At 65.0% G+C, this 57,410-nt stretch carries 51 protein-coding genes and 1 other RNA gene (1 of these 52 running past the window's edge); 32 read left to right on the forward strand and 20 right to left on the reverse strand.

The features are described 5' to 3' along the window. Together Q8Q80_RS05970 and Q8Q80_RS05975 are read left to right on the forward strand one after the other, a co-directional pair. Window positions 1–900: multicopper oxidase domain-containing protein (locus Q8Q80_RS05970; RefSeq protein ID WP_305632044.1), on the forward strand; the 900-nt coding region annotated here is incomplete at its 5' end. 11 nt (window positions 901–911) lie between these two features. Further along, complete coding sequence (locus Q8Q80_RS05975; RefSeq protein ID WP_305632045.1) at window positions 912–1,376, forward strand: DUF411 domain-containing protein; 465 nt, start codon at window positions 912–914, stop codon at window positions 1,374–1,376. 14 nt (window positions 1,377–1,390) lie between these two features. Here the strand turns inward: Q8Q80_RS05975 and Q8Q80_RS05980 are convergent, their stop codons facing one another. The 8 genes from Q8Q80_RS05980 to Q8Q80_RS06015 all read right to left on the reverse strand — a co-directional run bounded on the left by Q8Q80_RS05980 (window position 1,391) and on the right by Q8Q80_RS06015 (window position 8,423). Beyond that, a complete protein-coding gene (locus Q8Q80_RS05980) occupies window positions 1,391–1,582 on the reverse strand; it encodes a heavy-metal-associated domain-containing protein (RefSeq protein WP_305632046.1) in 192 nt (63 codons plus the stop codon). A 223-nt stretch (window positions 1,583–1,805) separates the two neighbouring features. Further along, window positions 1,806–2,201 (reverse strand): hypothetical protein, encoded by a 396-nt coding sequence (locus tag Q8Q80_RS05985; RefSeq protein WP_305632047.1) that lies wholly within the window; start codon window positions 2,199–2,201, stop codon window positions 1,806–1,808. Between the two features lie 108 nt (window positions 2,202–2,309). After that, entirely contained in the window at window positions 2,310–2,909 is a 600-nt protein-coding gene (locus tag Q8Q80_RS05990; protein ID WP_305632048.1) for a HupE/UreJ family protein, read from the reverse strand. Beyond that, entirely contained in the window at window positions 2,906–3,508 is a 603-nt protein-coding gene (locus tag Q8Q80_RS05995; protein WP_305632049.1) for a HupE/UreJ family protein, read from the reverse strand. Before Q8Q80_RS05995 ends, Q8Q80_RS05990 begins: the two co-directional genes overlap by 4 nt. Continuing rightward, window positions 3,505–4,449, reverse strand: coding sequence for a HupE/UreJ family protein (locus Q8Q80_RS06000; RefSeq protein WP_305632050.1), 945 nt, complete (start codon window positions 4,447–4,449; stop codon window positions 3,505–3,507). The genes Q8Q80_RS05995 and Q8Q80_RS06000 overlap by 4 nt, the downstream gene beginning before the upstream one ends. Window positions 4,450–4,481: 32 nt before the next feature. Then, window positions 4,482–5,348, reverse strand: coding sequence for a peptidylprolyl isomerase (locus tag Q8Q80_RS06005; protein ID WP_305632051.1), 867 nt, complete (start codon window positions 5,346–5,348; stop codon window positions 4,482–4,484). A gap of 182 nt (window positions 5,349–5,530) precedes the next feature. After that, entirely contained in the window at window positions 5,531–6,133 is a 603-nt protein-coding gene (locus Q8Q80_RS06010; protein ID WP_305632052.1) for a PEP-CTERM sorting domain-containing protein, read from the reverse strand. A gap of 67 nt (window positions 6,134–6,200) precedes the next feature. Further along, window positions 6,201–8,423 (reverse strand): hypothetical protein, encoded by a 2,223-nt coding sequence (locus Q8Q80_RS06015; protein ID WP_305632053.1) that lies wholly within the window; start codon window positions 8,421–8,423, stop codon window positions 6,201–6,203. Between the two features lie 688 nt (window positions 8,424–9,111). Here Q8Q80_RS06015 and Q8Q80_RS06020 point away from each other — a divergent pair. From Q8Q80_RS06020 to Q8Q80_RS06045, 6 genes are all read left to right on the forward strand, one after another. Then, on the forward strand, window positions 9,112–9,699 hold the full coding sequence (locus Q8Q80_RS06020) for a putative 2OG-Fe(II) oxygenase (RefSeq protein WP_305632054.1): 588 nt from the start codon (window positions 9,112–9,114) through the stop codon (window positions 9,697–9,699). A gap of 1 nt (window position 9,700) precedes the next feature. Further along, window positions 9,701–12,337, forward strand: a complete 2,637-nt coding sequence (locus Q8Q80_RS06025; protein WP_305632055.1) for a fused MFS/spermidine synthase — start codon at window positions 9,701–9,703, stop codon at window positions 12,335–12,337. A gap of 309 nt (window positions 12,338–12,646) precedes the next feature. Continuing rightward, entirely contained in the window at window positions 12,647–15,070 is a 2,424-nt protein-coding gene (locus Q8Q80_RS06030) for a heavy metal translocating P-type ATPase (protein ID WP_305632056.1), read from the forward strand. A 127-nt stretch (window positions 15,071–15,197) separates the two neighbouring features. After that, window positions 15,198–15,983 carry a DUF2189 domain-containing protein gene (locus tag Q8Q80_RS06035; RefSeq protein WP_305632057.1) on the forward strand — a complete coding sequence of 262 codons (786 nt, stop codon included), beginning with the start codon at window positions 15,198–15,200 and terminating at the stop codon, window positions 15,981–15,983. Between the two features lie 14 nt (window positions 15,984–15,997). Beyond that, window positions 15,998–16,207, forward strand: coding sequence for a DUF2788 domain-containing protein (locus tag Q8Q80_RS06040; protein ID WP_305632058.1), 210 nt, complete (start codon window positions 15,998–16,000; stop codon window positions 16,205–16,207). 19 nt (window positions 16,208–16,226) lie between these two features. Next, a complete protein-coding gene (locus Q8Q80_RS06045; protein WP_305632059.1) occupies window positions 16,227–18,761 on the forward strand; it encodes a cation-translocating P-type ATPase in 2,535 nt (844 codons plus the stop codon). A 25-nt stretch (window positions 18,762–18,786) separates the two neighbouring features. Here Q8Q80_RS06045 and Q8Q80_RS06050 read toward each other — a convergent pair whose 3' ends face one another. The 3 genes from Q8Q80_RS06050 to Q8Q80_RS06060 all read right to left on the reverse strand — a co-directional run bounded on the left by Q8Q80_RS06050 (window position 18,787) and on the right by Q8Q80_RS06060 (window position 23,342). Continuing rightward, the gene (locus Q8Q80_RS06050; RefSeq protein WP_305632060.1) at window positions 18,787–19,407 is read right to left on the reverse strand and encodes a PEP-CTERM sorting domain-containing protein; all 621 of its coding nucleotides are present in this window, start codon (window positions 19,405–19,407) and stop codon (window positions 18,787–18,789) included. 109 nt (window positions 19,408–19,516) lie between these two features. Beyond that, a complete protein-coding gene (locus Q8Q80_RS06055; protein WP_305632061.1) occupies window positions 19,517–21,511 on the reverse strand; it encodes a PhoX family phosphatase in 1,995 nt (664 codons plus the stop codon). Between the two features lie 274 nt (window positions 21,512–21,785). Beyond that, window positions 21,786–23,342, reverse strand: coding sequence for an esterase-like activity of phytase family protein (locus Q8Q80_RS06060; protein ID WP_305632062.1), 1,557 nt, complete (start codon window positions 23,340–23,342; stop codon window positions 21,786–21,788). Window positions 23,343–23,517: 175 nt separating this feature from the next. On the opposite strand from Q8Q80_RS06060, the gene Q8Q80_RS06065 reads away from it, so the two are divergent. Next, window positions 23,518–24,141 (forward strand): energy-coupling factor ABC transporter permease, encoded by a 624-nt coding sequence (locus Q8Q80_RS06065; RefSeq protein WP_305632063.1) that lies wholly within the window; start codon window positions 23,518–23,520, stop codon window positions 24,139–24,141. A gap of 25 nt (window positions 24,142–24,166) precedes the next feature. On the opposite strand, the gene Q8Q80_RS06070 is transcribed toward Q8Q80_RS06065, so the two are convergent. From Q8Q80_RS06070 to Q8Q80_RS06080, 3 genes are all read right to left on the reverse strand, one after another. Next, window positions 24,167–25,465, reverse strand: coding sequence for a tetratricopeptide repeat protein (locus tag Q8Q80_RS06070; RefSeq protein ID WP_305632064.1), 1,299 nt, complete (start codon window positions 25,463–25,465; stop codon window positions 24,167–24,169). A 196-nt stretch (window positions 25,466–25,661) separates the two neighbouring features. After that, a complete protein-coding gene (locus tag Q8Q80_RS06075) occupies window positions 25,662–27,323 on the reverse strand; it encodes a PhoX family phosphatase (protein ID WP_305632065.1) in 1,662 nt (553 codons plus the stop codon). Window positions 27,324–27,559: 236 nt separating this feature from the next. Then, the gene (locus Q8Q80_RS06080) at window positions 27,560–27,811 is read right to left on the reverse strand and encodes a hypothetical protein (protein ID WP_305614441.1); all 252 of its coding nucleotides are present in this window, start codon (window positions 27,809–27,811) and stop codon (window positions 27,560–27,562) included. 187 nt (window positions 27,812–27,998) lie between these two features. Here Q8Q80_RS06080 and Q8Q80_RS06085 point away from each other — a divergent pair, with 187 nt between their 5' ends. After that, window positions 27,999–28,658 (forward strand): alpha/beta hydrolase, encoded by a 660-nt coding sequence (locus tag Q8Q80_RS06085; RefSeq protein WP_305632066.1) that lies wholly within the window; start codon window positions 27,999–28,001, stop codon window positions 28,656–28,658. A gap of 15 nt (window positions 28,659–28,673) precedes the next feature. Here the strand turns inward: Q8Q80_RS06085 and Q8Q80_RS06090 are convergent, their stop codons facing one another. Next, window positions 28,674–29,288, reverse strand: coding sequence for a response regulator transcription factor (locus Q8Q80_RS06090; RefSeq protein WP_305632067.1), 615 nt, complete (start codon window positions 29,286–29,288; stop codon window positions 28,674–28,676). After that, window positions 29,285–31,228: a sensor histidine kinase gene (locus Q8Q80_RS06095; protein ID WP_305632068.1), complete on the reverse strand. Its 1,944-nt coding sequence runs from the start codon at window positions 31,226–31,228 to the stop codon at window positions 29,285–29,287. Before Q8Q80_RS06095 ends, Q8Q80_RS06090 begins: the two co-directional genes overlap by 4 nt. A gap of 225 nt (window positions 31,229–31,453) precedes the next feature. Here Q8Q80_RS06095 and Q8Q80_RS06100 point away from each other — a divergent pair, with 225 nt between their 5' ends. The 4 genes from Q8Q80_RS06100 (at window position 31,454) to Q8Q80_RS06115 (ending at window position 35,879) form a co-directional block, all read left to right on the forward strand. Then, on the forward strand, window positions 31,454–32,458 hold the full coding sequence (locus tag Q8Q80_RS06100; RefSeq protein ID WP_305632069.1) for a TRAP transporter substrate-binding protein: 1,005 nt from the start codon (window positions 31,454–31,456) through the stop codon (window positions 32,456–32,458). A gap of 98 nt (window positions 32,459–32,556) precedes the next feature. Further along, window positions 32,557–33,219: a TRAP transporter small permease gene (locus Q8Q80_RS06105; protein ID WP_305632070.1), complete on the forward strand. Its 663-nt coding sequence runs from the start codon at window positions 32,557–32,559 to the stop codon at window positions 33,217–33,219. Further along, on the forward strand, window positions 33,216–34,502 hold the full coding sequence (locus Q8Q80_RS06110; protein WP_305632071.1) for a TRAP transporter large permease: 1,287 nt from the start codon (window positions 33,216–33,218) through the stop codon (window positions 34,500–34,502). Before Q8Q80_RS06105 ends, Q8Q80_RS06110 begins: the two co-directional genes overlap by 4 nt. 210 nt (window positions 34,503–34,712) lie before the next feature. Continuing rightward, window positions 34,713–35,879 (forward strand): methyl-accepting chemotaxis protein, encoded by a 1,167-nt coding sequence (locus Q8Q80_RS06115; protein WP_305632072.1) that lies wholly within the window; start codon window positions 34,713–34,715, stop codon window positions 35,877–35,879. Window positions 35,880–35,944: 65 nt separating this feature from the next. Here Q8Q80_RS06115 and Q8Q80_RS06120 read toward each other — a convergent pair whose 3' ends face one another. The 3 genes from Q8Q80_RS06120 to Q8Q80_RS06130 all read right to left on the reverse strand — a co-directional run bounded on the left by Q8Q80_RS06120 (window position 35,945) and on the right by Q8Q80_RS06130 (window position 39,090). Continuing rightward, window positions 35,945–36,403, reverse strand: coding sequence for a c-type cytochrome (locus Q8Q80_RS06120; protein ID WP_305632073.1), 459 nt, complete (start codon window positions 36,401–36,403; stop codon window positions 35,945–35,947). A gap of 27 nt (window positions 36,404–36,430) precedes the next feature. After that, complete coding sequence (locus Q8Q80_RS06125) at window positions 36,431–37,030, reverse strand: pentapeptide repeat-containing protein (protein WP_305632074.1); 600 nt, start codon at window positions 37,028–37,030, stop codon at window positions 36,431–36,433. Window positions 37,031–37,227: 197 nt separating this feature from the next. After that, window positions 37,228–39,090 (reverse strand): methanol/ethanol family PQQ-dependent dehydrogenase, encoded by a 1,863-nt coding sequence (locus tag Q8Q80_RS06130; protein WP_305632075.1) that lies wholly within the window; start codon window positions 39,088–39,090, stop codon window positions 37,228–37,230. Between the two features lie 338 nt (window positions 39,091–39,428). Here Q8Q80_RS06130 and Q8Q80_RS06135 point away from each other — a divergent pair, with 338 nt between their 5' ends. The 3 genes from Q8Q80_RS06135 to Q8Q80_RS06145 all read left to right on the forward strand — a co-directional run bounded on the left by Q8Q80_RS06135 (window position 39,429) and on the right by Q8Q80_RS06145 (window position 43,049). Next, window positions 39,429–40,178 (forward strand): quinoprotein dehydrogenase-associated SoxYZ-like carrier, encoded by a 750-nt coding sequence (locus tag Q8Q80_RS06135; RefSeq protein WP_305632076.1) that lies wholly within the window; start codon window positions 39,429–39,431, stop codon window positions 40,176–40,178. Next, window positions 40,175–41,146, forward strand: a complete 972-nt coding sequence (locus Q8Q80_RS06140) for a quinoprotein relay system zinc metallohydrolase 1 (RefSeq protein ID WP_305632077.1) — start codon at window positions 40,175–40,177, stop codon at window positions 41,144–41,146. Before Q8Q80_RS06135 ends, Q8Q80_RS06140 begins: the two co-directional genes overlap by 4 nt. 148 nt (window positions 41,147–41,294) lie before the next feature. Continuing rightward, a complete protein-coding gene (locus tag Q8Q80_RS06145) occupies window positions 41,295–43,049 on the forward strand; it encodes a PQQ-dependent methanol/ethanol family dehydrogenase (RefSeq protein WP_305632078.1) in 1,755 nt (584 codons plus the stop codon). 161 nt (window positions 43,050–43,210) lie between these two features. Here the strand turns inward: Q8Q80_RS06145 and Q8Q80_RS06150 are convergent, their stop codons facing one another. Next, on the reverse strand, window positions 43,211–45,181 hold the full coding sequence (locus tag Q8Q80_RS06150) for a sigma-54-dependent Fis family transcriptional regulator (RefSeq protein ID WP_305632079.1): 1,971 nt from the start codon (window positions 45,179–45,181) through the stop codon (window positions 43,211–43,213). A 326-nt stretch (window positions 45,182–45,507) separates the two neighbouring features. Between Q8Q80_RS06150 and pedF the strand changes: the two genes are divergently transcribed. From pedF to Q8Q80_RS06225, 15 genes are all read left to right on the forward strand, one after another. Then, window positions 45,508–45,948, forward strand: a complete 441-nt coding sequence (gene pedF / locus Q8Q80_RS06155; protein ID WP_305632080.1) for a cytochrome c-550 PedF — start codon at window positions 45,508–45,510, stop codon at window positions 45,946–45,948. Between the two features lie 223 nt (window positions 45,949–46,171). Further along, window positions 46,172–46,642 carry a 4Fe-4S dicluster domain-containing protein gene (locus Q8Q80_RS06160; protein ID WP_305632081.1) on the forward strand — a complete coding sequence of 157 codons (471 nt, stop codon included), beginning with the start codon at window positions 46,172–46,174 and terminating at the stop codon, window positions 46,640–46,642. Window positions 46,643–46,662: 20 nt separating this feature from the next. Further along, a complete protein-coding gene (locus Q8Q80_RS06165) occupies window positions 46,663–48,510 on the forward strand; it encodes an aldehyde ferredoxin oxidoreductase family protein (protein WP_305632082.1) in 1,848 nt (615 codons plus the stop codon). A 63-nt stretch (window positions 48,511–48,573) separates the two neighbouring features. Continuing rightward, entirely contained in the window at window positions 48,574–49,845 is a 1,272-nt protein-coding gene (locus Q8Q80_RS06170) for an NAD(P)/FAD-dependent oxidoreductase (protein ID WP_305632083.1), read from the forward strand. 2 nt (window positions 49,846–49,847) lie between these two features. Beyond that, window positions 49,848–50,102, forward strand: a complete 255-nt coding sequence (locus tag Q8Q80_RS06175) for a MoaD/ThiS family protein (RefSeq protein ID WP_069037844.1) — start codon at window positions 49,848–49,850, stop codon at window positions 50,100–50,102. Window positions 50,103–50,104: 2 nt separating this feature from the next. Next, entirely contained in the window at window positions 50,105–50,407 is a 303-nt protein-coding gene (locus Q8Q80_RS06180; protein WP_305632084.1) for a hypothetical protein, read from the forward strand. Window positions 50,408–50,457: 50 nt separating this feature from the next. Further along, window positions 50,458–50,556: signal recognition particle sRNA small type (gene ffs / locus Q8Q80_RS06185), an RNA gene on the forward strand. A gap of 61 nt (window positions 50,557–50,617) precedes the next feature. Continuing rightward, window positions 50,618–52,327 carry a DNA polymerase III subunit gamma/tau gene (gene dnaX, locus Q8Q80_RS06190; protein WP_305632085.1) on the forward strand — a complete coding sequence of 570 codons (1,710 nt, stop codon included), beginning with the start codon at window positions 50,618–50,620 and terminating at the stop codon, window positions 52,325–52,327. 10 nt (window positions 52,328–52,337) lie between these two features. After that, on the forward strand, window positions 52,338–52,661 hold the full coding sequence (locus tag Q8Q80_RS06195; protein ID WP_371132706.1) for a YbaB/EbfC family nucleoid-associated protein: 324 nt from the start codon (window positions 52,338–52,340) through the stop codon (window positions 52,659–52,661). A 16-nt stretch (window positions 52,662–52,677) separates the two neighbouring features. Next, window positions 52,678–53,271, forward strand: a complete 594-nt coding sequence (gene recR / locus Q8Q80_RS06200; RefSeq protein ID WP_257097553.1) for a recombination mediator RecR — start codon at window positions 52,678–52,680, stop codon at window positions 53,269–53,271. Beyond that, window positions 53,268–54,482, forward strand: a complete 1,215-nt coding sequence (locus Q8Q80_RS06205) for a CaiB/BaiF CoA-transferase family protein (RefSeq protein ID WP_305632086.1) — start codon at window positions 53,268–53,270, stop codon at window positions 54,480–54,482. The genes recR and Q8Q80_RS06205 overlap by 4 nt, the downstream gene beginning before the upstream one ends. Window positions 54,483–54,615: 133 nt before the next feature. Continuing rightward, window positions 54,616–55,224, forward strand: coding sequence for a ubiquinol-cytochrome c reductase iron-sulfur subunit (gene petA, locus Q8Q80_RS06210; protein ID WP_305632087.1), 609 nt, complete (start codon window positions 54,616–54,618; stop codon window positions 55,222–55,224). Between the two features lie 3 nt (window positions 55,225–55,227). Further along, the gene (locus tag Q8Q80_RS06215; protein WP_305632088.1) at window positions 55,228–56,511 is read left to right on the forward strand and encodes a cytochrome bc complex cytochrome b subunit; all 1,284 of its coding nucleotides are present in this window, start codon (window positions 55,228–55,230) and stop codon (window positions 56,509–56,511) included. A 14-nt stretch (window positions 56,512–56,525) separates the two neighbouring features. Then, a complete protein-coding gene (locus tag Q8Q80_RS06220; RefSeq protein WP_305632089.1) occupies window positions 56,526–57,284 on the forward strand; it encodes a cytochrome c1 in 759 nt (252 codons plus the stop codon). A 106-nt stretch (window positions 57,285–57,390) separates the two neighbouring features. Next, window positions 57,391–57,410: the beginning of a glutathione S-transferase N-terminal domain-containing protein gene (locus Q8Q80_RS06225; RefSeq protein WP_305632113.1), read on the forward strand. 577 nt of this gene lie beyond the right edge of the window; 20 of the gene's 597 nt are visible here — the first part of the coding sequence; its start codon is at window positions 57,391–57,393; its stop codon lies beyond the right edge, outside the window.

Genomic DNA, 57,410 nt, shown 5'->3' on the forward strand with positions numbered 1-57,410 from the left:
ATGACCCAGATGGCCATGGGCATGATGGGTTTCTGGGTCACCCACCCGAAAGCGCGCCATCCGCTGATTGCGCAGGTCGATCGCGACTACGTGTTCCTGCTCAACGCCTACGACGTCGAACCCGGCAGTTACACGCCGAAAACCATGACCATGCTGGATTTCAACCTGTGGTCGTGGAACAGCCGCATCTTCCCGGGCATCGCGCCGCTGGTCGCCCGGAAGAACGACCGCGTGCGCATCCGCATGGGCAACCTGACGATGACCAATCACCCGATCCACATCCATGGCCACGAGTTCGAGGTGACCGGTACCGACGGCGGCCCGGTGCCGAAGTCGGCACGCTGGCCGGAAGTGACCACCGATGTGGCGGTCGGCCAGATGCGGCAGATCGAATTCATCGCCGACGAGGAGGGCGACTGGGCGTTCCACTGCCACAAGAGCCACCACACGATGAATGCCATGGGGCACGACATCCCGAACCTGATCGGCGTCGATCACGAAGGGCTGGCAGACCGCATATCGAATCTGGTGCCCGGCTACATGGCGATGGGCGAGCGCGGCATGGCCGACATGGCGGACATGAAGATGCCGTTGCCGGAGAACACGGTGCCGATGATGACCGGTGAAGGCCCTTTCGGATCGGTCGAAATGGGCGGCATGTTTTCGGTGTTCAAGGTGCGCCGCGACCAGAAGCCTGGCGATTACAGCGATCCGGGCTGGTACGCGCATCCGGCTGGCACCGTGGCGCACGCGGTCGACGGCGGGGCCGCACCGGCGACGCCGAAGCCTGCCGACAGCCACGACCACGGCGCCTCGTCGATGCCGCTGCAACAGACGCCGGCGAAAGACATCGAAGTCAAGGTGCGCAAGCCCGCGGGCGGCGCTCACGACCACCATTGAAGGAAAGACTCATGAATACGACTCGTCGAACACTGCTGAACCTGCTCGGTCTGGCCGCGCTGCTGCCGTTGGGCGCCTGCGCCGGCAATATCGGCAAGCCCATGGTGGAAGTCTGGAAGAGCCCCACCTGCGGCTGCTGCAAGGACTGGGTTGCCCATATGGAGGCCAACGGATTCATCGTGAAGACCTTTGATACCGGCAACAACGACATGCGCGCCCGGCTGGGCATGCCGGTCGAGTTCGGCTCATGTCACACGGCGCGGGTCGGGGGATATGTGCTCGAAGGCCACGTACCGGCGAGCGATGTACGGCACCTGCTGACGGAAAAACCGAAGGCGCTCGGACTGGCCGTGCCCGCCATGCCCATCGGTTCGCCCGGCATGGACGGACCGGAGTACAAGGGCCGCAAGGATCCCTACGACGTGCTGCTGGTTCAGCGCGACGGTGCTGCGAGCATCTATCGCAGCTACCGCTGATCCGGGCTGATCGTTCAGGCAGGCGGGTAATCGGCGTCGTCGAGTGCTTCGCGGAACAGCGCTTCGTCCTTGCCCGACTCGATGCGAACCCGCTTGCCGGCGATGTCGATGTCGACGGTTGCGCTTGCATCGACCTCGGCAACCGCGCTGCGGATGCGGCCGGCGCAATGACCGCAGGTCATGTCCGGTACGGTGAATTCGATCATTTCTTGCCTCGCGAACAGAATGAAAACCCCTGATCATGGACCTTTAACCCGTGCGCAGGTGAAGTCATCGCGCACAAGTCGAGCGCAGCGAGTCCCGGGCCTGTCCGTGGCGCACGGCGATGGGGTTGCCGGGCGTCACGGATCGCCCCGGACCGAATGCTTTGAGCGGCGTGGGGTACGGGCCCCACGACGCAGCGGCACGGGCGCTGCATCTGCCCGATGCTCAGCGCCTGAGCAACTGATGTGCGTCGAAATCGGCGTGATACGAGCGGATTCGTGCCCTGAACTGCGCCTTCCCGCCGACGTTGCCGGAGACCGCAAACCGGCAGTTCAGCGTGATGTCGCCGTCCTCGAATTCCGACGCCAGCTTGCTGCCCGCGTCGCAGGCGAGTGACTGGTCGTCGAGCGCCACTTGCAGCGCCAGTTCAGTGTCGTCATGGCTGCCGGAAAACTTCGCCACGAACTCGAACTGCTGAGGCGCGTCCGCATGCGCAATCATGCACACCACGGTTTTCGAATCGCGGGTCTGCGCCTCGATGCGGCATTCGGGTTCGGCGGCGGCATGGGCGCTGGCCGCGCACAGCATTGCGCAGGACAAAAGGCTGAGGATGCGGTTCATGGTGGAATGAGGAACGTCAAAGCGACAAGACAGTGTGGCGGGACATTCTGACAAGCCTGCTGTGCCGGACCATGGATGTCATGCGCGAAACGTGACGCGACACCGGCATCAGGTGGCGCTCTGGTAAAGCCAGCCGAACATGAGCAGGCCGCTCGCCGCGATCCAGCTTCCGGCCACGCGTACGGCGATACGATGCCAGTCACGCGTCAGCGCGGCGATCTGTGACGACAGCAGCAGCGTGAGCACACCGACGGCGCTGATGGCGCCGATCAGGCCCTGCACGCCGATCCCGGCCGGGGTCATCGTCGGCCCATTGGCCAGGCCGTGGAGCAGGCCGGCGATGACGGCGACCGTGACCACGGCAGCGACATTCAGCCGGCGGTCCAGCGCCACCATCAGGCCGGCGAGCACGAAGGTCGAGGTGGTGAGCAGCGGCTGGGTCGACATCAGTTGCCAGCGCGTGCCGACCAGGCCACCCACCAGCCAGGCCAGCGGAAGGGCGAGCGCAGCGAGGCGGGCGGCCGCTGTGCCGCGCTGTCCGGCGAGCAGGGCGGCTGCGATCACGACCAGCAGATCTTCCGGTGTGATCAGTACGTGGGCGATGCCATCGTAGAAATCGCCGAAGCCGGTGCTGGCGAGATGGGCGCGGGCCGGCGCGGCAAAGATGGCGAGCCCTGTTGCCCCTGCACCGGTCCAGATTTTTCTCATGCAAGCGCTTTCCACATGAAGAACAGCCCTGCGATCGCCACACCGCCGCCGGCGGCCCGCACCACCTTGCGACCGAACTGCCGCCCATGCACCGTGCCGATCAGGATGCCGACGGCGTGCAGCAGACCGGTGGAGATGACGAAACCAAGGCTGTACGTCAGCGCGCTGGCGCCCTCCGGCAGTTCCGCGCCGTGTGCGTGTCCATGAAAGATCGCGAACATCGCGGTGATCAGCGTGGCCAGCATCAGGGGCGGCCGCTGTTCCGTGAGCACCACGGCGCCGAGCACGATCGCCGAGGCGGCGATGCCGATCTCGACACCGGGCAGCGGAAAGCCGAGCAGGCCCATCAGACCGCCCAGCGCCATCATCAGCGGGAAGGCGACCGGCAGCACCCAGATGGCCGGCTGGCCGAGCACCGCGCCCCACAGCCCGACGGCGACCATCGCCAGCAGGTGGTCCATGCCGGACACCGGATGCGTCAGGCCGGCGAGCAGGCCGGTCGCCTGCCCGGCTTCCTGGTGCGCCAGTGCGAGCGCCGGGGTGAGTGCGACCAGCAGTGCGGCAGTACGCAGAAAAAGACTGAACGGAGTGGTTTTCATGTGATGACCTTCAACAGGATGGCGACGCGCTGCAGGGTCCAGAACGCGCCCATTGACCCGACCACATAGCCGGGCAGCCGCTGCAGCATTTCATTGCGCTCGAGCTGCAGCAAACGGATCGACCGTGCAAGCAGCAGCATGCCGACGACGAAGCCAAGCTGCCCGACTTCGACGCCGACATTGAACATCAGCAGCGCCAGCGGGATTTCGCTTTCCGGCAGACCGAGTTGCGCCAGACCGCTGGCGAAACCGAAACCGTGCAGCAGACCGAACGCAAAGGCCACCACCCACGGATTGCGGATGGTGAAGCTCGACTGGCCGCGCCAGGTGCGGGCGACTTCCAGTCCGAGGAACAGGATGGACAAGGCGATGCTGGCATTCAGCGGAGCCTCCGCCACATGCACGATGCCGAAGGTGGCCGCGGCCAGCGTGATGCTGTGGGCCACGGTGAAGGCGGTGATCGTCTTCACCAGCGTCCAGCGATTACCGACCAGCAGCAGCAGGCCGAGCACGAACAGCAGGTGATCGATGCCGAGCAGGATGTGCTCGACGCCCAGATAGATGTAGGAGGCGACGCCATCGGCGTCGGTCTGGCCGACACCGCCGATGCGCGCCGTCTTCTGCGCCGAGCTGATGGTATAGACCTTGAATGGCGCCTCGAGCCAGTACAGCTTGACCAGCACGGCCGAATACGTCTTGCCTATGCCTTCTATCGTGAGCTTGCCGCGCAGCCCTTCCTTGCCGCAGCGGAGCAACTGCCCTTCGGCGGCGCATCCTTCGGGCCAGGTCGGCGTCAGTTCCTCGCTGGCTGGCACTTTGCCGCTGGCCGACCACTGCCACAGAAAATCCGTGGTCGTGAGCTGACGCAGCTCCATTTCGGCGATGCTCAGTTCGTGTGCCTGCGCACTGCCGAAAAGCAGTGCAAGGAACAGTGCACACACAGTGCGCATCAATGCAAGAGGATGGACGCGCCTCATTTCGGGCCGGTTTCCTGCCGGATGGTGTATTTGCGAGCCTGACTGCGTACCGCTTCGGTGCGCAGTTCGGCCATCACCTGGTCGGTCCAGTCCTGCAGCACGACGTTGCGCACCGTTTCATAATCGGCAGTCTTTCCAGGCGTCATGGCCGTCACGCGGATCGCGTGCCAGCCATCCTTGGCCTGCAGCGCAACCCATTCGTCCGGGCCGGCTTTCTTCAAGGATTCGGTGAACGCCTCGCCATAGGTCTGCACGATGGTCGGTTCCGGCCGGGTCGTGAATACGCGCAGGCCTGCCTGAAGGTCGTCGGGCGGGCTGCCGGCATTCAGCGCCGCGACGAAGGCGCGCATCGGCGCCTCGCTGGTGTCGCCCGCGAGCACCGCTTCCTGGAAGTCGTAGCGGGCCGGTTCATCGTATTTGTCCCGGCGCTTGTCGAACCAGGCACGCAGCATGTCGTCATCGAACGGCGGCCGCTTCAGGCTGGCTTCGATGATGCTCAGCGCCTTGAAGACGACACGCTCGCGTATGTTCTCGTCGCCCCTGTCGACCTGCAGGGCCAGCCCTTCGCGATACAGCACCTCATTGTCGATCCAGTTCTGACGCAGCGACTGCAGTTCGGCTTCGGTGGGTACGCGCCCGCGCGAGGCCTGAAAAAGTTCTACCGCATGCTGATCGACCGCGGCGTCGACGACGATGACTTTCGGGTTGTATTCCTTTCCGGACATCGCGTAATCGATGCCGAAAATCAATGCGCCGAGGATGAGAAAGTGCAGCAGCGGGTCGCGCAGCCAGCCGTTGCCGGCTCGACTCGGAGTGACGGGGGCCGCTGTGCGGGCGCCGGCGTCGGGATGGGGCGTGGACAAGGGTGTTCTCGTAAGCGGGTGAGTCGGTCGCGTGAAACGCGCCGCGAATGCGGGCGACAGTGGCCGACAACAACGAAAGAAGGCGCCGCGCATCACGCGCAGCGCCCCGGGGGCAACAAGGCCGTCGAATCACCTGCGACTCAACGGAATATCCGCTCGGCCTGTTGCATCAGATAGCTTTATCAGCTCTTGCGACGTGCACCAATCAGTACAGCGGCCAGACCGAGCGACAGCAACAGGGCCTGCGTCGGCTCCGGCACGGCGCTGATGGTCAGGTTGTCGATGCCGGCATTGACGGCGCTGCCAAAGGCGATCGACTTCGCGACGCCGTTGAAGGACGTCGAAGTGAAGTTCCAGTTGCAGTAGGGCGAATCGCTGCAGCCGATCTGGGCGTTATTCACCAGCACGAAGGCCGACAGCAGGGTGCCCGTGCCATTGAGGCCGGAATACACACCGATGATCGCCGGTTCCGCTTCGGCCGTGGAGTAAGAGAACGACGCGCCGGTGAAGCCCATGGCGAAGTTCATCGTTGCATCCGCGCCGACCACGGTCATGACGCCGACGGGCGACGGCGAATTGGAGAAGTAGGGGCCCAGTTTGTCGTTCTGGATGGCCAGGGCGTCGAGGCCGAAGGACACGCCGAGTGCTTCCACGGCGCCGTTGTAGTACTCGCCGATCGAATCGAAGCTGGCCGGGCCGTCGAAATCGACGAGCACGTCAGCGGCGAAAGTCGGGGCGCTGACGATGAAGCCAGCGGCCAGCAGGGAGGCCAGTTTAAAGTTCATTTCAATACTCCAGATTTGGGATCAACAGTGACTGCGCCACCCATCCGGGCGGCGCAGTCTCACTTCATTACTTCACGCCGGCAACCGTGGTCGAACGTGCAACTTCGATGAAGATCGGGTTGCTGTAGAACCACAGGTCGGCCCAGCCTGCCACGTCGTAGGACAGCATCTTCTGGCCATCAACCACCGCCAGATGGTTCGGGCAACCGTCGATCTTCGGCTGGCTCGCGGTGTAGGTGACACCGTTCGCCGGCACATTGCTGCCGGTCACCGTGCAGGGGATGGTCATCGGTGCGACGGCACGGTTGTCCGCGCTGTCGTTCGTATAGACGTCGGCCAGCGGGTTGCCGCTCGCGTCGGTTTCAAACGGCACGCCGGCCGGCAGGTTGGTGCCGCGCAGACGGATGTACTGCGAAGCCGACACGGCCGGAATGCGGAACACCATGGTCTTGTATTCCGGGTTGCCCGACACGGTGGCCCAGGTCGACTCGTTGAAAGTCTTGTACAGGGCAGCCGTCATGTTCTTCGCTGCGGCCGGCACACGAGCCATGTCCGGGTTCTGGATCCACTTGTCCGGCCATTCACCCGCATAGTCCGGGTTGCCCGGCTGCTTGTAGCCGGTGACCATGCCGCGGATCACATCCACGTGATCCAGCACCGGGGCATTCAACGGCTGATTGATGCCGACCTGTGCCAGTGACGGGTTGGCGAACGAGTAGGGCGAGAAATTGATGCCCGACGGATCGCGTACCACGATTGCCACGACGATTTCAGCACCCGGACGCACCTTCAGCTTTTCGCCCATGGTGGCGCAACCGGCAACGTCGGTGTCGGTGTTCGTCATGGCAGCGTTGGTGGCCAGCGCTTCGACGGCCGCATCGCTGCGGAAGCCGAAACCCTTGTACGACGCGCAGGCAACGAAGGCCACGCGATCGACCAGTTGTCCCGACGCTGCAAAGCTGTTGCCGCTGCGCAGGCCGTCGACGATGGTTTGCGGACGCATCTTGTCAGCACCGGTACGCACCATGACGTAGTCACGCTGGTATTCGCCCGGCCAGTAATCCTGGGTCGTGCGCACGTCGTGGGTGCCGAAATCGCCACGGTTGTGCCAGTCGGAGCTGGCGAAGAACCACCAGTTGCGACCTTCGCCCAGCAGCGCATCCCACACGCCGCCGATCTGCGCTGCATAGACACCGGTGCCACCCCAGGTGGTGCCGCCGACCGAGTCGCGACGTCCGAGGGCGCTGCCAAAGTTGTTGCGGTTCGGGCGGTATTCGCCGCGGTCGCTCGATGCGCCGTGACCCGGCTGGCTTTCAAAACCGAAGGCAATCATCGGGCCTGCGTTGTTCATATTGCGCAGGTGCTCGACGTTGAAGCCATTGCTGCCATTCGGGTTGAACGGGCCGGCACGCTCCAGGTGGGCGGGCACGTAGTAGCTGGCGTTCGGGTGATACGCAGCCATCCACTTGATGCCTTCAACCGTCTTCAGGTGACCATTCAGACCGCTGTTGTTGGTCAGCTTGGCGGCCGTGGCATTCCAGTTCGGGTCGGCGGCGTTCATGCTGCCGGGTACCGAGCACTCCCAACCCTGACCACCGCCACGGCTGTTGTCGGTGTCGCCACGGTCGAAGCAGTAGGTCCATTGCGACAGCGCGTTGGCGTTGCCCAGCGGGGTGTAGCCCGGGCCGGACGGCAGGGCGACATTGTCGAGGGCTGTCGGAAGTTGTCCGGTGATGACGCCCATCGAAGTGTGCTCGTGGCCGGACACCACCGATTCCACGCCCAGGAACGTCGGCACGCCCTTCAATGCGGTCAGGTATTCAGCGACCGGATACTGGAATTCCTGCACGGACTGCCAGCGCCACATGCGCGGGTTGGCCTGCGCGTTCAGCGGGGTGCCGTTGGCGGCATTGCCCTTGACTGCGGCCGCGCCGATGGTGTCTGCCCAGGTGGTGTTCGGACCCTTGCCTTCGATGAACGGGTATGCCGGCGTGGCGACCGTCTCGTCTTCTACCAGCGTGCAGTTGCGGTTGCCGTTGCCGCCGTGACCGGCTTGAACGAACCAGTCCAGACCCCAGGGCGTTTCGACCTTGTCGGTCGACTTCTTGATCTTCGTCTGCATCGAGGTCGAGCCATCGGAGCAGGTGCTGTGATTGTGGAAGTCGCCGGACATGTAGGTGCCGGCTGTCTTGCCGGCGCTGGCCACGCCAGGCGCCATGCCGATGGCCACTGCGCTGAGCGCCATGGCGACGGCCGAAGCAACCGGAGTCATTTTCGTTTTGAACATCATGTGTCGAGATCCTCTCAGGAAGTACAAAGGGCTATCCGTTGCGCTGGCACAAAATAAACACCAGCCTGGGGCGATTGTCCCGGCCCAAGATGACCCCGATGTGTCGCGTACCTATAGTCCGTTGGCCGAAAGGCGTAGTCCGGGCGACCCGCTGGTCCGGACCGGCACGCAGAATTCAACGGGCGCCGATTGCCGAAAATCGCGAGCAGCAAAGGCGCTTGCCCGCCTCCTGTGCAAATCTGAGGCAGATGCGTGCCCGCGTATTGCCGCCTCGTTTTCGACCTTCTGTTTCACACCGTTCGATTTTTCTTCACACGCACTGTAGCCAGCGTCCGTGATGATTTGATGACGAGCCAGGCGCGGGTGTTTTCGACCTGACGCCGCGGGCGTGGCACGGGGGCCAGGCGTCGATATCGACAGACCCGGGCGTCCATCACGAAGCTGTCACGTGCCGCGCGTACCGTGTGGCACCGCGTTTTTCGACCGACGGTCAGGTCGATGCGCTGCCGGCTTTCTTGATGACGGCGAAGGTCGCACGCACGAGGGTGTCGCAAGCTCCCGGCGCGGTTCGATGCGGCAGTCTGCGATCCGGCGATTGACCCACTGCGGCTTCATTCATGGTTTTTCTTCATTTCCCTCCTTGGCGCACATGCACAGCGAAGTTTTCGGCCTTTTCCCCACCCCTGTGATGCGCGTGCAGGCTGCCCTCGACGCGGAACTGGTCCGCGGTCTGGTGGACCATTTCACGGCCCAGGCCATCCAGGCGAACAACACATCGTCCAACCTGACCCACACCGCCATGCTGAAGCCGGGCGACAGTCCGCTGCTGGTGGAAGCGGCGCGCGTGCTGACGCCGCGATTGAGCGAGTTCGGCGCGCTGCTGTTCGGTGAGCAGATGCCCTGGTCGCTGAAGGAAATGTGGGTGAATGTGATGGACCAGGGCGGCTACCAGGCCATGCACAACCACGCGAACAGCTTCATTTCCGGCGTCGTTTACCTCACGCCCGTTCACCCGGATTCGCGCACCGTGCTGATGAAATCGCCCGGCGGGTCGGAGTTTTCCTTCAAGAACGACCACAAGGGCATCGCCGTCGGGCCGTACAACGCCGAACGATGGGTCAGCCCCCAGCCCGAACCGGGCGATCTGGTCATGTTTCCGAGCTATCTGATGCACTCGGTTCCCCATAACGTGGGCGGGCGACGCATCACCATGCCGTTCAACGCCATTCCGGCCAGCCTCGATTCCTGGGGCTACAGGATTGCCTTCAGCGGCTGACGTGTCGGTCATCGACTCCGCAGCCGACAGCGCACCGGCCCTGCCGCCGCGCCGGCACACGGCGACCCGTGGGGTGGCCCTGCTGCTCATGGTGGCGTCGGGTTTCGCGGCACTGGGCTACCAGATTGCCTGGACGCAGCAGGCTGCGCTCTGGCTCGGTCACGAAGCAGCGGCCGTGCTGGCCGTCGTGGCGGCTTTTTTCGGCGGGCTGGCGGTCGGCGCGCTCATGCTCGGACCTCGCATCGACCGCAGCAGGCGCTCCCGCGTGTGGTACGTCGCCTGCGAACTGGTGATCGGACTGTGGAGCCTCGCGCTGGCGCTGATGCTCGATCCGGTGGCGGAGGGGCTGCTGCAGCTCATCGGTCCGCAACCCACGCCGCTGTGGCACTGGGCCGTGGCGTTCGGCGGCACCTTCCTGTTGCTGCTTCCGGCTACCGCAGCCATGGGCGCGACGCTGCCGGCGATGGAAGGCGTGCTGGCCGGGCTCGGCCGCGTCGGCCAGTCGATCGCCCCGCTGTATGCCGGCAATACCCTGGGCGCCTTGCTCGGCGTGCTGGCGAGCGCCTTCTGGCTGGTGCCCAGCCATGGGCTGACGGTCACCGCCGCCGTGTGTGCGGCGCTCAATCTGCTGTGCGCAGTGATCGCCTGGCGACTGTTCCCGGCTGCCTCCACCCCGCCAGCGGCTGCGCCGCAGACCGGTGGACGTGCGACATTGCGGCTGCTCGCGATGACCGGCCTGCTGGGCATCGCCTACGAAGTGCTGGTGGTGCGCGTGCTGAGCCAGGTGGCGGAAAACACCGTCTATACCTTTGCGCTGCTGCTGGCCGTCTATCTGGTCGGCACGGCCATCGGCGCCGCGCTCTATGCCGGCCGACGGATCCCCCCCGAACGCGCCGATGCGCTGCGCGATCGACTGCTGGTGTGGCTGGCGTGGGCCTGCCTTGTCGGCATCCTGGGCCTGAGCGAGGCGGCGACATTCAAAAGCCGGCTGAACGACATGCTGGGCGCCACACTGGCGGGTGCCCTGATCGCCGAGGCAGCGCTGGCCTGCATCGCGTTCCTGCTGCCCACGGTGGTGATGGGGGCGCTGTTCAGCCATCTGGCGACACAGGCCCGCACCGATGGCGTGGCATTCGGTCGTGCGCTGGGCATCAACACCCTGGGCGCAGCCCTTGCGCCGCCGCTGTTCGGCCTGCTGCTGGTGCCCGTCGTGGGGTCGAGGGTTGCGTTGCTGCTGCTGGTGCCGGCCTATGTCGCGCTGTGCTCGCCACGTGGCTGGCTCAGGCCCGGTGCGATTGCGGCGCTGTTCGCCGCGATCGCCGCGCTGTTCTGGATGCCGTCGCTCACCCTGGTCGATATTCCGGCCGGCGGCCGTCTGGCCAGCCACGTCGAAGGTGCGCTGGCGACGGTGAGCGTGGTCGAAGACGCCGATGGCGTGGCCACGCTGCACATCAACAACCGGCAACAGGAGGGCAGTACCGCCACCTTGCTGGCCGATGGGCGGCAGGCGCTGCTGCCGATGCTGCTGCACCCGGCACCCGAACGGGCGCTGTTCCTGGGTCTGGGCACCGGCGTCACCGCCTCGACTGCGGCACAGGAAAACGGCGTTCAGGTCGATGTGGCGGAGCTGCTGCCCGAAGTCATCGACGCGTCCGCGCGCTTTACCGAAGCGGCCTGGGGCGCGGGCGCCGCGCAGCGCATGCGGGTGGTGGCGACCGATGCGCGGCGCTTCGTCCGCGCGGGCGGCGCAGCCTACGACGTGATCGTCGCCGACAACTTTCATCCGGCGCGCAGCGGATCCGGGTCGCTATACACCGTGGAGCACTTCGCGGCCATCCGCGCCCGGCTGGCGCCGGATGGCGTGTTCTGTCAATGGCTGCCTTTGCACCAGCTCGATCTGGATACCCTGCGCAGCATCGTGCGCGCCTACCAGGCGGTCTATCCGCAAGGCTGGGCCATGCTCGCCACCAACAGCCTGGACACGCCGGTGATCGGACTGGTGGCACGCGCAGACGACGGGCGCTTCGATGTCGACGCGCTGCGACAACGGCTGCAGGGCGGGTCGTTCGGCTTCAAGCCCGAGGATTTCGGTGTGCCGGACGCGCTGGCGCTGCTGGGCAGCTTCGCGGCCGGCCCGGCCGCACTGGCGAATTTCGCCGGCGCTGCGCCGCTGAATACGGATGACCATCCGGTGGTGATCTATCTCGCGCCGCGCATCACCTACCAGCCGGATTCGCTGCCCCGCGACCGGCTGATGAGCTTTCTGCAGGCGACACGGATCAGCCCGGACGAGTTGCTGGCCACCTCGTCGGCCACCCCGCTCGACGCAGCCTGGGCGAAACGCCTGGACGCTTACTGGCAGGCGCGCAACCGCTTCATCGACATCGGCCGGCAGGTGCAGCCCAGCGCCGATGTGCGGCAGATGCTGGCGCAGGTCGGTCAGCCCTTGCTCGACGTGCTGGCCATCAGCCCGGACTTCCGTCCGGCCTACGACCCGTTGCTACGCATGTCGCTTGCACTGGCCCGGATCGATGCCGACGCAGCCAGGTCCCTGCTGCAGGCGCTCGCGCGGCTGCAGCCGGCACGACCGGAGGCGGCGGACGCGTTGCGCGCGCTGTCGGCGTCTTCCCCACCCTGACGTCGGTGCGATCGGCCGGGCTCATGTTGGCCCTCCATTCGTCCAGCGAGTCGACAACGAAGCAAGCGACCACGTCGTCAAACAGGACGCATACTTCCGCGCACGACGGAACACTCCGGATACAGTGCAGATTCGATGCACGCGCTGACGTCGCCCGCCCATGGAACGGATACATGGCGGTCGTGACGGAGGGACGCTGCACCTTGTCACGGTGGCCAGGACGGAAGGCTCCAATGTGTCGCAACAACCCGGCCTTGACACGATCGCAAGGCGGATACCCGGTATCGACCTGATGTGCGCACGCCGAACATGAGCAGTCCAGATACGTCCACGCCTGAGCGCTGGGAGTTCGGCGTGGCGGGCATGACCTGCGCGTCATGCGCCGGCCGGCTCGAAAAGGCGCTGACGCGCTTGTCCGGCGTGGCGAAGGCCAGCGTCAATCTGGCGAACGAGCGCGCCACGGTCGAGGCCGATGCCTCGGTCGATGCGCCTGCGTTGCGCGCTGCGGTCGAACGTGCCGGCTTCGCCGTGTCGCAGCACACCGTGCGACTGAACATTGCCGACATGACCTGCGCGTCCTGCGTGACGCGCGTCGAAAAGGCGCTCGTCCGGGTGCCGGGTGTGCTGTCGGCGACCGTCAATCTGGCGACCGAGTCGGCCGAAGTGGTCACTCTGTCGCCGGACATCGCGCCGTTGCTGGCCGCGGTGGCACGAGCCGGCTACGTCGCATCGCTGCCTTCCGGCACCGGTGGCGCTGTGGACGAATCGTCGCCCGGCCTGCCCGAATGGTGGCCGGTCGCGCTGGCCATTGCGCTGTCGGCACCGCTCGCCCTGCCGATGGTCGGCATGCTGTGGGGCGCGCACTGGATGCTGCCTGGCTGGCTGCAATGGCTGCTCGCCACGCCGGTGCAGTTCTGGCTGGGCGCGCGCTTCTACATCGCCGGCGGCAAGGCGCTGCGCGCCGGCGCCGGAAACATGGACCTGCTGGTCGCGCTCGGCACCTCGGCCGCCTACGGCCTGAGCGTGTACCTGTTGCTGAACGCCGATGAAGGCGCCATGCCGCATCTTTACTTCGAGGCGTCGGCCGTCGTCATCACGCTGGTGCTGCTCGGCAAGTGGCTGGAAACGCGCGCCAAGCGGCAGACCACCGAGGCCATCCGCGCGCTCAATGCGCTGCGCCCGGACACCGCGCGCGTGCGTCGCGACGGACAGGAGGTCGAACTGCCGCTGTCGCAGGTTGCCGTCGACGACATCGTCGTCGTGCGCCCGGGCGAGCGGCTGCCGGTCGATGGGGTGGTGACGGAAGGCGCGGGCGAGGTCGACGAGTCGCTCATCACCGGCGAAAGTCTGCCGGTGGCGCGCCAGGCGGGCGACCACGTAACCGGTGGTGCCATCAACGGCTCCGCTTTGCTCGTCGTGCGCACCACGGCGATCGGCGCTGAAACGGTGCTGGCGCGCATCGTTCGTCTGGTCGAAAGCGCGCAGGCCGGCAAGGCGCCGATCCAGCGCCTGGTCGATCGCGTCAGCGCGGTGTTCGTGCCGGTCGTGATCGCAATCGCCGCGCTCACCTTTGCCGGCTGGTTGTTCGCCGGATCCGGCGTCGAGCGCGCGCTGCTCAATGCCGTGGCGGTGCTGGTGATTGCCTGCCCGTGCGCACTCGGCCTCGCCACACCGACCGCCATCATGGTCGGCACCGGCGCGGCCGCGCGTGCCGGCATCCTGATCAAGGACGCCGCGGCGCTCGAAATCGCGCATCGCGTTTCCGTGGTCGCCTTCGACAAGACCGGCACGCTGACCGAGGGGCGGCCGCAGCTGGTGGCCGCAGAGCCCGTTGCCATCACCCGTGGTGAACTGCTGTCACTGGCGGCTGCGCTCCAGGCGGGCAGCGAACATCCACTTGCGCACGCGGTAACCCAGGCCGCGCAGGCCGAAGGGCTGGCGGTACCGCAGGCGACTGATCTGGCAGCGATCGCCGGCCGCGGGATCGGGGGGCAACTTGGTGATCAACCCGGTGGTCAATCGCGCAGCCGCACGCTGCGTCTGGGCAGCACGCGCTTCATGGACGAACTTGAGGTCGATCTATCGCTGCTGGCGGCGCGCGCTGCGCAGCTGCAGTCGCAGGGATGCACCGTGTCCTGGCTGGCCGAGCTCGGTGCCGCGCCGCGGCTGCTCGGCCTGCTGGCTTTCGGCGACACCGTGAAACCGTCGGCGAAGGCGGCGATCGGCCGCCTGCAGGCGGCCGGCGTGCGCACCGTGCTGGTCAGCGGCGACAACGCGGGCGCCGCGGCACACGTTGCCTCGGCACTGGGCATCGACGATGTGCGGGCCGAGGTGCTGCCGGAACACAAGGCCGACATCGTTGCTGCGCTGAGGCAGGGCGGGGCGGTCGTGGCCATGGTCGGCGACGGCATCAACGACGCGCCGGCGCTTGCGGCGGCCGATGTCGGCATCGCGATGTCCACCGGCACCGACGTGGCCATGGCGGCGGCCGGCATCACGCTGATGCACGGCGATCCGGCGCGCGTGGCCGACGCGCTCGACATTTCGCGCCGCACCTGGGCAAAGATCCGGCAGAACCTGTTCTGGGCCTTCGCCTACAACGTGGTCGGTATTCCGCTCGCCGCGTTCGGGCTGCTGAATCCGGTCATCGCGGGTGCAGCCATGGCGTTCAGCAGCGCCAGCGTGGTCGGCAACGCGCTGCTGTTGCGGCGCTGGAAGGCAGGTGGCCCATGAGGATCGCACACAGGGGGGCGCCGACCGGCGGCATGGCCATGCGTTGCGTCAAGCCGCATGGTCGCGCGCAGCGCATAATCTCCGTGCAGCAACCCCTCCGAATGACTTTCCGCAGCGGCCCACCACCATGTCCGACAGCCAGGCGCTTCTCGAATCACGCCATTTCCTGACCCGTTCCGTTCCGCTGTCCAGCCCGGTGAACTGGCTGGTTGCCGGCTGGCGCGATTTCCAGCGCTGCCCGCTGCCCGGCCTGCTGCATGGCGTTCTGGTAGCCGTTTTCGGCGCCTCGCTGTGCTGGTGGATACCGGATCGCTTCTGGCTGCTCGGCGGCGCCTTCACCGGCTTCCTGCTGGTGGCGCCGGTCATCGCGACCGGGCTGTATGCCATCAGTCGTGCCCTTGAGCGGGGCGAGTCGGCGGATCTGGCCACCGCGCTCACGGTGTGGAAGCCGCGTGACGGCCGCATGGTGACTTTCGGCGTGCTGCTGGCGCTGGCCGGTACCGGCTGGGTGCTGACGTCGGCAGCGCTGATCTGGTCATTCGCCGCCGCACCGGTGGTGACCCCGGAAGACTTTCTGCGTGTTGTCGTGCTGGCCGAACGGGGCTGGCTGTTTGAAGGCTGGCTGCTGCTGGGCGGCCTGCTCGCCGCGCCCCTGTTCGCCTCCAGCGTGGTGGCGATCCCGCTGCTGCTCGACCGGCAGATCGGCGTGCTGGGCGCGGTACTGACCAGCTGGCGCGTGGTGATGGCGAATCCGGCGCCGCTTGCGCTGTGGGGTGCCGCCATCGCGTTCTTCACGCTGTTCGGCATGGCGACCGGCCTGCTGGCGATGCCGGTGGTGATCCCGCTGCTCGGGCACGCCAGCTGGCACGCCTACCGCGAGCTGGTGGGCAGCTCGGTGTCGACGGCGCGCTGAAGGGCGATCCGATCATGTCCGACATCACCGAAGAACAATTCGCGCAGTTCGGCCTGACCTTCGGCGTCACGGCCTTCATGTTGTACATGCTGTTCATCCTGCTGCAACTGGCGCGCGAATCGAAGGCGGGGCGTTTCGGCACCTTCGTCATCCTGCTCGGCCTCGGTCTGGGCATGATGGGATTCGTCGCCAAGTTCGTCATCAAGTGGGTTCTCGACAGCTGATCACCGGTACCTGCCAGGCATGAGTGAAACCTCGGCGTCGTCCGGTCTGAGCGAAGCGGAAGTGGCGGCGCGGCGTGCGCGCGACGGCTGGAACGAACTTGCGGTCGACCGCTCGCGCAGCATTGCGGACATCGTGCTCGAAGTGGCGCGCGAACCGATGTTCCTGCTGATGCTCGGCGCCGGCGCGCTCTACCTGCTGATCGGCGATCCGCAGGAAGCGCTCGTGCTGCTCGGCTTCGTGCTGGTCATCATTGCCGTGACCGTGGTGCAGCAACGGCGCACCGAAACGGCGCTGGCCGCCCTGCGCGACCTGTCGAGCCCGCGTGCGCTGGTGCTGCGCGACGGCAAGGTGGTGCGGGTGGCCGGGCGCGAAGTGGTGGTCGGCGACCGCATGCTGCTGAACGAGGGCGACCGCGTGCCGGCCGATGGTGTCGTGCTGTCGGCGCACGACTTCACGCTCGATGAATCGATGCTGACCGGCGAGTCGGTGCCGGTGGCCAGGTTGCCGGTCGATGGTGGCCCTGCGCTGCAGGTGTTCGCCGGCACGCTGGTGGCCAGCGGTCAGGCCACGGTCGAAGTGAGCGCCATCGGCAATGCGACCGAACTGGGACGCATCGGCAAATCGCTCGGCGCGATCAGCAGCGGTGCTTCGCCCTTGCAGATCGAGCTGGCGAAGCTCGCGCGCCGGCTGGCGGTGATCGGCGGTGTGCTGTGCGTGCTGCTCGCGCTGCTCTACGCCACGCTGCGCGGCGGTTGGCTCGACGGGCTGCTGGCCGGCATCACGCTGGCCATGGGCGTGCTGCCGCAGGAATTTCCGGTCATCCTCATCGTGTTCCTCGCCTTCGGTGCGCGCCGCATCGCGGCGCACGGTGTGCTGACGCGGCGTCTCGCGGCGATCGAAACGCTGGGCCAGACCACGGTGCTGTGCGTCGACAAGACCGGCACCTTGACGCGCAACCGCATGGCCGTCGCGGCCCTGGTCGCGGGCGACGATACGCTTTACCTGGATGCCGGCCAGCCATTGGCCGAACTGCCGGAAACCTTTCACCGGCTGCTCGAATACGCGGTGCTGGCGAGCGAAACCGATCCGCACGATCCGATGGAAAAGGCTTTTCTGAGCCTGGCCGACACCCATCTGTCGAATACCGAACATCTGCACCCGGACTGGCGGCTGGCGCATGAGTACGAGCTGTCGCCCGATCTGCTGGCGATGTCGCATCTGTGGCAGGTGCCTGACAGCGTGCGCAGCGAGGTCGCGTCCAAAGGCGCACCCGAGGCGATCGCGGATCTGTGTCACCTGTCGTCCGAGGCGCGCGCGCAGGTGTCGCAGCAGGCCGGTGTGCTGGCCGACCGCGGCCTGCGTGTGCTGGCAGTGGCGCATGCGCTGCATCCGGGCAGCGACGCGCCGGCAATCCAGCATGATTTCGAGTTCCGATTCATCGGCCTGATCGGTCTGGCCGACCCGCTGCGTGACGGCGTGCCCGCAGCAGTGGCGGAATGCCGCGCGGCGGGCGTACGTGTCGTCATGATTACCGGCGACCACCCGCGCACCGCTCAGGCCATCGCCGCGCAGGCCGGCATCGAAGGCGCACACGCGCTGACCGGTCCGGATCTGGCGGCCATGGACGACGCCGGCTTTGCCGCCGCGGCCGCACAGGGCGGCGTGTTTGCGCGCGTCAGCCCGCAGCAGAAGCTGGCCCTGGTCGAGGCGCTGAAGGCGCGCGGCGACATCGTCGCCATGACCGGCGACGGCGTCAATGACGCGCCGGCGCTGAAGGCGGCCCATATCGGCATCGCGATGGGCCGGCGCGGTACCGACGTGGCGCGCGAGGCGGCCGATCTGGTGCTGGTGGAAGACGACTTCGCCGCACTGGTGCACGCCATCCGGCTCGGCCGGCGCATCTTCCGCAACCTGCGCCACGCAATGACCTACACGCTGGCGGTGCATGTACCCATCATCGTTCTGGCCACTGCGCCGGTGCTTTTCGGCTGGCCGCTGGTGCTGGCACCGGCCCACATTGCCTTCCTTGAACTGGTGATCGACCCCTCGTGTTCGGTGGTGTTCGAATCCGACGAGGCGGATGAAGGCGTGATGCGCGAGCCGCCGCGTCCGGGCAGCGACCCGCTGCTGCCGTCTTCCCGCCTGTGGACCAGCCTGTTGCTTGGCACCGTGACGTCAGCCGTCGTGCTCGCGGTGCACGCCTTCGCGCGCGCCCAGGGCTTCGACGCGTCCGTGGTCCGCACCTGGGTATTCATCACGCTGGTGAGCAGCGGCATCGCGCTCATCTTTTGCGCCCGCACCCACGGTGGCGCCTGGCTGGATGCCTTGCGCGGCACCGCACCCGTGGCGCGCGGCATCATCGCCGCCACATTGCTTGCGCTGCTCGCCGTGACCAGCGTGCCCTGGCTGGCGATGCAATTCGGCTTCACGCCGCTGTCGCCGGCACACTGGCTGGCCGCCTGCGGGCTGGGCCTCGCGAGTTTCGTGCCGCTGCAAGTGGTGAAGAGCGTGATGCCGGGCGAAAAAAAACCCGGCGCTGAGGCCGGGTCATGAACTACGAGGGTCAGGCAGACGCGTTTTACATGCGACGGCGCGCCGCCATGCCGATCAGGCCCAGACCGGCCAGCAGCAGGGCGTAGCTTTCGGGTTCCGGCACCGGGGTGGCGACAGCCAGGTTGTCGAGCACGACGGCGTTGCCCTTGAACGAGATCGAGCGGATGTCGGCCGTGGCGCGCGTGATGCCGACGAACTGGCCTTCGTTGTAGCCGAATTCATCCGTGTTGATGCTCAGCGTGTAGGACTCGATGATCTGGTTGTTGTCACCGTAGGCCGACACGACGAGACCGAACGGCAGTACGTCGTCGGCGTAGTGATTGACGAAGGCGCCGGCGCCCGCAGTCAGGTCCGAAAACGTGAAGCGCAGTTCGCCGATGAAGCCGCTGGCGGCGAACAGGTTGCCGACGCCCCACGTGCCATTGGTGCCGAGCACGGCAATGTTGGCACCCAGTTGCGAACCTTCATCACCGGTGAAGGTGATGCCGGGCGCAACCATTTCCGGGCCGCTGGTCAGAAAGCCGTCGTAGCTCTCGAAATCGACGGACAGCGGGTTGTACAGGTCAGCCACGTCGCTGGTCAGGGCGGCGTGTGCCGGCAGCATGGCGAACGAGGCCAGTGCGGCAGCGATGAAAGTCAGTTTCATGATGAATCCTCTGGTTAAGGGCACGGTGGCAGTAAAGCTGCTCTGCCACCGTGACGTCCTTGTGAAAGCGATGTGTCGAACGGTGAATCGGAGCCCGATCAGGGTCCGCTCAGGTACCGATCACGCCGCCGTCGTCCTTGGTGATAACGACCACCGCGGAACGCGGCTTGACGGCACCATTGGCGCTTTGCGTCGTCGGCCCGTTGATGCCGTTGTCCGGCCAGGTGCTGCGCGACGTGAAGCTGCCCGACCAGCTTTCGCCCGGGTGCTGGATGTTGACGAACATGGTCTTGTTGTCCGGCGTGGTGACCACACCGGTCACTTCGCAGCGGATCGGGCTGGTCAGGAAGCGGGTGATCTGGCGCGTGGCCGGATCGGCGCAGTACATCGCATTGCCGCCGATGTTGACGTAGTTGCCGGTCGCGTCGCCGGCCTGATCAGTCTGGATCCAGAGGCGACCATCGGAATCGAACCAGAGGCCATCCGGCGAACCGAGGTCGTCGCCGATGATGTTGCCCTGACGCGCCGGGTTGCTCGACAGCTTGTCGCCGCACTCGGCGAAGATGTCCCACTGGAAGCCGGTGGCCGCAACATCGCCGCCGTTTTCGTTGAAGCGGATGATGTGACCATGCACGTTGTTGGCGCGCGGGTTGGCGGCATCGGTGACGGTGCGGCCGCTGTTGTTGGTCAGCGTGAAGTACACCTCGCGCGTGGTCGGATGCACGGCGACCCATTCCGGGCGGTCCATCCTGGTGGCGCCGAGCAGATCAGCTGCCTGGCGGCACATGATGACGACGTCGCCCTGACTGTTGAAGCCGTTCGCCGACGTCAGACCATTCTGGCCATGGACCAGCGGCAGCCATATACCCGTGCCGTCGGCGTTGAACCTGGCGACATACAGCGTGCCGGTGTCGAGCAGATCGCGGTTGGCAGCGCGGTTCTTCGTGTTCAGCTTCTTCGCGCAGACGAACTTGTAGATGTAGTCGTTGATTTCGTCGTCGCCCATGTAGAGGGCAACGCTGTTGTCGGCTCCGACCACGCTCCATGCGCCTTCGTGCTTGAAGCGACCCAGCGCAGTGCGCTTGACCGGCATCGCACTCGGGTTCCACGGATCGATTTCGACCACCCAGCCATGACGGTTCAGTTCATTCGGGTTTTCGCGGAAGTCGAAGCGCGGGTCGGCTTCGTGCCAGCGGTAGCCGAAGCCACCCTGGCTGACGCCGTAGCGGGCTTCGTGCGGCGTGCGCGGCTGCGCGGCCAGCTTGGCGGCCGTGGTGCCGAAATAGCCGTTGAAGTTTTCTTCGCAGGCGAGATAGGTGCCCCAGGGCGTGTAGCCGTGCGCGCAATTGTTCAGCGTGCCGAGCACGGTCATGCCGGCCGGGTCGGCTGCGGTGCGCAGCATCGGGTGGCCGGCAGCCGGGCCCGATACCTTACAGGGGGTCGCGCCGGTGACGCGACGGGCGAAGGCGGACGGGCGTTGCACCTTCATTTCGCCGCCGATCTTGCGCACTTCGATCACGCTGACGCCGTGCGCGGCGATCTGTGCGTCGACCATGTCCTGCGTGATCACATCGGTACCGTAGGTCAGCGTGTGGTTCAACAGACCCGGATCGACGTACTCATGATTCGACACGAGCAGGCCGCGGTCATTGCTCAGACCGCCGGCACCGACGGCCGGGAACGGGAACAAGTGCATGCCGTCGTTGTGCGAACCCCAGGTCGTCAGTTGACGAGCCTTGGTCATGGCGGTCGACGGGTCCCAGTGCGTGTTGGCCTCCGGGCCGGCCTTGCCGATCGCATCGCCCCAGGAGATGAACACCTTCGCGGTGTAGCCGTTCGGTACGGTGATGCCGTCGGTCATCGGCGCGATGTTGGCCGGCACGCCGGTGAAGCCGATGCCGCCGTTGGTCGGCGTCGGGCTGGGCACATAGCCGGCGGCGAGGGCTTCGAGGCTGAAGCCACCCATCGAAGCGAGCACTGCCGTGCCGATCGAGCCTTTCATGAAGTTGCGGCGGCCGGTGAATGCGGCCAGGACGTCACGGATCGACTCGTTGTCGGTCGGGTTGATCGTGACGTTGTTGTCAGGATGCAGATGAGCAGACATGTGTTCTCCTCGGATGAATCGAGATGATGGTTCGGGGCATCTTCCAGTCGCACCGAGTGGTGCGCTGCGTGGGCGTGCGCGAATGATTGTGTGAGGCGCGTTTGACAGGGATAAGACGCTTCAGGCGTTCGGCAATGATCCGAACGGACTATCCCTGGCCGGAGAGGGTGACGTCGCCGGTCGCGGCGCGGCGGGGCAGATTCGGGACCCGGAACGAAAAGGGGCGACACCCGCACGGATGCCGCCCCTGACAGGCAAGACGAGGACAGAAGGCTCAGTTGCCCGAACGCATCCTGCGACGGGCCACGCCACCGACCGCAAACAGGCCGGCCAGCATCAGCGCCCAGCTTTCCGGCTCGGGCACCGCAGGGGTGATGGTGACGCGATAGGCCAGGAACATGGTGTCGATGTCCTTGCCGTCGTTGTACGCGCTGCCGACCTGGAAACCGTCGGTGGTGGCGAAGTCATTGTCGTTGGCGATGAACAGGAAGTAGTCGTTCGGGCGGTCTGCCTCCAGCGTCGGCAGCAACACCAGGCCTTCCCACTTTTCCGACAGGTTGTCGAGACCGGGCTGCACGCCATTCACCAGACCGAAGCGCGCCAGTTCGGCGTTGTCGTTGATATCCAGGAAGGGTGTGTAAAGCGCCGGCGTGATGGCCGGGTTCAGCACGCCACCCGGCGCGATCTGTCCCTCGTAGCTTTGGTTGAGGATGTTGGTCGCGTTGCTGATGTCGATCACGTCCACCCGGCGCAGATTCGATTGCTCCGTACCCACTTCGAAGCCGTTGCTGTCGCGCGGCAGGATGAACAGTTGGGTGTCGGACACGGCGAGTATTTCGCTCTGTGCGGCAACCAGCGTGCTCGTGCCCTGCTGGAATTTCGGCAGCTGCACCGCGTATTCACCGGTCAGCGTGATCTGGTCCAGATTGCTGACGTCGTAGGTGAACAGGCGCGTGTTGTTCCGCGTGGACGCATTGGCGAGGTCCTGGCGGGCGGCGCTCTGCAGCGCGACGAACAGCGTCTGGCCGTCCGGCGACAGCGACAGCCCTTCGAAGCCCTGGTTGTTCGCGCGGCCGGCTGCCGGATTGGCCGGCGTCGGGCCGGTCTGACCGTCCGTGGGATTGTTCGAGCTGTAGTCGGTCACGCCGTTGCGTATCGGGCGCACCGACGGTGCCACCGGCAGTGCGCCGATGAATTCACCTGTCGCCGAGAAACGATAGATCGACGGGCCGTATTCGTCGCTGATCAGGCGCGAACCGTCGGCCAGGATGACGATGCCTTCTGCGTCGAGCGACAGCTTGCCGTTGTAGCCCTGCGGCAGTTCCGGCAGCAGCGAAGTGGCCGGACGTGCACCACCCGTGAGGACGCCACCCGGTACCGGGTCGATGCCGCTCAGCGGGCGCGAGGCGCCGGTCAGCGTTTCGTACAGCAGCGTCGACTGCGTCAACGCGAGGCCGATCTGGTTCTGGCCCAGACCGGTGCTGCCTGCTGCGGCGGGCGTGAAGTCGACGGCGATGCGGTTGATGCGCGCCGTGTAGTCGATCGTGCCGGCAACGTTGTAACCGCGGTCGGGCGAGGCGTAGAAGATGCCGGAATAGCTGTTGCCGGTGCGTGTCCAGGTCGAGGCATCGGCCACCAGGCCGGAAATCGAACCGAAGGTTTCACCGTGCTCGTCGCGCAGATTGGCCGCCAGCCGGCCGACGCCGACCAGTTCGTGCACCGTGAATGAGGTGCCATTGACGACGGTCTGCGCAAACGAAACCTGCGCGCCGCCAAGCAGCAGTGCGCCCGCGAACGTGAGGCGGGACAGATGGATCAGGGATTTTTTCATGTGACCTCTGGCGGGCGGCGCCCGTTGCTGTTTTAGGTGATCCGCGAGTGTGATCAAGCCGCGTGACAATGCGGTGACGCAGGGATGACAGCGGGGCCGGCGCTTGCGGCGACGGCCCCGGGACGAATCTTTCGTGCAACACTTTCTCCCTCCGCTCATCGGGTATCGGATCAGAGTGCTGCCGATCGAACTGCTTGTCGCCGGGCTGGCATTGGCCGTCAGCCTCATGCTGCGCCCCTGGCGCATGCTGCGCGGCCCGCTTGGCGCGCCCTGGGTGGCGTCCTGGGTGCTGCTGTCGCTGCTCTGGGTATTGCCGCAGAACCTGCCGGCCGGCATTTCGATCCAGCTGTCAGGTGCCTGCCTGCTGGTGCTGATGTTCGGCTGGCCGCTGGCGGTGATCGAACTGCTGCTGATTGCGCTCGCGGTGTGGCTGTTCGGCCATCTGGGCTGGGCTACGGTGCTGTCGCAGCTGGTATGGATCGGCCTGGTGCCGGCGACGCTGGCACTGGGGCTGGGCGAGGTGTTGCGGCGCACGCTGCCGCCACATCCCTTCATCTACGTGCTGGGCCGCGCGTTCATCGGCACCGCGCTCTGCCTGTTCCTGGCCGGGGTGGCATACGAGTTTGCGCATCACCTGATCGACGGTGTCGCGATGGAACAGGCGCTGGTCGCGCGCTGGCTGATGGCCTGGGGCGATGCCTTCATCACCGGCATGCTGGTGTCGATCTTCGTCGCCTTCATTCCCGAATGGCTGGCGACCTGGTCGGACCGGCGCTACCTCGGACCCGGCGGTACCTGATCGCGCGGACCACGCCGGACTGTCATCACGCCGCGCGCGCGCTGCCGGCCTGCAGCGCACGTTCTGCACCCAGTGCGTTCGCCAGCGATTGCTGACCGCTGCGTGCCGCCGCCTCGATCAGCGTCAGGTCGATCACGTCGCGCTGGGCATGGCTGCCGCCGAAACGGTGCGACATGTGGCGGATCGGCCGCAACAACTCGACCGTCTGCGCATGGTCGCCATCGGCGAACGCCGCCATTGCTGCCGTCGCCGCGCGGCCGACCTCGGCGGTGAAGCGCACGTTGTCCGCATCGCTTTGACCACTGCCCGCGATGACCGCCTGCTGCGCATCGGCGACCGCCCGGATCAGGTCGGTGCGGCCGGCCGCTGCGAAGGCCATCGTTGCGTGCATGTCGTTGAAGGCGTAGCGGCCGGTGGTGGCAATCGGTGCCCAGCGGTCGGCCAGCGCCTGCCAGCGCGACCCGACATCGACGCCGCGCAGATGTAGCCGCCACAGCAGCGCGGACTGGTCCACCAGGTCGAACACGAAGCCGGGCGCGTCGGCGCACACCGGGCTGTCGTACAGCGCCAGCACGGCGTCGATGTCGTCCAGTCCGAGGTGGAACAGCGCCAGATGCCAGTGGTTGTGCACCGACAGGAAGCTGTCCTGCGCCCAGGCCTGCGGCGCGGCGCGCATCCACGCGATGCCGTCGCGCCGCCGGTTCTGCATTTCCATCACGTGCGCGACGGCGTGCTGCGCCCAGCCATCGCGCGGCTGGCGCTCGACCGCCTGCCGGCCGTACTGCTCGGCACGTGCATAGTCGCCGGTTTCTTCCAGCCCGAACGCCAGCATGCCGGCCACCGCATGCCAGGCCGGCATGTCGGTGTGCCAGGCGTGCAGGGCGCGTGCGATGCGGTCGCGCAGCATGCGCGAATCGCCGAGCAGGAAGTCGGTCTGGTGGCCGGCCTGCAATGCCAGCGCATCGAGCGGGTGATTGATCGCGAGGTCTTCGAGCACGCGCGCGGCCGCGCGCAAGCAGCCACCGACCAGCAGGCCGACCGCCCTGACGTGGCGCGCTTCACGCTCATTGGCGGGCAAACTTTCCGCACTTCTGCGCGCGGCGGCGGCAACCGGAAGCCCGGCGGGTTCGGTGCCGAGCAGCATCAGGTAGGCAAGCAGCACATGGCCCATGACCATGTCCGGGCTGTCTTCGAGTGCTGCACTCACGGTGGCGACCGGGTCGCCGATGAAGCAGCGGAACTGGTGTTCCGCCAGTTCGAGCAGTTCAAGACTGCGCGGGCTGGCGCCACTGACGGCCAGGCCTGTAGTCGTGTGCAAGGTCATGGGCAGACTCCTGTGCGGTCGGGCGATAACGGATCATCGAATCTTGATGGTAGGCAATTTTCGATGTCGGTATCGAGCCTGGTCAAGACGTCAGGCGCCGGTCATCAACGTTCGACAACACGCCGGCACGCCCTTGCACGGGAACAGCGACCCTATGCTCACCGCTTGCCCGCGGGCAGCGGTGAGCGGGCAGGGCTCAGAGGTTGCCGCGCGCCCACGGGCCGGTGATGGCGACCGTGATGCCGGGCCGGTAGATATTGACGAACAGCACGCGGCCGGTCGGATCGAAGCAGGCGCCTGCGAATTCGGTGCCGCGGTAGTCGCCGCCGGCGACCTGCTTGCCGGCAGCGCCGATCTGCGCCGCATCGAGCACGACGTTGTGTTTGCCGAAGATGAAGGCTTCGCCCGCCTTGTTGAGGCCCAGCAGGCGCGCGCCGGTGCCGAAGGCGTCGGTCGAGCCGCCGCCGTCTTCGCACAGCACGATGCCGCCGCGCGGGCTGACGGTGATGTTGTCCGGATTGTTGCCGACGGTCTGGTTACCGCTGACGAAGATGGCGCGCAGGCGCATCGTCGACAGCGTCAGTTCCCACACGCATCCTTCGCCCTGACCGGGCCGGTTCTGGCTGTTGACGCCGGCTGCCGTATCGATGATGAACATCTTGCCGCCGGCGTACCAGATGCCTTCGCCGCGGCTCATGCGGGCACAGCCCAGGCTGCGGGCCTGGAAGCTGGGCCCGGCCATGAAGGCCAGACTGACGCCGCCGGGCTGGCCGACCACGACGACCGGTGCTGCATCCGGGTCGGCGATGTCCACCCATTCCAGTTCGTATTCGTCGCCGATCTCGGGATTGAGCAGGCCGACGTCGTTGGCCTGTTCCAGCGTCGCGGCGGTGGCCTTGCGAACGATGGTCTTCACGCGTGCCGCCTGCAGCGTGCCGCCGTTGTGCAGGCTGCCCGGCTCGCCGCTGGTGTCAGCGGGCACATAGCGGAAGAAGGCTGCCACATTGCGGTTGTCTTCGGTTTCATAGACGAAGCCTGTGGTCGGATCGACCGCGACGGCTTCGTGCACGAAGCGGCCCATGCCGATGATCGGGTCGGCGATCGACTCGGCCGGGTCTGCGCCGGTTTCGAAAACATAACCGTGCTTCTTGCCGCCGATCAGCGAAAAGTCGAACACGGTTTCTTCGCAGGTGAGCCAGGTGCCCCACGGCGTGGGGCCGCCGGCACAGTTGCCCAGCGTGCCGCCGAGGGACGACTCCGCGCCGGCCCACTTGTTGTCGCGGAACAGCAGATTGGTCGTCCCGCCCGCCACGTAGCCATCGAACGGCGGCGGTGCGGCCGCGCCCGGATCCGTGACCACCGCATAACCGCCGGCGCCGTTGCTGCCGATGCGGATGGGCAGACTGCCGTAGTAGGCGGTGATGATGCCGTTCACACGGGTCGTCGAGTAATTGTGCTGGGCATTGATCGCGTCGCCCGGCGTGAGCGCGACGCCGCGTTCGTGATTGCGCACCAGCACCAGTTCGGTGCTGCGGCCGACGCGGCGTGACGTCACCACGGCCATGCCGTCCGGGTTGTCGGGTGTGGCACGGCCATCGTCCATCGCGTCACCGGTCCAGCCGAAGGAGCGGTAGCTGAAGCCCTGCGGCAACTGCAGCAGGGGCAGCCCGGTGGTCAGGTCATTGACCGGGGCAATCAGGCCGTAGGGCGATAGGGCCGAAACGGTCTGCTTGCCGGTGGCGGCCAGTGCATTGCTGGCATGCAACGCGGCCATGACCCCGGTGAAGCGGGTGGCGGCGGCAACGCCTGAGCTCTTGAGCAGCAGGCGACGGGCGGGCGAAAAATCTCTGGACGACATCTGCGTTTCCTTGTTCCGGGGCGCGCCGCACGGACCATCCGGGCGGTCATTCATTCGGAAGCTTGTACGCAGGCTGTTGCAGGGCGTTGACGCGCCGGGCCTTCAAAACACGCCGATCGGACTATGCGGGCCGAAGTGCGTCCCGCTCGATCATCGATGGCTGGCCGCGAACCGATACGCGGGCCGCGCATGCAGAAGGTGGCAGAGGGTCGGCGCCGGCAGGCGCCGCACACCCGTTACTGGTGGTAGGCGATCTCGATGTCGGTATCGAGTTCGGTCACGCAGTCGAGCACCTGGCTGGTCAGGGTCTGGTCATCATCGCTCCACAGCGCTTCCGGGTCGTCTTCGCGCGTGGACAGCGGCGTGATGTCGAAGTCGATGAACTGGTCGCCGACCTTGAGCACGGTGACGCCCGAGGCGTGGTCCACCAGGGTCCAGTCGTCGGGCACCTGCAGTTCGGCGGTAATGTGTACGGTCAATGTCTTCATTGCATTCTCCAGTTGGGATGGCCGCACTGTAACGCGCCGGTCGGGTGGTGGGGCAATTGATCTGCAGGGGATCGATGCCGCCTGACGGTCGGCCGCGCGGGCGTGCGTTCGGTACGATGCGCATCCGGGTCGTGCTTTCGGTTCAGCGACTGCCCGGCCTTCGAAAATGACTTTCCGGAGCTGGAACATGGCGGTGAACCTGATCGAACTTGAATCCGGCCCTGCGCCGAGCGCAACCCTCATTGTGCTGCACGGCCTCGGCGCCGACGGCAACGACTTCGTGCCGGTGTGCCGCGCACTGGATCTCGATGCCGTCGGCCCGGTGCGTTTCGTGCTGCCCGACGCACCCGAGCGCCCGGTCACGCGAAATGGCGGCTACCTCATGCGCGCCTGGTTCGACGTGTTCGCGCCGGGCTCGGGCATCGACGACGAGGCGGGCATCCGCGCGTCGCAACAGATCATCGACGCGCTGATCGCGCGCGAAACGGCACGTGGCATGCCGGCCTCGCGCATCGTGCTGATGGGGTTTTCGCAGGGCTGCGCGATGGCGCTGGTGGCCGGTCTGCGTCAGGCCGAGCGGCTGGCCGGCATCGCCGGGTTGTCGGGCTATCTGCCGCTGGCCGGCAAGACCGCGGCCGAGCGCAGCGCCGCCAATCGTGATGTACCGGTGTTTCTGGCGCACGGGCAGAACGACAGCGTGGTCGATATCGACCGCGCGCTGGCGGCGCGCGCCGTGCTCGACGACCTGTCGGTATCGTACGACTGGCACACCTACGACATGGACCACGAAGTCAGCCCGGACGAGATCGCCGATCTGAACCGCTGGTTGCTGAGGGTGCTGGCTTGATGCCCTGATGAGGCACTACTGCGGCTTCGGGGTGCGGGCGGTCAGCAACTGCGCCAGTTCGACCGCCGAGCGCACGCCCATTTTTTCAAAGATGCGCGCCCGATGCACTTCGACCGTGCGCATCGTCACCCCGAGATCCATCGCGATCACCTTGTTCATCTGGCCGGCCAGCACGCGCTCCATCACTTCCAGCTCGCGGCTGGTGAGATGTGCGAGGCGCTCGTCGACCTCGCGCGCGGCCGCCTGACGGCTCGACCGCTGGTGGTGGATGTCAAGTGCGGCCAGCGCGCGGTCCACCAGTTCGTTGTCGTTGAACGGCTTCTCGACGAAATCGAAAGCGCCCTTTTTCAGTGCGGCCACCGCCATCGGCACGTCGCCATGCCCGGTCAGGAAGATGACCGGAACGTCATGACCTTTTTCGCGCAGCCATTCGAACAGTTCGAGCCCGCTCATGCCGTCCATCCGGATGTCGAGCAGCAGGCAGCCGCAGCGCCCGATCTCGCCACCGGCGATGAGCGCCTCGGCCGATGACCACAGCCGCGCAACATGGCCGCGCGAGCGGAACAGCCAGCCAAGCGCATCGCGGATGGCGTCATCGTCGTCGACGATGAAGATCTGGTTCGTGCTCATGTCGACAGCGCCTGTGCGCCGGCCGCCGGCAGCTTGAGGATGAACACCGTCCCACCCCCTTCGGCCGCTTCGAACCACAGCCGTCCGTGATGCAGCTCGACGATGGAGCGGCAGATGTTCAGTCCCATGCCCATGCCGTCCGGTTTGGTGGTGAAGAAGGGCGCAAAGAGCTTTTCCGCGATGTCGGGCGGAATGCCGGCGCCGCTGTCGCGCACCGCCACCTGCACGTCTTCGCCGTCGGTCCGGGTATCGATCTGCAGTCGCCGCTTTTCCGCCGAACTGCCGGCCATGGCATCCATGCCATTGCGGATCAGGTTCAGCAGCACCTGTTCGATCATCACCCGGTCGGCCAGCACGTCGGCCAGATCCGGCGCCTGCGACGTGGTGATGTGGATGTTGCGCTTGCGGGCGTCGGCTTCGATCAGCGCCACCGCGTCGTCGACGATGTCGTTCAGCGAACAGCGCACGCGCTGCGGTTCGGACCGGCGCACGAATTCGTGCACGCGGCGGATGATGGTGCCGGCGCGGCGCGCCTGCGTATTCATCTTCGACAGCGGCTCCCTGAAGTCCGACAGATGCCCCTGGCCGGTTTCGATCATGTTCAGGCAGGCGGTGCTGTAGCTGGAGATGGCCGACAGCGGCTGGTTCAGTTCATGCGCCAGCGTGGAGGCCATTTCGCCCATCGTGATGAGCCGGCCGGTGAATTGCAGCTGCTCCTGCTGCTGCCGGTACAACGCCTCCGCCTGCTTGCTTTCGGTGACATCGAGCACCGAACTCATCCAGCCGACGTGCCGGCCCCCGGCATCGACCAGCGGTGCTTCGGAAATCAGCACATCGAAGCGTTCACCGTCGCGCCGCATGAAGGTCAGTTCGATCGCTTCTCGTTTTTCGGCATTGCCGGCCAGGATGCCGTCGTGCAGCGCCCGGATCTGTTCGGCGTGCTCGGGTGCCCAGTAAGGCATGGGCGGGTGCATCGCCATCAGCTCTTCGGCACTCCAGCCCACCATGCGGCAGAACGCCGGATTGACGTGCGTGATGCGGCCTTCGAGGTCGCGCGCGCGCAGTCCGATGATCAGCGAGTTTTCCATCGCGGTGCGAAAGGCATGTTCTTCGCGCAAGGCGTGTTCGGCGGCGAGCCGGCGATTGAGGTGGCGGCGCAGCGCCCACAGGCTCCACAGCATGGTCAGTGCGAGGCCGACCAGGGTGACCACCAGCAGCGCCGGCAGCAGGCGGGTTTCGCTGCGGTAGGCGGCGACGCGCAGTCGCAGCCCGTGGCCGGGCGGCTCGAAAGCAATTGAGTAGCCCAGGTCGCGGTTGCCGGACGCGACCTTCGACTTGCTGGCCAGTACGCGTTCGGTGTTGTCGATCACCTCGACCGCATAGCGTTCGGCAAACCACCAGGGCACCGAGCGCACGAGCATCTGCGCCAGCGAGTAGCGACCGCGCATCCAGCCGCGGTCAGCGCCGAGCGGCACCAGCACGTCGAACTGCACATCGCCGTCCGGCAAGACCCTCGGCGGCAGATAGACCGCCTGCCCGATCCGGTCCGCCAGTCGGGCCGGTGCGGCGAGTGCCTCATCGGCCGCGTCGACCGCGATCAGGCGTTCGACGCTCAGCAGGCCCTGGCCGTTGCTCACCAGGCTGCGCGCACGCAGTTCGAGCGCCGCCGCGTCGAAACCCTTTTCGGCTGCCTCGCGACCCAGTTGCCCGATCAGTTCGACGTTGCGATCGAGGTGGAAGCGCAAGTCCTGTTCCATCCACAACACGTCGCTGATCATCGCGGCGCGCTGGTCTTCCTGATCCGTGCTGTGCAGCAGCCAGACCAGTGCGGCGATGGCGGCCAGGAACAGCACCAGCGCCACGCGCGGCAATACCCAGTACCAGCCGGGTGCGCCGGTGGGCGGTACTGCAGATGGCGGCAGGCGAAGCAGTGATTCCACGTTGCGTGAGGGCTTTCGGCAGAGGGGCGCAGCATGCGCCTTGTGCGCACCGGACAGCTCACATCATAAGACGCGCGTCGAACGCACTGCAGATCGGAAATCCACAACGCGCCCGGCCGATGCACCGTTGCGGAAATCCACAATGGCACGTGGCGGTGCCTGGCACCACACTGCGGTCATCACTCGGCGCCCGCATGCCGTGTGCCCATAACAGGAGGAGATCCCATGAAACTGCATTCCATGCTGTTCGGCCTGATCGCGCTCGGCCTGACCCCGTTTGCCGCTGCGCAACAGCCCATCGTGATCAAGTTCAGCCACGTCGTGGCCACCGAAACGCCGAAGGGCAAGGCGGCGGAGTTCTTCAAGAAGCGTGCCGAAGAATTGACCGGTGGCAAGGTGAAGGTCGAGGTGTATCCGAACAGCCAGCTGTACAAGGACAAGGAAGAGATGGAGGCGTTGCAGCTGGGCGCCGTGCAGATGCTGGCGCCGTCGCTGGCCAAGTTCGGCCCGCTGGGCGTCAAGGAATTCGAGGTGTTCGACCTGCCGTTCATCTTCGATGGCTACGCCGACCTGCACAAGGTGACCAAGGGCCCGATCGGCGCCGGCATCCTGAAGAAGCTCGATTCCAAGGGCATCATCGGTCTGGCGTTCTGGGACAACGGTTTCAAGTCCTTTTCGGCCAATACGCCGATCAGGACGCCGGCTGACCTGAAGGCGAAGAAGTTGCGCATCCAGTCGTCCAAGGTGCTCGAAGAGCAGATGCGCAGCATCGGCGCGCTGCCGCAGGTGATGGCGTTCTCCGAGGCGTATCAGGCGCTGCAGACCGGCGTGGTCGATGGCACCGAGAACCCGCACTCCAATATGTATACGCAGAAGATGCACGAAGTGCAGAAGCACATGGCGGTGACCGATCACGGCTATCTCGGCTACGCGGTCATCGTGAACAAGAAGTTCTGGGACGGCCTGCCGGCCGATGTGCGCGGCCAGCTCGATACGGCGATGAAGGAATCGACCGAATACGCGAACCAGATCGCCAGGGAAGAGAACGACAACTCGCTCGACGGCATCCGCAAGAGCGGCAAGACCCAGGTCTATGTGCCGACGGCCGACGAGCGCCTGGCGTTCAAGCGCGTCATGGTGCCGGTGCACAAGAAGATGGAAGGGCGCATCGGTCGGGAATTGATCGATGCCATCTACAAGGAAACGGCCTTCGATCCGTCGAAGCTGTAAGCCGCTTGCTCCGGTTGCTGCGCCGTTGGGCGGCAACCGGCTGATCCGCCGGGCGCAGGGCTCTCTGCGCGCCTTACAAAATTTTCGGGGAGACCGCCGTGCTCCGCTTGCTCGACCATATCGAGGAGTGGCTGATCACGCTGCTGATTGGCGTCGCCACCATCGTCATTTTCGTCGCGGTTGTCCATCGCTACGCCAGCGGATACAGCATCCCCGGCGTGCAGGACTGGCTGCTGTCACTGAATCTCAGCTGGGCGCAGGAGCTGTGCATCATCCTGTTCGTGTGGATGGCCAAGTTCGGCGCCGCCTACGGCGTGCGCACCGGCATCCACGTTGGTGTCGACGTGCTGATCAACCAGTTGCAACCTGCGCTGCGCAACAAGTTCGTCATTTTCGGACTGGCGGCCGGCGCGTTGTTCACCGGCATCATCTGTGTGCTGGGCAGTCACTTCGTGTGGGAAAACGGCGCCGCCTACGCGGTGCGCAGCACGATGGGGCTGGACATCGGTGATCTGTACGAAGGGCCGACCACGCCCGACCTGGAGTGGCCGACCTGGATGGTCTACATGGCGATCCCGCTCGGTTCGGGTCTGATGTGCTTCCGCTTCCTGCAGGTGATGACGACCTTCATCCGCACCGGCGAATTGCCGCATCACGATCATGCGCACGTCGAGGGCATGGACGAGGTCAAGCCCATCCTGGTGGGCGAGGCGGTCGAGAACGCCGAAGAAGCCGAGCACGCGAAGGGAGGCCGCAAATGAGCGCCGCCATCATCTTCGTCATGCTGCTGGTGCTGATGCTGACCGGCATGCCGGTCTCGATCTCGCTCGGTCTGACGGTACTCACCTTCCTGTTCACGATGACCGACGTGCCGGTCGAGTCGGTGGCACTGAAGCTGTTCACGGGTATCGAGAAGTTCGAAATCATGGCGATTCCGTTCTTCATCCTGGCCGGCAACTTCCTGACCCACGGCGGGGTGGCGAAACGCATGATCAATTTCGCCACTTCGCTGGTCGGTCACTTCCACGGTGGTCTGGGCATGGGTGGCGTGGTGGCCTGCGGTCTGTTTGCCGCGGTGTCCGGTTCCAGCCCGGCGACCGTGGCGGCGATCGGCGCCATCCTGCTGCCGGCCATGGTGAAGCAGGGCTTCCCGATGAAGTTCGGCGCCGGCATCGTCGCCAGTTCCGGCGCGCTGGGCATCCTGATCCCGCCGTCGATCGTCATGGTGATGTACGCGGTATCGACCAATTCGTCGATCGGCGCGCTGTTCATGGCGGGCGTGATTCCGGGCGCGGTGCTGCTGTTCATGCTGGGCTTCACGACCTGGTGGTACGCGAAGAAGAACAACTATCCGCGCATGCCCAAGGCCCCGGTGGCTGACCGCCTCAATGCCTTTCGCGAGTCGTTCTGGGGCTTGATGCTGATCGTCGTCGTGATGGGCGGCATCTACACCGGCATCTTCACGCCGACCGAAGCGGCAGCGATGAGTGCGGTGTACGCCTTCATCGTGGCCGTGTTCGTCTATCGCGATCTGCCGCTGAAGCGCATTCCGAAGGTGCTGCTCGATTCGGCGAACATGAGCGCGATGCTGCTCTACATCATCACCAACGCCATCCTGTTCTCCTTCCTGCTGACCTCGGAGCAGATTCCGCAAGCGGTGGCGGCCTGGCTGGTGGATAGCGGTCTGGGTGCGCTGGGCTTCCTGCTGGTGGTGAATATCCTGCTGCTGATGGCCGGCAACATCATGGAGCCGTCGTCGATCATCCTGATCACGGCGCCCATCCTGTTCCCGGTGGCGATGGCGCTGGGCATCGATCCGGTGCACTTCGGCATCATCATCACGGTGAATATGGAAATCGGCATGATCACGCCGCCGGTCGGGCTCAACCTCTATGTGGGCAGCGGCATCGCGAAACTCGGCATGACCGACATGACCAAGGCAGTCACGCCCTGGCTCATCACCATGCTCGTGTTCCTGATGATCGTGACCTACTGGCCGTCGATGTCGCTGTGGCTGCCGCGTACGCTGGGCATGATGAGCTAGCGGCCGTTCGTTTTTGTCCGAAGTTGCAGCCCGCTCAAAACGCCGCTCCACTCCGGGGCGGCGTTTTGCTTTTGTACGATTGATTCAAGCCAGGCGCTCCGCCGGTCGTTACTTGCAGAACGAGTCGGACGGCGCACCGCACCGAGAAGTCAAAACTATACAAGCGCCGCTCCATTTTCAGCCATCAATCTTGCTTCCGAGGAGGAAAACATGAGGAATCAACTCAGCGTACGAAAGGCGTTCATATTTCATTCACTGCTGGCGAGCGTCGTCAGCGTAATGACGCTCGGGGTGCAGCAAACGTTCTTTCCGGGCACGGTCGGCCTGCTGGCTGCCGGCGCGATCAGCTTTGCGGTAATCCTCGGCGTCGGTTTCTGGTTCGGAAACGGCTTTGGCCGGCGTGCCGAAATGCTCGTCAATGCGCTGCACAGCCTCGCTGAGGGCAAGCTGAACCACAAGCTCAACCTGTCGGGCAAGGACGACTTCGCCTGGCTGGGCTACGAGTACAACCAGGCCTGCAAGTCCTTTCGCAAGCTGATCGAGAAAATGACCGTACTGTCATCGACCCTGACGCGCTCGGCCGAAGAACTGTCGCAACTGACCATCACGGCGAACCAGAACGGTACCAAGCAGTCGGACCGCATCCGCACCGTCGCCGAAGCGATGGAGGAAATGACGGCGTCGGCGCGTCAGGTTGCCGCCCTGTCGGCGGACATGGACACCATCGTGCGCAGTACCGGTGACAGCACGCGCAGCGGCAAGACCGACCTCGAACATTCGATGGCAGGTGTCAGCCGCATTGCGGTCGAGATGGAAGAGTCGTTGACCGTGATCGAACGGCTGGTGAAGGATTCCGAAGAAATCGCCAAGATCAACGACGTGGTGAAGGAAATTTCGGATCAGACCAACCTGCTGGCGCTGAACGCTGCGATCGAAGCCGCACGAGCCGGGGAACAGGGCCGCGGCTTTGCCGTGGTGGCCGACGAGGTACGCAAGCTGGCTCAGCGCACCCAGGGTTCGACCGCCGATATCGAACACATCGTCGCCAAGATCCGTCACGACGCGAAAGAAACCGTTGAACGTGTCGGACAGGCCAGCGAGCGGGTCAGCGGCGCCGTGAAGACCTCGCGCGGCGCGGTCGACACCTTCACCAACATTCTGCAGCGCATGGACGAACTGGTCAGCAAGTCCGGCGAAGTCGCACTGAGCATGCAGGAACAGGACACCACGGCGCATGCCATCCTGCGCAATGCGGGCGAACTGTCGGCGCTGTCGGAGGACAACGCGCGCGGTGTGTCGATGACCGCCACGCAGGGGGAATCGCTGGCCGCGTCGGCGCGCGAACTCGAAGGCAGTCTGCGTACCTTCCAGGTCTGATCAGCTCCGCAGAATGCGAAGGCCCGCTGGCATGCGCCGGCGGGCCTTTTTCATTGCGGGTGCCTTCAGCGGCTGCGTGAATCGACGTAGGTCTTGATCGCCCACACGGCCTCCTGTTTCAGGATGCCCTCCCACGCGGGCATGTGTTCCACACCCAGGATGTATTTGCCCTTGAGCACCGTAGTCACGAAGTAGTGGTCCACGTCGGCCAGACAGCGCGCTTTCAGCGCGGCGTCCTGCACCTTCTTGCAGTAGCGCTGCAGCCGGCGCAGCGGCGGGGCTGGGTGGCCCTTGGCATTCATGTCCGGGCCGTGGCATTTCGAACAGGTTTCGTTGTACAGCGTACGCCCGACGGCGGCGATCGTGTCGTCGTCGCGATAGGGATTGGCGTCGCGCCAGGCGTCGCCCAGCGCGGGCAGGGACGAGGTGTCGGTCAATGGCGCCGCGGGGCGTTCGGCCCCGACGGTGCCGGACAAGAGGATCAGCGAGGCGGTGAACAGCGCAGTCAGCAGTCGGGGTGTCATGATGGGTCTCGGTAGTATTGATCGGGCTTACCAGTCCACCGGACAGCCGTCGCAGCCCTCGAAGCTCACGTCGAGAAATACGGCAAAGCGGGTGAAGCAGTTCTTCATGACGGCATTGCGGAAGTCGGCTTCCTGGAACTTGGTTTCCTGCATGTTCACGTCGATCAGCCGGGCGCCGTTCAGCCTCACATGGGTGGCGCGGGCGGCTTCCATGTTCGCCATCGACAGGTCGGCATTGCTGAGGTCCGCGCGGAACAAGCGCGCGAACTCCAGATCGGTGGCAATGAGCCTGGCGCCGCGCAGCGACGCAGCAGGAATGTTCGCCTTCTGGACTTTCGCTGCGCTCAGATCGGCACCATCCAGCATGGCGCCAGCCAGATTGGCGCTGCGCAGGTCCGCGCGGACCAGTTTTGCACCGGTCAGGTCGGCACCCGCAAGATCGCGCAGCGACAGGTCGGCGTGACTGAGATCGACGCCGGGACAGCGGGTGTAGGGCCAGATGGGGCAGCCATTGATGACCAGCACTTCTTCATGCGCGTCCTCGGCGGATGACGCGTCCACGGCATGGACCGGGGCAGTCAGGCTGGCAAGCAGCACACAGAAGGCGACGATGCGCGAAAGCTTCATGGGCGGATCCGGAAAAGAAACCTGATCGTCACGGCCCCGGGAGCGACACGGCGCCCGGGTGCTTCCGACCGGTAGAGCAGCGGAGGAGTGGCCGCTGTTTTCCCCGGCTCGGGCGTGTCGATCAGGGATAAAGGAGCAGACCGCCGGCAGACGGCCCGCCTGAGGAGGAAATGACGGGGCCTCGCGGCCCCGCTGCATCAGCGCTTCGGCAACTTGAAGGCCCAGAACGAGCCGCCCTGATTCACCTGCTTGGTCAGCTCGGCCATGTCGCCGCCCCACAGCGGCACGGCACCACCGTAGCCTGACGCGATGCCGACGTACTGCTCACCGTCCTGTTCCCACGTGATGGGCACCGAAACCACACCGGAGCCGGTCTGGAATTTCCACATCTCCTTGCCGGTCCTGGCGTCGAAGGCCTTCACGTAGCCGTCCGACGTACCCGTGAACAACAGGCCACCCGCGGTGGTCAGCGTGCCTGCCCACAGCGGGAACTGCTCCTTGTGTTCCCAGGCGATCTTGCCGGTCTTCGGGTCGATCGCCCGAAGCGTGCCGACGTGGTCATCAAACAGTTTCTTGATGCGGAAGCCCTGGCCGAGGTAGGCGGCACCCGCCTTGTAGGTGACGTTTTCCGCCCAGTAGTCCATCGCCCAGTGGTTGCCCGGAATGTAGAAAAGCTCGGTAACCGGGCTATAGGACATCGGCATCCAGTTCGTTCCGCCGAGGAAGGGCGGCGACACGAAAATGCTTTCGCCCTTCTCTTCACCCGCCTTCGGCTTCGGCGGGTACTGGCTTTCGACCACGTTCGGCATGCCGGTCTTGAGGTCGAAACCCTTGGTCCAGGTGATGCCATCGACAAACGGCCAGGCGCCGATCAGCGCAGTCTGCTTCCACGGGTAGCCGGCACCAGTGGCCAGCTTCTCGCGATCGGTCACGAAGAAGTAGCCGTTGCGGTCGGCGTGCGCCGAAGCCTTCACCAGCTTGCCGGTCTTCGGATCCTTGTACTCGAACAGCAGCACCGAATTGTTGCCCGAGAAGTCCCAGGCGTCGTTCGGCGTGTGCGAGAAGAAGCCCTTCAGTTCGCCGGTCGATGCATCGACATAGGCCTGGCCGGACGTGAACAGGCTGGGCCACTTGGACGGGCTGTCGCCTTCCTTGGTGCGCTTCCAGGTGTTCCACGGCGCCGGGTTGCCGGTGCCGATCACGACCATGTTCTGTTCGACGTCGAACGAGGCGGTCTGCCAGGGGGCACCACCGCCGTGACTCCAGGCTTCGACCTTGCCGGTCGGCGAGCTGGGGTCATCCGGCCAGCTGGGAGCCTTGGCGTCGCCGGTCGGCGTGCTGTCCTTGCCGTTCAGCCGACCCATGTGGCCTTCGACCATCGGGCGCGCCCAGATTTCTTCGCCGGTGTCGACATCGCGTGCAAACAGATAGCCGATCACGCCGAATTCGTCACCCGACGAGCCGTGCACCAGCATGACGCGACCGCTCTTCTGGTCCTTCACGACAAACGGTGCGCCGGTCATCGTGTAGCCGATCTTGTGATCACCCCACTTCTTCGACCAGACGACCTTGCCGGTGTCCTTGTTCAGGGCGACCATGCCGGCGTCCAGCGTGCCGAAGTACACCTTGTCGCCATAGATGGCAGCGCCGCGGTTCACCACGTCGCAGCACGGGCGGATGTCGTCGGGCAGGCGGTGCTCGTAGGTCCACAGCCGCTTGCCGGTCTTCGCTTCGATGGCATACATGCGCGAGTACGAACCGGTGATGTAGATGACGCCGTCGTGCACCAGCGCCTGCCCCTGCTGGCCGCGCTGCTTTTCGCCACCGAAGGAATAGGACCAGGCGGGGGAGAGCGCCGACACGGTCTGGGTGTTGATCTGTTTCAGCGGGCTGTGACGCTGGGCCTTCATGCCCAGGCCGTAGGTCAGCACGTCGCCGGTCGTCTTGTCGTCGTTGACGATGTCTTCCCAGCTCACCGTCTTTGCGGCGTGGGCCGGGCTGGCGAGCAGCGCGCCGAGCGCGATGCAAAGTGCCGGGTTCTTCAGTGAAAACGTTTTCATCCTGACTCCTCTTTCAGTGTGATGTGTCGTGTCGGCGTCGCCGCTCGCCATGGCATCCGGGTGACGGGCTGCGACACGCACTGCAGCGTAGGCAGGCCGGTCGCAAGCTGTTGGTAGAAAATTCCCGCGAAAGCAGGGAGTCGGTCCCGGTCTTTGCGGGTGTTCCACTGTTGAACACCTTGATGTCGCGACCTGAGACAGCCGCATGGCGTTAAGCTCGCGCTTTGGGGTACCGGTGGCTGTTGTGCCGGAGGCCGATGCAGTCGATGGCCCTCGACTTGCTTGCCTGAACAGGACGTTGCACTGACACAAAGATCGATAACGAGGAGTGGATCCCGATGAAGCAGTTACTGGTGGCGCTCTGGTTGGCGCTGGGGCTTGGTGCAGCGGCCGGCGCGGCCGACCCGCTCGGTTCGTCGCGCTGGCCCGACCTGCAGCGCGAATATGCCGGCAACGCGCCGGTCACCTTCGATTCTCGTGTCGAGGTGCTGGCGCCCAAGGTGGCCGAAGATTCGATGAACGTGCCGGTCACGATCAAGTTCCGGAACCTGCCCGACGTGAAGCGCGTGCTGGTGGTTGCCGACTTCAATCCCATCGTCAAGGTGCTCGACTACCAGCCGCTACTGGCGCAACCCGGCCTGTCCTTCCGCATCAAGCTGCAGCAGGCCAGCCCCATCCGCGCGCTGGTGCAGACCGGCGACGGCAAATGGTATGCGGGCGGCGTGTGGGTCGACGCGGCGGGCGGCGGCTGCACGGCGCCCAGCACCGGGCGCAGTGCACCGGACTGGGCCAGCACGCTGAACCAGGTGCAGGCGCGCGTATTCCACGACGGGCAGAACCAGCGCGTGCGGCTGCGCATCATGCATCCGATGGATACCGGCCTCGCGCCAGGCATTCCCGCCTTCTACATCGAGCAGCTGGCGGTCGAGGACGCCAGCGGCGAGGCGATGCTGCGTATGGAAACCTTCGAGCCGCTGAGCGAAAACCCGGTGTTTTCGTTCGACCTGCCGGATACCGGCAAGGCGGCACTGCGCGTGGTCGGTCGCGACAACAACGGCAACCGCATCGACGCGATGGTGCAGCCATGATCGGGCGGTTCCTGCTCGCCCTCGCGCTGGCCGGTGGCACGCTGCTGGCGCAGGCGGCCGATCCGGCTGCCACGGACCGTTTCGACTACGGCCTCGTACCGCAGAAGATCGCCGACAACAGCTGGGCTTTCGTCGGCCGGACCGAGGACATCACCCGGGACAACGGCGGCAATATAGTCAATACCGCCTTTGTGGTGACGGCCGAGGGCGTTGTGGTGATTGACACCGGACCGTCACGTCGCTACGGCGAACAGATGCGGGCGGCCATCGCCCGCGTGACCGACCGTCCGGTCATCCGGGTGTTCAACACCCACCAGCACCCCGACCACTTCCTCGGCAATCAGTCATTCTCCGGCGTGCCGATGGCGGCGCTGCCGGCTGCGCAGGCCGGCATGCGGGAGCAGGGCGGAGCCTTCGCCGACAACATGTACCGCATGGCCGGTGACTGGCTGGCCGGCACCGAAGTCACCGTGGCGGATCAGGCGGCACAGGCGGGACGGCTGACGATAGGCGGTCACGAGTTCGAGCTGATCGCGCTGGAAGGGCACACTGGCGGCGATCTGGCGATTTTCGACCGCACCACCGGCGTGCTGTACGCCGGTGACCTGATTTTCCTCGACCGGGCACCGACCACGCCGCACGCTTCGATCACCCATTGGCGCGCCGCGCTCGACACGCTGGCCGCACTCCCGGTGAAGCGCACACTGCCCGGCCATGGTCCGGTGCACGACGACCGGCGCGGCATCGGTCAGACGCGCGACTGGCTCGACTGGCTCGACGACACGCTGAGTCGTGCTGCGACGAGCGGCATGGACATGGCCGAAGTGATGGTGCTGCCGATCCCCGAACGCTTCGTGCAGATGCCGCTTGCGCGCAGCGAATTCGAACGTTCGGTGACACACCTGTATGGCCGCTACGAACAGCAGACGCTGAACACTGCTGCGCCTTCCCGATTGAAACAAAAATGAACACCTGACCTGTTTCGCGCCGCTCGCAAGGTGGCGCGACCGTATTTCCCCCTCGTTTGTACTTGGCCCGCTTCTTGCGATCGCTGCTAGCCGATCAAGGGAAGACATCCCGGCAAACAAGAGACAAACTCACCACTGAGGAGGAAGTATGAAAGGTTTGCGTACCACGACGCTGTCCGGCGTCCTGCTGTCTGCATTCGCCGCGCTGGCTGCGCCGCAAGTCATGGCCGGCGTCACCGACAAGGACATCGAAGCCGACGCCAAGACCACGACCAGCATCCTGTCGTGGGGCATGGGCACCGAAGGTCAGCGCTACAGCCCGCTCGACAAGATCAATGTGAAGAACGTCAAGAACCTGGTTCCGGCCTGGTCCTTCTCCTTCGGTGGTGAAAAGCAGCGCGGCCAGGAATCGCAGCCGCTGATCATCAACGGCAAGATGTACGTGACCGGCTCCTACTCGCGCCTGTACGCGCTGGACGCCAAGACCGGCACCAAGCTGTGGCAGTACGAACACCGCCTGCCGGACGGCATCATGCCGTGTTGCGACGTGGTGAATCGTGGCGCCGCCGCCTACGGCGACCTGGTCATCTTCAGCACGCTGGACGCACAACTCGTTGCGCTCGACCAGAACACCGGCAAGGTCGTGTGGAAGGAAAAGATCGACGACTATCAGGCCGGCTACTCGAATACCGCCGCCCCGATCATCGCCAAGGGCCTGCTGCTGACTGGCGTGTCCGGTGGTGAATTCGGCGTCATCGGCCGCGTTGAGGCACGCGATCCGAAGACCGGCAAGCTGGTGTGGGTCCGCCCGACGGTCGAAGGCCACATGGGCTACAAGTACGACGCCGCAGGCAACAAGACGGAAAACGGCATCAGTGGCACGCTGAACGCCACCTGGACCGGTGACCTGTGGAAGACCGGCGGCGCAGCCACCTGGCTGGGCGGCAGCTATGACGCGAAGACCGGCCTGGCTTACTTCGGGACCGGCAACCCTGCACCGTGGAACAGCCACCTGCGCCCCGGCGACAACCTGTTCTCGTGCTCGACCGTCGCCATCGATGTGACCACCGGTCAGATCAAGTGGCACTTCCAGGGCACGCCGAATGACGGCTGGGATTACGACGGTGTGAATGAATTCGTCACCTTCGACATGAACGGCAAGCGCATGGGTGGCAAGGCCGACCGCAACGGCTTCTTCTACGTGCTGGATGCCAATACCGGCAAGTTCGAACGCGGCTTCCCGTTCGTGAACAAGATCACCTGGGCCAAGGGCCTGGACGCCGAAGGCAGGCCGATTTTCGACCCGGCCAACCGCCCCGGCGACCCGGCCAAGAGCGCTGACGGCAAGAAGGGCGAATCCGTGTTCGCGACACCGTCCTTCCTGGGCGGCAAGAACCAGATGCCGATGGCCTACAGCCCGGACACCGGCCTGTTCTACGTGCCGGCCAACGAGTGGGGCATGGAAATCTGGAACGAACCGATCACCTACAAGAAGGGTGCGGCCTATCTGGGCGCCGGCTTCACGATCAAAACCATCGAGGACAAGTACATCGGCGCCCTGCGCGCGGTGGATCCGAAGACCGGCAAGATCGTGTGGGAAGTCACCAACAACGCTCCGCTGTGGGGTGGTGTGATGACAACCAAGGGCGGGCTGGTGTTCTGGGGTACCCCGGAAGGCTTCCTGAAGGCAGCTGACGCGAAGACGGGCAAGGAAGTGTGGTCCTTCCAGACCGGCACCGGCGTCGTGGCCCCCCCGATCACGTGGGAGCAGGACGGCGAGCAGTACATCGGTGTTGCAACCGGCTGGGGTGGCGCAGTGCCGCTGTGGGGTGGCGACGTCGCCAAGAAGGTGAACTACCTGAATCAGGGTGGTTCGATGTGGGTGTTCAAGCTGCACAAGTAATTTGCAGAAAGGACCGATGCAGGCACGACGCTTGCATTGGTTCCTGTGCCGTGTCTGTTTCAGTGTTTTCAGGCACGGTATCTCTTCAGCAGGACATGGCTCTTGAGCCGGCTCACAAGGCCGGCTTTTTTTTGCCCGTCATTTACAACCTGATCTGCCGGTCAGCCTTCCTTGAGCTTGCGGTAGAGCGTGGTGCGGCTGATGCCGAGTTCGCGTGCCGTCGCCGCGACGTTGCCATCATTGCGCGACAGCGACTCACGGATTGCGCGCAGTGTCAGGCTGTCGAGATCGCAGGGTGCCCCACCACCGCCCGCCGCGCCTTCTGCTGCCAGCCCATTGCCGGCAGGCTGATGATCCAGTTCGTCGATGAAGTCATCCGGAAGGTGCGGCCGGCCGATCACGCCATCGTCCGCCGCCATGACGCCTGCGGTGCGCAGCAGGTTGGCCAGCTGGCGCATGTTGCCCGGCCAGGGATGGCGTTCGAACAGCGCGAGCACCTCGTCGTCGATGCTCAGGCCGCGCGGAATCGACGATTCACTGTCGAGTATGCGCTGCACCAGCGCGCGCAGGTCACTGCGTTCGCGCAGCGGCGGCAGCATGACGGTCAGCCCGTTGAGCCGGTAGTAAAGGTCGGCGCGGAACATGCCCTGGGCGACCAGATCACGCAGCTTGCGGTGGGTGGCGCAGATGATCGACAGGTCGACCGGTGAGGCGCGGCCGCTGCCCAGCGGTACCACGTTGCGTTCCTGCAGCACGCGTAGCAGGCGCGCCTGCAGCGCCAGCGGCATGTCGCCGATTTCATCAAGAAACAGTGTGCCGCCATCGGCCTGCATGATGCGGCCGGCGTAGCCCTTGCGCCGGGCGCCCGTGAAGGCGCCATCTTCGTAGCCGAACAGTTCCGATTCGATCAGACCATCCGGAATCGCCGCACAGTTGACCGCCACAAAGTTGTGGTCGCGACGCGGGCCTTCGTCGTGGATGGCGCGCGCCAGCAGCTCCTTGCCGGTACCGGTCTCGCCCTGGATGAGCACCGGAATGTCGCGGCCGAGCACGCGCTTCACCTTTTCCACAACGGCATTCATCTGCGCGTCACCGGTGCTCAGGCGCTCCAGGCCGCAATCCGGGTCGGCCGGCGGCCGCAGCGAAGTCCCTGTCGATGCGTCATGGCGAGAAACATCCATGCTGAAAACACGGGCTGGCGGGCGTGCTAGCACGCCCGGCCGCGGCCGGCCGAACAGTGTTCGGCCGCCGAACAGGCGCAATTCAATGATGTCCGTGCCGCGCATCAGCGGGTCGTACAGCGCGCTCAGCGACTTGTCGAACATCGACGAAAAGCTGTGGTTCATCAGTTCGGCATGGCTGCGGCCGATCAGCCGGCAGGCGCTGCGGTTGGCAGACAGCACGCGGCCCTCCTGGTCGAACGCAAGCAGCGCCTCGAATACCGTGCCGATCAGTTCGTGCTGGACGTGGCAGTGCAGCAGGAAGCCTTCCGGAAAGGCATGCGCAAACAACTGGTTCTCGATCGTCTGAACAGCCAGATTGATCAGCGCCAGACTGTGGTGCGACGGCGTGCGCGAATCGCCGGTCACGTCGAGCACGCCCAGCATGCGGCTGCACGGATCGAAGATCGGAGATGCCGAACAGCTCAGGAAGTGGTTGGCGGAAAAGAAATGCTGCGAGCCATGCACCGATACCGGCGCCTGTTCGACCAGCGCAGTGCCGATGGCATTGGTGCCCTTGCTTTCTTCCGACCACTCGACGCCCGGCGACAGCGCGACTTTCGACGCGCGGTCCAGAAAGCTCTGGTCGCCGACCGAATGAATGATGAAGCCGGAGGCGTTGGTCAGCACGATCATGCTGCCGGAGCGGGCGATCTGCGCATACAGGCCGTTCATCACGGGGGCCGCGTGCTTGAGCAGACATTCGTTGCGCTCACGCTCGGTCAGCAGGACGTCGCGTCGTGCACGCTCCACTTCCTTGCTGCAACTGTCGGCGTCGAGGCCGCGACTGATGCAGCGGCTCCACGACGTTTCGATCAGTGTCGGTAGCACGCCAGCGGGCACTTCGCCTTCGCTGCGCATGATTTCGTGGGCCTGCGCACTGCGCACGCCGTCAGGCGTTGTCAAATCCATGCTCTCCTCCGAACCTTGAACCACGCGCGATGGCCGGTGATGCCGACTCTGGCGTGTGACGCGACGGGCGACTGATAGTGCCCTGCAAACTGTTCATGGCAGATAGTAAGGCCTGAAGCACCGCCGCACCTAGGGCGCACGCGCATCCTCACTCCTGAGGCATCATGGCGACCGGCTGTATGCGCACCTGCCTTGCCGCGCGTTGTTTTCGGTGCGGCACGAGGGTGTTGCCGCTCGGCACGTACTCGAGTTTAACGTGGCACGCATCCTGCTAACGGGCTGGGGCCGCATATTGTGTTGCAGTAACGGATATTTACGGAGGAGTGATGAAAGCAGGTAACCGGATTTTGAAGGCAACGCTGGTCTGTACCGCGTTGATTACGTTGGGCGCGGCGACCACGTTGCGCGTCGAGGCACACGGCGACGTCGTGCCCCAGGCAGTCGACGTCAGCGGGCTCAAGCCGCTCGGCGCGGAATGGATGAAGGAAAACCCTTATCGTGGCGACAAGGAAGCCATCCGCATCGGCACCTCGGCCTACAACCAGAATTGTGCGCGCTGCCACGGGCTGGAAGCCATCAGCGGCGGTATCGCGCCGGATCTCCGGATGCTGCCGCTCGACGCCGAAAGCGACGACTACTTCATCAACACGGTCCGCCGCGGACGCGTGCGCAACGGTGCGGTTTACATGCCGCCGTTCGAAGGCACGATGGCGCAGGAAGCCATGTGGGCCATCCGCAGCTATCTCGATACGCGCTACGAACCGTGAGCGCCGCCGCGGTGCTTTTTGCGCCGCAACTGTCCAGATGTCCAGAATCTGGACATCTGGACGCATTGAACACACTCGCCGCACTCAAACCCCCGTGCTGACCCGCCGAAAGGCCTCCCGCGGGGAAAATCCGGGCGCTAAAATATGAAGCGGTTTTCATAGCCGGCGCACCGTGCGTCGAACCACACAGTGATACGCCCAGAATGTGGAGGAGCGACTGAACATGCAGAAATCACTACATATTGACCCCTCGAAATGCACGAGCTGCCTGCAGTGCGAAATGGCCTGCTCGTTCGAGAACTACGGGGTCTTCAATAATTCGCTGTCGCGCATCAAGGTGTTCGAGTTTCACCACACCGGCGCCAAGGTGCCGTACACCTGTACTCAGTGCGACGAAGCCTGGTGCATGCATGCCTGTCCGGTCGAGGCGATCAAGCTCGACAAGACCAATGGCGCCAAGGTGGTGCTCGAAGATGTCTGCGTTGGCTGCAAGGTTTGCACGATTGCCTGTCCGTTCGGCACGGTGAATTACGTCGCCGAAACCGGCAAGGTCCAGAAGTGCGACCTGTGCGGTGGCGACCCGGCCTGTGCCGAAGCTTGTCCGACGGGTGCCATCACGTATGTCGATGCCAACTGGACCGGGCTGGAGCGCATGCGCCAGTGGGCCGACAAGCTCGGCAACCCGTCTGCCTGACCACCGAAAGGGATACCGACATGGCATGGACACGTAAAATTCTCCGCGTAAATCTGACCGACCGCACCTGTACGAGCGAGCCGCTCAACATGGAGTGGGCGCACGACTATCTGGGTCAGCGCGGTCTGGCGACGAAGTACCTGGCGTCGGAAATCGATCCGAAGGTCGATCCGCTGTCGCCGGACAACAAGATCATCTGGGCGACCGGCCCGCTGACCGGCACGATGGCCTCCACAGGCGGCCGCTATTCGGTCGTCACCAAGGGCCCGCTGACCGGCGCCATCGCCTGTTCGAACTCCGGCGGCTACTTCGGCGCCGAATTGAAGTTCGCCGGCTGGGACATGGTGATCATCGAAGGCCGTGCGTCGAGCCCGGTCTATCTGTCGATCGAGAACGACAAGGTCGAACTGCGCGATGCCTCCCATCTGTGGGGCAAGACCGTGTGGGAAACCGAAGGTCAGATCAAGTCGGAACATCAGGATCCGCAGGTCCGTGTGTCCTGTATCGGCCGCACCGGCGAAAACGGCGTGCTGTACGCCGCCATCGTCAATGACCTGCACCGCGCAGCCGGCCGTTCCGGCGTCGGTGCCGTCGCCGGCTCGAAGAACCTGAAAGCGATTGCGGTACGCGGCACGCTGGGTGTTGGCAACATCGCCAATCCGAAGGAGTTCATGAAGGTTACCTTCGAGAAGAAGAAGATCCTCAAGGAGAACGCGGTTACCGGTCAGGGCCTGCCGACCTACGGCACGCAGGTGCTGATGAACGTGATCAACGAAATCGGTGCCATGCCGACGCGCAACCACAAGGATGTGCAGTTCGAAGGCGCGCGCAAGATTTCGGCCGAGGCGATGCACGAGCCGCGCGAAAGCGATGGCAAGGCGCAACTGATCAACAACCAGGCCTGCTTTGGCTGCACCATCGCCTGTGGTCGCATCTCCAAGATCGACGCCACGCACTACACCGTGGTCAACAGCCCGAAGTACTGGGGTGCATCGGGCGGTCTGGAATACGAAGCGGCCTGGGCGCTTGGCTGTGCCAATGGCGTCGATGACCTGGATGCGCTTCAGTACGCGACCATGCTCTGCAACGAAGACGGCTTCGACCCGATTTCCTTCGGCGCCACCATCGGTGCGGTGATGGAACTGTATGAAATGGGCGTGCTGACGAAGGAAGAAGTCGGCATCGAAGCGCCTTTCGGTTCTGCCAGGGCGCTGACCTATCTGACCGAAATCACTGCCCGCGGCGAAGGCTTCGGCAAGATCATCGGCCTCGGTTCGAAGCGTTTGTGCGAGAAGTACGGTCATCCCGAACTGTCGATGTCGGTCAAGGGCCAAGAATTCCCGGCCTACGATGCGCGCGCCGTGCAGGGCATGGGCCTGACCTATGCGACGTCGAACCGCGGCGCCTGTCACCTGCGTTCTTATACGATTTCGTCCGAAGTGCTGGGCATTCCGGTCAAGACCGATCCGCTGACGACCGAAGGCAAGCCGGCGTTGGTCAAGGCCTTCCAGGACGCGACAGCGGTGGTCGATTCGACTGGCCTGTGCGTGTTCACGACCTTTGCCTGGGCGCTGTCCGACATCCAGCCGCAACTGCAGGCGGCGTGCGAAGGCGATTGGTCGATGGAAAAGCTGGACCTGATGGGCGAACGCATCTGGAACATGGAGCGACAGTTCAACAACGCGGCCGGTTTCACGCGCAAGGACGACGATCTGCCGGCCCGCCTGAAGACGGAAGCGGCCAAGGTCGGTCCGGCCAAAGGTCTGGTTTCAGGTATCGACAAGATGATTCCCGAGTACTACGACCTGCGCGGCTGGGACCCGGAAGGTCGCCCGACCGCCGAAACCGTCGCCCGCCTGGGCCTCTGATCGGGTTTTACCCCTGACCTCGCCGCGCCCTTCGGGGCGCGGCGCATTTCGACAGGAACAAACATGAAACACGTCATCATCGGCAACGGTCCGGCCGGAGTGGTCGCCGCCGAGGCGCTGCGCCGCGCGGACGCATCGGCCGACATCGTCATGATCGGCGATGAGCCGGAGCGGCCGTATTCGCGCATGGCCATTCCCTATCTGCTGGTCGGTAATATCGAAGAGAAGGGCACTTGGCTGCGCAAGACGGACCGCCACTTCGAGTCGCTGCGCATTCGCGAAGTGCTCGGACGCGCGAAATCGGTCGACACCACCGGCCGCACGGTCCATCTCGAAGACGGCACCGCACTGCAGTACGACAGGCTGCTGATCTGCACCGGGTCACACCCGCTGCGCCTGCCGGTACCTGGCATCGATTCGCCGAATGTTCACAGCTGCTGGACGCTTGAAGATGCGCGCCACATCGCCGCCAAGGCAAAGAAGGGCGCCCGGGTGCTGCAGATCGGCGCCGGCTTCATCGGCTGCATCATCATGGAAGCGCTTGCCTCGCGTGGCGTCAAGCTCGACATCGTCGAAATGGGCGACCGCATGGTGCCGCGCATGATGACGTCCAAGGCCGGCAGCATGATCGCGCGCTGGGTCGAACAGAAGGGTGTGACCGTCCATACGAATGCGCGTGTCACGGCGATCCGTCAGGACGGCGATGCCCTGGTCGCTACGCTGGGTGACGGCAAGGAAGTGGTGGCCGACCTGATCATCGCGGCCGCCGGCGTCAAGCCCAATACCGCCTTCCTCGAAGGCAGCGGCGTCGCCTGCGCGACCGGCATCCTGATCGACGAACGCTGCGAAACCAATGTGCCGGGTGTGTTCGCGGCGGGGGACGTGGCCGAAGCGATCGATTTTTCGACCGGCGAACGCCTGGTCAACGCCATCCAGCCGAACGCGGTCGATCAGGGCCGTGTCGCCGCCATGAACATGGCCGGCCGCAGCTCGCGCTCGCAGGGCACCATGGCGATCAACGTGCTCGACACGCTGGGCCTGATTTCAGCGTCCTTCGGTCAGTGGTGGGGCGCCGACGGTGGGGATGCGGTCGAAATGATCGACGACAAGCGCTTCCGTTACATCAGCCTGCAGTTCAAGGAAGACGTGCTGGTCGGCGCGACCTCGATCGGCCTGACCGACCACGTCGGTGTGCTGCGCGGCCTGATCCAGACGCGTACGCCGCTCGGTACCTGGAAGGAACGCCTGATGCAGGACCCGCTGCGCGTCATGGAAGCCTATCTGTCGAGCGCCCAGGCGCAGAGCGCTGCGCCGATCGCCGGGGTTGCGCACTGACGATGCGGGTGACGCTGAAGCTCTATGCCTCGTTGTCGGACCATCTGCCGGACGAGGCGAAGCGCACCAACGAGTGGCCGATGGAGGTCGCCGACGGCACCACCGTCGGCGACCTCATCGATCGCCATCAGCTGCCCAAGCGCCTGGTCCATCTGGTGCTGGTGAATGGCCACTACATTCCGCCGGCCAGCCGCGACGCGCATCCGCTGGTCGAAAATGACGTGCTGGCCATCTGGCCGCCGGTGGCTGGCGGGTGAGCATGGCGTTTCCGCTGAAGCCGGCCGAACTTGAATCGGGGCGCGTCGAACGCGTCATGAGCATCGGTCGCGCCGAGTTTTTCGGCATGCTGCCCGGTGCGGTCGGTCTGCCACTGGTGCATCGTGGCGAGCAGGTCTGCGGCAAGACCTGGCAGCTGACCGCCGACGAGCTGCCTGCGCTGAACATCGGTCTGCTGAGCCTTCCCAGGCTGCGCGTGCAGATCAACTTTCCGTCCCGTGACGGCGCCGTGATGCAGGAGTTCATGGCGCGCTTCGACCGCCACTTCCAGCGCGGCGGCGGCTAATTTGCCGCCGGTGTCGCCCAAGCCGGGCGGCTCGGGTTATCATTCGGCGTGGCGGGTCTCCCCGCATCGTGGCGCGGTGAATCTGGTCAGATCCGGAAGGAAGCAGCCACAGCTGCTCACCATGAGTGCCGGGGGTCAGGCTCGCCACCCTCCCTTTTTTGCTGGATCCGTCTCCCGGGTTTCCATCCTTCCCCTCCCGCCAGCGTTCCGATGAGTTATCAGGTTCTAGCGCGCAAGTGGCGTCCCCGCAGCTTCGACACGCTGATCGGTCAGGACCACGTCGTGCGCGCGCTGACCCATGCCCTGGAACAGCAACGCCTGCATCACGCCTACCTCTTCACCGGCACGCGCGGCGTCGGCAAGACGACGATCGCCCGCATCCTCGCCAAGAGCCTGAACTGCGACACCGGCATCACGGCGAAGCCTTGCGGCGTCTGTGCCGCCTGCACCGAGATCGACGCCGGGCGCTTCGTTGACTACGTCGAGATGGATGCTGCATCCAACCGCAGCGTGGACGACATGGCGGCCCTGCTCGAAAAAGCGGCCTACGCGCCCGCGCGCGGCCGCTACAAGGTCTACATGATCGACGAAGTCCACATGCTGACCGGGCACGCCTTCAACGCGATGCTGAAGACGCTCGAAGAGCCGCCCGAGCATGTGAAATTCATCCTCGCGACGACCGATCCGCAGAAGATTCCGGTCACGGTGCTGAGCCGCTGCCTGCAGTTCAACCTGAAGCAGATGCAGCCCGACGCCATCGTGCGACACCTCGCCTGCGTGCTCGATGCCGAACAGGTCGAATACGAGCCGGCAGCACTGCGGCCGATTTCCAAGGGGGCAGCCGGATCAATGCGCGACGCGCTGTCGCTGCTCGATCAGGCGATCGCCCACGGCGCCGGCCGGCTGATCGAGCAGGATGTGCTCGACATGCTGGGCACCGTCGGCGACGAACACCTCTACCTCGTGCTCGACGCGCTTGTCACCGGCGACGGCGCTGCGCTGATGGCCCTGACCGAACAGATGCGGGCGCGCAGTGTCGATTTCGATCAGGCGCTGCGCGAACTGGCCGTGCTGCTTCATCGCGTCGCCATGGCGCAGCGGGTACCCGACGCCATCACCGACGACGTCGAGCGACTGCGCCTGGCGCCTTACGTCGAGGCGATGGATGCCGAATCGGTGCAACTGGCCTACCAGATCGTCGTGCAGGGCTGCAATGATCTGCCGATGGCGCCCGATGAGGTGACCGGCTTTTCGATGACCTTGCTGCGCCTGCTGGCGTTCCGTCCCGACACGCCGCCGCCGCTGGCGGCCACACCGCGCGGGCAGAGTGCCGCGCTGCAGGCGCCACCGCGCGTGGCCCGCGCCAGCGCGCCGCTGCCGCCGGTCGTTGCGCCAACGCCAGCCATCGCGCCCGTGCCGGTCGAGCGCGAACCGATGGCGCAGGTATCCGCGTCGCCGCACATCGAGGCACCTTCCGCGTTTCCGTCCGATGTGGCGCCTCTGCCCACGCCCGCGGAAGTCCAGGCCGTCGGTGCGGTGCTGCACTCCAACGAAGACTGGCATGCACTGGTCGACCGGCTCGACATCGTGGCACTGACGCGCCAGCTCGCGCACCAGTGCGAATGGCTGGGCAGCGACGGCGGACGCATCCGTCTGCGCCTGCCGCGCGAGATGGCACATCTGGTCAGCAGCGCGCAGGACAAGTTGCGCGCCGCCGTGCAGGCTGCGCTCGGCATGCCCGTGCAACTGCAGTTCGAACACGGCGCCCCGGTGTCGCAGACCGTGGCGCAGCGACTGTCCGCCGAACAGCAGGCGCGCGAGCAGCAGGCGCGCGAGGCGATGCGGAACGACCCCTTTGTTCAGCAGGTCATTGAACAGTTCGATGCCCGGCTGATCGAAGACTCGATAAAACCACTTTGAGGATCGCACCATGATGAAAGGTGGCATCGGTGGCCTGATGAAACAGGCCCAGCAGATGCAGGAAAACATGAAGAAGATGCAGGACCAGCTGGCGACCGTCGAGGTCGAGGGCCAGTCCGGTGCCGGCATGGTGAAGGTTGTCATGACGTGCAAGCACGACGTGCGTCGCGTCAGCATCGACCCGTCGGTCATGGATGACCGCGAAATGCTCGAAGACCTGCTGGCCGCTGCGGTGAACGACGCAGTGCGTCGGGTTGAGACGACCACGGCAGAAAAGATGGCCGGCTTCACATCCGGTCTGAATTTGCCACCCGGCTTCAAGCTGCCGTTCTGATAACCGTGCTGCACGGATGACGCCGGGTGTCCTCGACGAGTTGGTGAACGCGTTGCGCTGCCTGCCGTCGGTCGGCCCGAAAAGCGCACAGCGCATGGCTTTTCACCTGCTGCAGCGTGACCGGCAGGGCGCCGAAAAGCTGGCCCGCGCGCTCGGTCAGGCGCTGACCCGGCTGCACAATTGCGTGCGCTGCAATACCTTCACCGAACTCGAGGTGTGCGAGCGCTGTGCCTCGCCGCGCCGTGATGCGTCGCTGCTGTGCGTTGTCGAAAGCCCGGCCGACATGCTGATGATGGAGCAGACGCAGAGCTATGCCGGCCTGTATTACTGCCTGATGGGGCGCATCGCTCCGCTGGAAGGCGTCGGCCCGCGCGAGCTGAGGCTCGAGCGCTTGCTGGAACGCGCGGCCGACCCTCAGGTGACCGAAGTCATCCTCGCCACCAATTTCACCAATGAAGGCGAAGCCACCGCGCACTACCTCGGCGAAATGTTGCGTGCGCGCGGCCTTGCGGTAAGCCGTATCGCGCGCGGCCTGCCGGTCGGCGGCGAACTCGAGCACACCGATATCGGCACCATTGCCCAGGCGCTGTCGGAACGACGGCCCGCATGAGCGATCCGGCTGTCAGACCACTGTCCGGCCTGAAGGTGGTCGAACTGGGCACCTTGATCGCCGGCCCGTTCGCGTCGCGCATCCTGGCCGAATTCGGTGCCGAAGTGATCAAGATCGAATCGCCGGACGGCGGCGATCCGCTGCGCAAATGGCGTCTGCTTTACGAAGGAACGTCGCTGTGGTGGTTCGTACAGGCGCGCAACAAGAAGTCGGTCACGCTCAACCTGAAGCACCCGGACGGTCTCGACGTACTGCGTCGCCTGCTGGCCGACGCCGACGTACTGGTCGAAAACTTCCGCCCCGGCGTGCTGGACAAGCTCGGCCTGCCTGAAACAACGCTGCGAGCGCTCAATCCGTCGCTGGTCATCGTCCGTCTGTCTGGATTCGGCCAGACCGGGCCGATGGCCGAACAACCCGGTTTCGGCGCCATCGGCGAATCGATGGGCGGCCTGCGCTACATCACCGGCTTCCCGGACCGACCGCCGGTCAAGGTCGGCATTTCGATCGGAGATTCGATCGCCGCGCTGTGGGGCGTCATCGGCGCGCTGATGGCGCTGCGCCACCGCGATGCCACCGGCGGGCGCGGAGCGGGGCAGGGCCAGACCGTTGACGTCGCCCTGTACGAAGCCGTGTTCGCGATGATGGAGAGCATGTTGCCGGAGTTCGACGTGTTCGGCTTCATCCGCGGCCGTACCGGCAACATCATGCCCGGCATCACGCCGTCGAACACCCACACCGCACGCGACGGCCGTCACATCATCATCGGCGGCAATGGCGACGCGATTTTCAAGCGCCTGATGGCCGCCCTCGGTCGCCCCGATCTCGCCGTCGACCCTTCACTCGCCGACAACGCAGGCCGCGATGCGCGGCGCGACGAAATCTATGCGCTGATCGACGCCTGGGTGGCCGAGCGCGATGGCGAAGAAGTGCTGCGCGTGCTGGGCGAAGCCGACGTGCCGGTCAGCCGGGTGTATTCGATCGAAGACATCGTCGCCGATCCGCAGTTTCTCGCGCGCGCCATGTTCGAAACGCTGGAACTGCCGGACGGCCGACCCTTCAAAGCGCCCGCGGTGGTGCCGCGGTTGTCGGAAACGCCGGGCGGCACGGACTGGATCGGCCCCGAGCTTGGCGCGCACACGGATCAGGTGCTCGCCGAACTTGGCATTGCACCGGAACGCATCGCGCGCATGCGCGAACAGGGCGCGCTGTGAGCCGATACACCGCACGACGGGTTTGCATCGCACGGTTCAGTGGCACGGAAAGCTTGTCGGGGGTTTAAAGCAGTAGTCGCTTGGGGGTATAATCGCAGGTTGCGCAGAATCAATTGTTTCGACGGGGTGAAGCATGAGTGGCAATGAGAAAAAAATGGATTGCGGGCGCCGCAATCTGCTCGTGGCAACCGCCTGTGCGGGTGGCGTTGCAGGACTTGCAGTCGCAGTTCCCTTCCTGACCAGTCTGGCGCCTTCGGAGCGCGCGAAAGCCGCGGGTGCTCCGGTCGAGGTGGATGTTTCCAAACTCGCTCCGGGTGAAATGACCACTGTCGAGTGGCAGGGCAAACCGGTGTGGATCCTGCGTCGCACGCCGGAACAGCTCGAAGCCCTCACGAAGATCGAGGACAAGCTCGCTGACCCCAATTCGGAACGCAACCCGTCCGAATTCACCCCCGAATACGCCCGCAACGTGCAGCGCGCCCGCGAAGATCGCGCGGAGTACGCCGTGCTCGTGGCGATCTGTACCCATCTCGGCTGTTCGCCCTCGGGCCCGTTTGCTTCCGGTTCGAACGCGCAGCTCGGCGATGTCGCCGGATTCGTGTGCCCCTGCCACGGTTCGAGTTTCGACCTCGCAGGTCGCGTATTCAAGGCAATGCCGGCACCGGACAACCTCGCGGTGCCGCCTTACATGTTCCTGTCCGACAGCCGAATCCTGGTTGGTCAGGACTCCAAGGAGGGTTGAGCGATGGCTGGCGAAAAGGTTGTAACGACTACCGGCCTGCTGGGCTGGATCGACCAGCGTTTCCCGCTGACGTCGATGTACAAGGAACATCTGGCGGAGTACTACGCGCCGAAAAACTTCAACTTCTGGTACTTCTTCGGTTCGCTCGCACTGCTCGTGCTGGTGATCCAGGTCGTCACAGGCATTTTCCTGGTGATGCACTTCAAGCCGGATGCTTCGCTGAACGCGTCGGGTGTTCCGGTGGCCTTTGCCAGTGTCGAATACATCATGCGCGACGTGCCATGGGGCTGGATGATCCGCTACATGCACTCGACCGGCGCTTCGGCGTTCTTCGTCGTGGTCTATCTGCACATGTTCCGCGGCCTGATGTACGGCTCATACCGCAAACCGCGCGAACTGGTTTGGATCTTCGGTTGTGCGATCTTCCTTCTGCTGATGGCGGAGGCCTTCATGGGCTACCTGCTGCCGTGGGGACAGATGTCGTACTGGGGCGCACAGGTCCTCATCAACCTGTTCTCGGCCATTCCGTTCATCGGCAATGATCTGTCGATCTGGCTGCGTGGCGACTACGTGATCGGTGACGCAACGCTGAACCGCTTCTTCTCGTTCCACGTGATCGCCGTGCCGCTGGTACTGATCGGCCTCGTTGCGGCGCACATCATCGCGCTGCACGAAGTCGGCTCGAACAACCCGGACGGGGTGGAGATCAAGAAGCACAAGGACCCCAAGACCGGCATTCCGCTCGACGGCATTCCTTTCCACCCGTACTACACGGTGAAGGACATCGTCGGTACCGTGGTCTTCCTGATCTGCTTCTCGGCGGTCGTGTTCTTCGCGCCCGAGTTCGGCGGTTACTTCCTGGAATACAACAACTTCATTCCGGCCGACCCGCTGAAGACGCCGTCGCACATCGCTCCGGTCTGGTACTTCACGCCGTTCTATTCGATCCTGCGCGCCAACACGGTGAATTTCTTCTGGGTTGATGCGAAGCTGTGGGGCGTGATCTTCATGGGCCTGTCCGTGATGATCTTCTTCCTGCTGCCCTGGCTCGATCGCTCGCCAGTGAAGTCGATCCGCTATCGCGGCCCGATCTACAAGGCAGCGCTGGCCATCTTCATCATCGCCTTCCTGATCCTGGGTTACCTGGGTGTGCAGGCACCGACGCCGATGGGCACGCTGGTGTCGCAGATCTGCACGATCATCTACTTCCTGTTCTTCATCGCGATGCCGTGGTACACCGCGATCGACAAGACGAAGCCCGTACCTGATCGCGTGACCGGACACTGAAAGCCAGACAGATCATGAAACAACTCAAAAACCTGTTTCTGGGCGCCCTGTTCGCCCCCTTGGTTGCAATGGCCGCAGGCGGTCACGTACAACTCGATCGCGCGCCGACCGAGAAATTCCGTGATGCCCTCGCGATCCAGCGCGGCGCGCAGATGTTCGTCAATTACTGCCTGAACTGCCACTCGGCGTCGTACATGCGTTACAACCGCCTGAACGACATCGGTCTGACGGACGAGCAGATCAAGGACAACCTGCTGTTCGCTGCCGACAAGGTCGGTGAAACAATGCGCGTCGGCATGACGCGCGCCGACGGCATCAAGTGGTTCGGCGCGGCGCCGCCCGACCTGAGTGTGGTGGCGCGTTCGCGCGCCTCGGGCGATGGCAGCGGCGCAGACTGGCTCTACACCTACCTGCGCGGCTTCTACCGCGACGACGCGCGTCCGACCGGCTGGAACAACACGGCCTTTGCCAACGTCGGCATGCCGCACGTCCTGTACGAACTTCAGGGCGAGCAGACTGCCAGGCACGTGAAGGTGTCGGATGGCCACGGCGGCGAAGTGGATTCGCTGCAGATCGAACTGACGAAACCGGGCAAGCTCAGCAAGTCCGAGTACGATTCGGCGATCGGCGATCTGGTTGCCTACCTTGTTTTCATGGCCGAACCCGGCGCCGAAAAGCGTCGCCAGACCGGCCTGCTCGTCATCCTCGGTCTTTCCGTCCTGCTCACGCTGGCATACCTGCTCAAGCGCGAGTACTGGAAAGACGTCCATTAATCAAATACGCCCGAAAGTCATGCAAGCTCTCGGTCATCGCGAAGCGACCCCATCACGCGTACGTCGCGTGGTGCGGGATGCCGAGTACTCCTGGGGTGTCAACACGATGATGAATCTGTACTCGGG

Source organism: Methyloversatilis sp., from assembly GCF_030698125.1.
Taxonomy (GTDB): Bacteria; Pseudomonadota; Gammaproteobacteria; order Burkholderiales; family Rhodocyclaceae; genus Methyloversatilis.

Coding starts and splice junctions, on each gene's coding strand:
- Q8Q80_RS06075 (WP_305632065.1), bottom strand. CDS start 27,323: ATGTCGTCCAGAGATTTTTCGCCCGCCCGTCGCCTGCTGCTCAAGAGC.
- Q8Q80_RS06040 (WP_305632058.1), top strand. CDS start 15,998: ATGTCCGACATCACCGAAGAACAATTCGCGCAGTTCGGCCTGACCTTC.
- Q8Q80_RS06060 (WP_305632062.1), bottom strand. CDS start 23,342: ATGAAAAAATCCCTGATCCATCTGTCCCGCCTCACGTTCGCGGGCGCA.
- Q8Q80_RS06170 (WP_305632083.1), top strand. CDS start 48,574: ATGAAACACGTCATCATCGGCAACGGTCCGGCCGGAGTGGTCGCCGCC.
- Q8Q80_RS06055 (WP_305632061.1), bottom strand. CDS start 21,511: ATGTCTGCTCATCTGCATCCTGACAACAACGTCACGATCAACCCGACC.
- Q8Q80_RS06020 (WP_305632054.1), top strand. CDS start 9,112: ATGCGCGTGCAGGCTGCCCTCGACGCGGAACTGGTCCGCGGTCTGGTG.
- Q8Q80_RS06120 (WP_305632073.1), bottom strand. CDS start 36,403: ATGACACCCCGACTGCTGACTGCGCTGTTCACCGCCTCGCTGATCCTC.
- Q8Q80_RS06125 (WP_305632074.1), bottom strand. CDS start 37,030: ATGAAGCTTTCGCGCATCGTCGCCTTCTGTGTGCTGCTTGCCAGCCTG.
- petA (WP_305632087.1), top strand. CDS start 54,616: ATGAGTGGCAATGAGAAAAAAATGGATTGCGGGCGCCGCAATCTGCTC.
- Q8Q80_RS05995 (WP_305632049.1), bottom strand. CDS start 3,508: ATGAAAACCACTCCGTTCAGTCTTTTTCTGCGTACTGCCGCACTGCTG.
- Q8Q80_RS05985 (WP_305632047.1), bottom strand. CDS start 2,201: ATGAACCGCATCCTCAGCCTTTTGTCCTGCGCAATGCTGTGCGCGGCC.
- Q8Q80_RS06010 (WP_305632052.1), bottom strand. CDS start 6,133: ATGAACTTTAAACTGGCCTCCCTGCTGGCCGCTGGCTTCATCGTCAGC.
- pedF (WP_305632080.1), top strand. CDS start 45,508: ATGAAAGCAGGTAACCGGATTTTGAAGGCAACGCTGGTCTGTACCGCG.
- Q8Q80_RS06145 (WP_305632078.1), top strand. CDS start 41,295: ATGAAAGGTTTGCGTACCACGACGCTGTCCGGCGTCCTGCTGTCTGCA.
- Q8Q80_RS06150 (WP_305632079.1), bottom strand. CDS start 45,181: ATGGATTTGACAACGCCTGACGGCGTGCGCAGTGCGCAGGCCCACGAA.
- Q8Q80_RS06165 (WP_305632082.1), top strand. CDS start 46,663: ATGGCATGGACACGTAAAATTCTCCGCGTAAATCTGACCGACCGCACC.
- Q8Q80_RS06110 (WP_305632071.1), top strand. CDS start 33,216: ATGAGCGCCGCCATCATCTTCGTCATGCTGCTGGTGCTGATGCTGACC.
- Q8Q80_RS05980 (WP_305632046.1), bottom strand. CDS start 1,582: ATGATCGAATTCACCGTACCGGACATGACCTGCGGTCATTGCGCCGGC.
- Q8Q80_RS06140 (WP_305632077.1), top strand. CDS start 40,175: ATGATCGGGCGGTTCCTGCTCGCCCTCGCGCTGGCCGGTGGCACGCTG.
- Q8Q80_RS05975 (WP_305632045.1), top strand. CDS start 912: ATGAATACGACTCGTCGAACACTGCTGAACCTGCTCGGTCTGGCCGCG.
- Q8Q80_RS06030 (WP_305632056.1), top strand. CDS start 12,647: ATGAGCAGTCCAGATACGTCCACGCCTGAGCGCTGGGAGTTCGGCGTG.
- Q8Q80_RS06045 (WP_305632059.1), top strand. CDS start 16,227: ATGAGTGAAACCTCGGCGTCGTCCGGTCTGAGCGAAGCGGAAGTGGCG.
- Q8Q80_RS06175 (WP_069037844.1), top strand. CDS start 49,848: ATGCGGGTGACGCTGAAGCTCTATGCCTCGTTGTCGGACCATCTGCCG.
- Q8Q80_RS06015 (WP_305632053.1), bottom strand. CDS start 8,423: ATGATGTTCAAAACGAAAATGACTCCGGTTGCTTCGGCCGTCGCCATG.
- Q8Q80_RS06195 (WP_371132706.1), top strand. CDS start 52,338: ATGATGAAAGGTGGCATCGGTGGCCTGATGAAACAGGCCCAGCAGATG.
- Q8Q80_RS05990 (WP_305632048.1), bottom strand. CDS start 2,909: ATGAGAAAAATCTGGACCGGTGCAGGGGCAACAGGGCTCGCCATCTTT.
- Q8Q80_RS06220 (WP_305632089.1), top strand. CDS start 56,526: ATGAAACAACTCAAAAACCTGTTTCTGGGCGCCCTGTTCGCCCCCTTG.
- Q8Q80_RS06115 (WP_305632072.1), top strand. CDS start 34,713: ATGAGGAATCAACTCAGCGTACGAAAGGCGTTCATATTTCATTCACTG.
- Q8Q80_RS06205 (WP_305632086.1), top strand. CDS start 53,268: ATGAGCGATCCGGCTGTCAGACCACTGTCCGGCCTGAAGGTGGTCGAA.
- Q8Q80_RS06215 (WP_305632088.1), top strand. CDS start 55,228: ATGGCTGGCGAAAAGGTTGTAACGACTACCGGCCTGCTGGGCTGGATC.
- Q8Q80_RS06100 (WP_305632069.1), top strand. CDS start 31,454: ATGAAACTGCATTCCATGCTGTTCGGCCTGATCGCGCTCGGCCTGACC.
- Q8Q80_RS06160 (WP_305632081.1), top strand. CDS start 46,172: ATGCAGAAATCACTACATATTGACCCCTCGAAATGCACGAGCTGCCTG.
- dnaX (WP_305632085.1), top strand. CDS start 50,618: ATGAGTTATCAGGTTCTAGCGCGCAAGTGGCGTCCCCGCAGCTTCGAC.
- Q8Q80_RS06180 (WP_305632084.1), top strand. CDS start 50,105: ATGGCGTTTCCGCTGAAGCCGGCCGAACTTGAATCGGGGCGCGTCGAA.
- Q8Q80_RS06080 (WP_305614441.1), bottom strand. CDS start 27,811: ATGAAGACATTGACCGTACACATTACCGCCGAACTGCAGGTGCCCGAC.
- recR (WP_257097553.1), top strand. CDS start 52,678: ATGACGCCGGGTGTCCTCGACGAGTTGGTGAACGCGTTGCGCTGCCTG.
- Q8Q80_RS06090 (WP_305632067.1), bottom strand. CDS start 29,288: ATGAGCACGAACCAGATCTTCATCGTCGACGACGATGACGCCATCCGC.
- Q8Q80_RS06135 (WP_305632076.1), top strand. CDS start 39,429: ATGAAGCAGTTACTGGTGGCGCTCTGGTTGGCGCTGGGGCTTGGTGCA.
- Q8Q80_RS06035 (WP_305632057.1), top strand. CDS start 15,198: ATGTCCGACAGCCAGGCGCTTCTCGAATCACGCCATTTCCTGACCCGT.
- Q8Q80_RS06050 (WP_305632060.1), bottom strand. CDS start 19,407: ATGAAACTGACTTTCATCGCTGCCGCACTGGCCTCGTTCGCCATGCTG.
- Q8Q80_RS06085 (WP_305632066.1), top strand. CDS start 27,999: ATGGCGGTGAACCTGATCGAACTTGAATCCGGCCCTGCGCCGAGCGCA.
- Q8Q80_RS06130 (WP_305632075.1), bottom strand. CDS start 39,090: ATGAAAACGTTTTCACTGAAGAACCCGGCACTTTGCATCGCGCTCGGC.
- Q8Q80_RS06070 (WP_305632064.1), bottom strand. CDS start 25,465: ATGACCTTGCACACGACTACAGGCCTGGCCGTCAGTGGCGCCAGCCCG.